Source organism: Paenibacillus phyllosphaerae, assembly GCF_014192105.1.
GTDB lineage: Bacteria > Bacillota > Bacilli > Paenibacillales > Paenibacillaceae > Paenibacillus_Z > Paenibacillus_Z phyllosphaerae.
Genome location: NZ_JACHXK010000002.1, coordinates 583595 through 641265 on the forward strand (window position 1 = coordinate 583595; position 57671 = coordinate 641265).

59 protein-coding genes (2 of these 59 running past the window's edge) are annotated in these 57671 nt (G+C 52.5%); 58 read left to right on the top strand and 1 reads right to left on the bottom strand.

Features of this window, described 5'->3' with window-relative positions; genetic code table 11:
- From plsX to FHS18_RS07000, 22 genes are all read left to right on the top strand, one after another.
- Nucleotides 1-434 carry the end of a phosphate acyltransferase PlsX gene (gene plsX, locus FHS18_RS06895; RefSeq protein WP_183598321.1) on the top strand. Its footprint begins 556 nt before the window's first position, so the window shows 434 of its 990 coding nt (coding positions 557-990); its start codon lies off the left edge, out of view; it ends in the stop codon at nt 432-434.
- Nucleotides 435-443: 9 nt separating this feature from the next.
- Complete coding sequence (locus tag FHS18_RS06900; RefSeq protein ID WP_281378671.1) at nt 444-1430, top strand: beta-ketoacyl-ACP synthase III; 987 nt, start codon at nt 444-446, stop codon at nt 1428-1430.
- A 60-nt stretch (nt 1431-1490) separates the two neighbouring features.
- On the top strand, nt 1491-2417 hold the full coding sequence (gene fabD / locus FHS18_RS06905) for an ACP S-malonyltransferase (protein ID WP_183598323.1): 927 nt from the start codon (nt 1491-1493) through the stop codon (nt 2415-2417).
- 32 nt (nt 2418-2449) lie between these two features.
- Nucleotides 2450-3199: a 3-oxoacyl-[acyl-carrier-protein] reductase gene (gene fabG / locus FHS18_RS06910; protein ID WP_183598325.1), complete on the top strand. Its 750-nt coding sequence runs from the start codon at nt 2450-2452 to the stop codon at nt 3197-3199.
- A gap of 101 nt (nt 3200-3300) precedes the next feature.
- A complete protein-coding gene (acpP, locus tag FHS18_RS06915; RefSeq protein WP_148928185.1) occupies nt 3301-3534 on the top strand; it encodes an acyl carrier protein in 234 nt (77 codons plus the stop codon).
- Nucleotides 3535-3679: 145 nt separating this feature from the next.
- Nucleotides 3680-4921: a beta-ketoacyl-ACP synthase II gene (fabF, locus tag FHS18_RS06920; protein ID WP_183598327.1), complete on the top strand. Its 1242-nt coding sequence runs from the start codon at nt 3680-3682 to the stop codon at nt 4919-4921.
- On the top strand, nt 4911-5609 hold the full coding sequence (rnc, locus tag FHS18_RS06925) for a ribonuclease III (protein WP_183598329.1): 699 nt from the start codon (nt 4911-4913) through the stop codon (nt 5607-5609). The genes fabF and rnc overlap by 11 nt, the downstream gene beginning before the upstream one ends.
- A 164-nt stretch (nt 5610-5773) precedes the next feature.
- Nucleotides 5774-9349 (top strand): chromosome segregation protein SMC, encoded by a 3576-nt coding sequence (smc, locus tag FHS18_RS06930; RefSeq protein ID WP_183598331.1) that lies wholly within the window; start codon nt 5774-5776, stop codon nt 9347-9349.
- A 112-nt stretch (nt 9350-9461) separates the two neighbouring features.
- Complete coding sequence (gene ftsY / locus FHS18_RS06935) at nt 9462-10454, top strand: signal recognition particle-docking protein FtsY (protein WP_183598711.1); 993 nt, start codon at nt 9462-9464, stop codon at nt 10452-10454.
- Between the two features lie 112 nt (nt 10455-10566).
- Nucleotides 10567-10944: a putative DNA-binding protein gene (locus tag FHS18_RS06940; RefSeq protein ID WP_343060435.1), complete on the top strand. Its 378-nt coding sequence runs from the start codon at nt 10567-10569 to the stop codon at nt 10942-10944.
- A gap of 39 nt (nt 10945-10983) precedes the next feature.
- Nucleotides 10984-12375, top strand: coding sequence for a signal recognition particle protein (gene ffh / locus FHS18_RS06945; RefSeq protein ID WP_183598335.1), 1392 nt, complete (start codon nt 10984-10986; stop codon nt 12373-12375).
- Nucleotides 12376-12412: 37 nt separating this feature from the next.
- Entirely contained in the window at nt 12413-12685 is a 273-nt protein-coding gene (gene rpsP / locus FHS18_RS06950) for a 30S ribosomal protein S16 (protein WP_183598337.1), read from the top strand.
- A gap of 24 nt (nt 12686-12709) precedes the next feature.
- Entirely contained in the window at nt 12710-12940 is a 231-nt protein-coding gene (locus tag FHS18_RS06955; protein ID WP_183598339.1) for a KH domain-containing protein, read from the top strand.
- An 85-nt stretch (nt 12941-13025) separates the two neighbouring features.
- On the top strand, nt 13026-13547 hold the full coding sequence (rimM, locus tag FHS18_RS06960) for a ribosome maturation factor RimM (protein ID WP_183598341.1): 522 nt from the start codon (nt 13026-13028) through the stop codon (nt 13545-13547).
- Nucleotides 13548-13549: 2 nt separating this feature from the next.
- Nucleotides 13550-14284, top strand: a complete 735-nt coding sequence (gene trmD / locus FHS18_RS06965; RefSeq protein ID WP_183598343.1) for a tRNA (guanosine(37)-N1)-methyltransferase TrmD — start codon at nt 13550-13552, stop codon at nt 14282-14284.
- A 144-nt stretch (nt 14285-14428) separates the two neighbouring features.
- Nucleotides 14429-14770 (top strand): 50S ribosomal protein L19, encoded by a 342-nt coding sequence (gene rplS / locus FHS18_RS06970; RefSeq protein ID WP_183598345.1) that lies wholly within the window; start codon nt 14429-14431, stop codon nt 14768-14770.
- 86 nt (nt 14771-14856) lie between these two features.
- On the top strand, nt 14857-15555 hold the full coding sequence (gene lepB / locus FHS18_RS06975; protein WP_183598347.1) for a signal peptidase I: 699 nt from the start codon (nt 14857-14859) through the stop codon (nt 15553-15555).
- Nucleotides 15556-15568: 13 nt separating this feature from the next.
- A complete protein-coding gene (gene ylqF, locus FHS18_RS06980) occupies nt 15569-16438 on the top strand; it encodes a ribosome biogenesis GTPase YlqF (protein WP_183598349.1) in 870 nt (289 codons plus the stop codon).
- Between the two features lie 34 nt (nt 16439-16472).
- The gene (locus FHS18_RS06985; RefSeq protein ID WP_343060447.1) at nt 16473-17153 is read left to right on the top strand and encodes a ribonuclease HII; all 681 of its coding nucleotides are present in this window, start codon (nt 16473-16475) and stop codon (nt 17151-17153) included.
- A 235-nt stretch (nt 17154-17388) separates the two neighbouring features.
- The gene (locus FHS18_RS06990; RefSeq protein ID WP_183598353.1) at nt 17389-19212 is read left to right on the top strand and encodes a hypothetical protein; all 1824 of its coding nucleotides are present in this window, start codon (nt 17389-17391) and stop codon (nt 19210-19212) included.
- Nucleotides 19209-19532, top strand: coding sequence for an EscU/YscU/HrcU family type III secretion system export apparatus switch protein (locus FHS18_RS06995; protein ID WP_183598355.1), 324 nt, complete (start codon nt 19209-19211; stop codon nt 19530-19532). Before FHS18_RS06990 ends, FHS18_RS06995 begins: the two co-directional genes overlap by 4 nt.
- On the top strand, nt 19529-19918 hold the full coding sequence (locus tag FHS18_RS07000) for a YraN family protein (protein ID WP_183598357.1): 390 nt from the start codon (nt 19529-19531) through the stop codon (nt 19916-19918). Before FHS18_RS06995 ends, FHS18_RS07000 begins: the two co-directional genes overlap by 4 nt.
- A gap of 53 nt (nt 19919-19971) precedes the next feature.
- Here the strand turns inward: FHS18_RS07000 and FHS18_RS07005 are convergent, their stop codons facing one another.
- The gene (locus tag FHS18_RS07005; RefSeq protein ID WP_183598359.1) at nt 19972-21519 is read right to left on the bottom strand and encodes a YifB family Mg chelatase-like AAA ATPase; all 1548 of its coding nucleotides are present in this window, start codon (nt 21517-21519) and stop codon (nt 19972-19974) included.
- A gap of 380 nt (nt 21520-21899) precedes the next feature.
- On the opposite strand from FHS18_RS07005, the gene sucC reads away from it, so the two are divergent.
- The 36 genes from sucC to FHS18_RS07185 form a co-directional block, all read left to right on the top strand.
- A complete protein-coding gene (gene sucC / locus FHS18_RS07010; protein ID WP_183598361.1) occupies nt 21900-23060 on the top strand; it encodes an ADP-forming succinate--CoA ligase subunit beta in 1161 nt (386 codons plus the stop codon).
- A 69-nt stretch (nt 23061-23129) separates the two neighbouring features.
- Complete coding sequence (sucD, locus tag FHS18_RS07015; protein ID WP_183598363.1) at nt 23130-24059, top strand: succinate--CoA ligase subunit alpha; 930 nt, start codon at nt 23130-23132, stop codon at nt 24057-24059.
- A 202-nt stretch (nt 24060-24261) separates the two neighbouring features.
- Nucleotides 24262-25383, top strand: coding sequence for a DNA-processing protein DprA (gene dprA / locus FHS18_RS07020; protein WP_183598365.1), 1122 nt, complete (start codon nt 24262-24264; stop codon nt 25381-25383).
- Nucleotides 25384-25408: 25 nt separating this feature from the next.
- On the top strand, nt 25409-27505 hold the full coding sequence (gene topA, locus FHS18_RS07025) for a type I DNA topoisomerase (RefSeq protein ID WP_183598367.1): 2097 nt from the start codon (nt 25409-25411) through the stop codon (nt 27503-27505).
- Nucleotides 27506-27566: 61 nt separating this feature from the next.
- Nucleotides 27567-28886 carry an FADH(2)-oxidizing methylenetetrahydrofolate--tRNA-(uracil(54)-C(5))-methyltransferase TrmFO gene (gene trmFO / locus FHS18_RS07030; RefSeq protein ID WP_183598369.1) on the top strand — a complete coding sequence of 440 codons (1320 nt, stop codon included), beginning with the start codon at nt 27567-27569 and terminating at the stop codon, nt 28884-28886.
- 200 nt (nt 28887-29086) lie between these two features.
- Nucleotides 29087-29632 carry an ATP-dependent protease subunit HslV gene (gene hslV / locus FHS18_RS07035; protein ID WP_183598371.1) on the top strand — a complete coding sequence of 182 codons (546 nt, stop codon included), beginning with the start codon at nt 29087-29089 and terminating at the stop codon, nt 29630-29632.
- Between the two features lie 33 nt (nt 29633-29665).
- Nucleotides 29666-31078: an ATP-dependent protease ATPase subunit HslU gene (hslU, locus tag FHS18_RS07040; protein WP_183598373.1), complete on the top strand. Its 1413-nt coding sequence runs from the start codon at nt 29666-29668 to the stop codon at nt 31076-31078.
- Between the two features lie 31 nt (nt 31079-31109).
- Nucleotides 31110-31880, top strand: coding sequence for a GTP-sensing pleiotropic transcriptional regulator CodY (codY, locus tag FHS18_RS07045; RefSeq protein WP_183598375.1), 771 nt, complete (start codon nt 31110-31112; stop codon nt 31878-31880).
- A gap of 219 nt (nt 31881-32099) precedes the next feature.
- Nucleotides 32100-32507 (top strand): flagellar basal body rod protein FlgB, encoded by a 408-nt coding sequence (gene flgB, locus FHS18_RS07050; RefSeq protein ID WP_183598377.1) that lies wholly within the window; start codon nt 32100-32102, stop codon nt 32505-32507.
- Nucleotides 32508-32510: 3 nt separating this feature from the next.
- Nucleotides 32511-32957, top strand: a complete 447-nt coding sequence (flgC, locus tag FHS18_RS07055; RefSeq protein WP_183598380.1) for a flagellar basal body rod protein FlgC — start codon at nt 32511-32513, stop codon at nt 32955-32957.
- A gap of 37 nt (nt 32958-32994) precedes the next feature.
- On the top strand, nt 32995-33303 hold the full coding sequence (gene fliE / locus FHS18_RS07060; RefSeq protein WP_183598382.1) for a flagellar hook-basal body complex protein FliE: 309 nt from the start codon (nt 32995-32997) through the stop codon (nt 33301-33303).
- Nucleotides 33304-33352: 49 nt separating this feature from the next.
- Nucleotides 33353-34930: a flagellar basal-body MS-ring/collar protein FliF gene (gene fliF, locus FHS18_RS07065; RefSeq protein WP_183598384.1), complete on the top strand. Its 1578-nt coding sequence runs from the start codon at nt 33353-33355 to the stop codon at nt 34928-34930.
- A gap of 11 nt (nt 34931-34941) precedes the next feature.
- A complete protein-coding gene (gene fliG, locus FHS18_RS07070) occupies nt 34942-35955 on the top strand; it encodes a flagellar motor switch protein FliG (protein WP_183598386.1) in 1014 nt (337 codons plus the stop codon).
- Nucleotides 35948-36781 (top strand): FliH/SctL family protein, encoded by an 834-nt coding sequence (locus FHS18_RS07075; RefSeq protein ID WP_183598388.1) that lies wholly within the window; start codon nt 35948-35950, stop codon nt 36779-36781. The genes fliG and FHS18_RS07075 overlap by 8 nt, the downstream gene beginning before the upstream one ends.
- Complete coding sequence (gene fliI, locus FHS18_RS07080; RefSeq protein ID WP_183598390.1) at nt 36774-38093, top strand: flagellar protein export ATPase FliI; 1320 nt, start codon at nt 36774-36776, stop codon at nt 38091-38093. The genes FHS18_RS07075 and fliI overlap by 8 nt, the downstream gene beginning before the upstream one ends.
- A 9-nt stretch (nt 38094-38102) precedes the next feature.
- The gene (gene fliJ, locus FHS18_RS07085) at nt 38103-38552 is read left to right on the top strand and encodes a flagellar export protein FliJ (RefSeq protein WP_183598392.1); all 450 of its coding nucleotides are present in this window, start codon (nt 38103-38105) and stop codon (nt 38550-38552) included.
- A 51-nt stretch (nt 38553-38603) separates the two neighbouring features.
- A complete protein-coding gene (locus tag FHS18_RS07090) occupies nt 38604-39524 on the top strand; it encodes a MotE family protein (protein WP_221401237.1) in 921 nt (306 codons plus the stop codon).
- A 28-nt stretch (nt 39525-39552) separates the two neighbouring features.
- Nucleotides 39553-40920: a flagellar hook-length control protein FliK gene (locus FHS18_RS07095; protein ID WP_183598396.1), complete on the top strand. Its 1368-nt coding sequence runs from the start codon at nt 39553-39555 to the stop codon at nt 40918-40920.
- A gap of 39 nt (nt 40921-40959) precedes the next feature.
- Nucleotides 40960-41394: a flagellar hook assembly protein FlgD gene (gene flgD / locus FHS18_RS07100; protein ID WP_183598398.1), complete on the top strand. Its 435-nt coding sequence runs from the start codon at nt 40960-40962 to the stop codon at nt 41392-41394.
- Entirely contained in the window at nt 41387-41764 is a 378-nt protein-coding gene (locus FHS18_RS07105; RefSeq protein ID WP_183598400.1) for a TIGR02530 family flagellar biosynthesis protein, read from the top strand. The genes flgD and FHS18_RS07105 overlap by 8 nt, the downstream gene beginning before the upstream one ends.
- Nucleotides 41765-41864: 100 nt before the next feature.
- Nucleotides 41865-42692, top strand: a complete 828-nt coding sequence (gene flgG / locus FHS18_RS07110) for a flagellar basal body rod protein FlgG (RefSeq protein ID WP_183598402.1) — start codon at nt 41865-41867, stop codon at nt 42690-42692.
- 78 nt (nt 42693-42770) lie between these two features.
- Nucleotides 42771-42992, top strand: coding sequence for a flagellar FlbD family protein (locus FHS18_RS07115; RefSeq protein WP_183598404.1), 222 nt, complete (start codon nt 42771-42773; stop codon nt 42990-42992).
- Nucleotides 42993-42994: 2 nt separating this feature from the next.
- Nucleotides 42995-43480 (top strand): flagellar basal body-associated FliL family protein, encoded by a 486-nt coding sequence (locus FHS18_RS07120; RefSeq protein ID WP_183598406.1) that lies wholly within the window; start codon nt 42995-42997, stop codon nt 43478-43480.
- 40 nt (nt 43481-43520) lie between these two features.
- Nucleotides 43521-44528 carry a flagellar motor switch protein FliM gene (gene fliM / locus FHS18_RS07125; protein ID WP_183598408.1) on the top strand — a complete coding sequence of 336 codons (1008 nt, stop codon included), beginning with the start codon at nt 43521-43523 and terminating at the stop codon, nt 44526-44528.
- On the top strand, nt 44518-45894 hold the full coding sequence (gene fliY, locus FHS18_RS07130; RefSeq protein ID WP_183598410.1) for a flagellar motor switch phosphatase FliY: 1377 nt from the start codon (nt 44518-44520) through the stop codon (nt 45892-45894). Before fliM ends, fliY begins: the two co-directional genes overlap by 11 nt.
- A 29-nt stretch (nt 45895-45923) precedes the next feature.
- Nucleotides 45924-46286: a response regulator gene (locus tag FHS18_RS07135; RefSeq protein WP_183598412.1), complete on the top strand. Its 363-nt coding sequence runs from the start codon at nt 45924-45926 to the stop codon at nt 46284-46286.
- 5 nt (nt 46287-46291) lie between these two features.
- On the top strand, nt 46292-46924 hold the full coding sequence (locus tag FHS18_RS07140; RefSeq protein ID WP_183598414.1) for a flagellar biosynthetic protein FliO: 633 nt from the start codon (nt 46292-46294) through the stop codon (nt 46922-46924).
- Nucleotides 46921-47676 carry a flagellar type III secretion system pore protein FliP gene (gene fliP, locus FHS18_RS07145; protein ID WP_183598416.1) on the top strand — a complete coding sequence of 252 codons (756 nt, stop codon included), beginning with the start codon at nt 46921-46923 and terminating at the stop codon, nt 47674-47676. The genes FHS18_RS07140 and fliP overlap by 4 nt, the downstream gene beginning before the upstream one ends.
- 28 nt (nt 47677-47704) lie before the next feature.
- On the top strand, nt 47705-47974 hold the full coding sequence (fliQ, locus tag FHS18_RS07150; protein ID WP_183598418.1) for a flagellar biosynthesis protein FliQ: 270 nt from the start codon (nt 47705-47707) through the stop codon (nt 47972-47974).
- 15 nt (nt 47975-47989) lie between these two features.
- Nucleotides 47990-48781 (top strand): flagellar biosynthetic protein FliR, encoded by a 792-nt coding sequence (fliR, locus tag FHS18_RS07155; protein ID WP_183598420.1) that lies wholly within the window; start codon nt 47990-47992, stop codon nt 48779-48781.
- 12 nt (nt 48782-48793) lie between these two features.
- On the top strand, nt 48794-49885 hold the full coding sequence (flhB, locus tag FHS18_RS07160; protein WP_183598422.1) for a flagellar biosynthesis protein FlhB: 1092 nt from the start codon (nt 48794-48796) through the stop codon (nt 49883-49885).
- A 29-nt stretch (nt 49886-49914) separates the two neighbouring features.
- Complete coding sequence (gene flhA / locus FHS18_RS07165) at nt 49915-51948, top strand: flagellar biosynthesis protein FlhA (protein WP_183598424.1); 2034 nt, start codon at nt 49915-49917, stop codon at nt 51946-51948.
- Nucleotides 51945-53270 (top strand): flagellar biosynthesis GTPase FlhF, encoded by a 1326-nt coding sequence (flhF, locus tag FHS18_RS07170; protein ID WP_183598426.1) that lies wholly within the window; start codon nt 51945-51947, stop codon nt 53268-53270. The genes flhA and flhF overlap by 4 nt, the downstream gene beginning before the upstream one ends.
- Entirely contained in the window at nt 53267-54145 is an 879-nt protein-coding gene (locus FHS18_RS07175) for a MinD/ParA family protein (RefSeq protein ID WP_183598428.1), read from the top strand. Before flhF ends, FHS18_RS07175 begins: the two co-directional genes overlap by 4 nt.
- Before the next feature lie 23 nt (nt 54146-54168).
- Nucleotides 54169-55833 carry a chemotaxis protein CheB gene (locus FHS18_RS07180; RefSeq protein WP_183598430.1) on the top strand — a complete coding sequence of 555 codons (1665 nt, stop codon included), beginning with the start codon at nt 54169-54171 and terminating at the stop codon, nt 55831-55833.
- Between the two features lie 46 nt (nt 55834-55879).
- A protein-coding gene (locus tag FHS18_RS07185; protein ID WP_183598432.1) for a chemotaxis protein CheA crosses the window boundary here: on the top strand, nt 55880-57671 show its 5' portion. 311 nt of this gene lie beyond the right edge of the window; only the first 1792 of its 2103 coding nucleotides appear in the window; its start codon is at nt 55880-55882; its stop codon lies off the right edge, out of view.

A 57671-nucleotide genomic window follows, 5' to 3' on the forward strand; every position in this document is an offset into this window, starting at 1 on the left:
GCAATGAGTTGACGAAAGCGGCATTCGAGCTCCTTCAGAACGCGCCGATCAACTTTATCGGCAACGTCGAATCTCGCGATGTGCTGCTGCGCAACTGCGACGTGCTGATCTGCGACGGTTTTGCCGGGAATATTATGCTCAAATCGATGGAAGGGACGGCGACGGTCGTCATGCGCAGCGTGCGCGACGCGTTGACGAGCTCCCTTCTGACGAAGATTGCCGCTCTGCTGGTGAAGCCTAAGCTGCAATCGCTGCGTGCGAAGATGGATTATAAAGAGCATGGCGCAGGTCCGCTTCTCGGCGTGAACGGGCTCGTGCTCAAGTGTCACGGATCGTCCAACGACGTCGCCGTGAAGAACGCGGTTGGGAAAGCGCGTATCGCGATTCAGAACAAGCTCGTGGAGTCGATCGCAACGGAATTCAGCAGGAAGTGAGTGGGTCAGATGCAATTATTGCCAGTAGGTATTATTGGAACCGGTAAATATGTGCCTGAGCGGGTGCTGACCAATCAGGAACTTGAGCAAATGGTGGAAACGAATGACGAATGGATCGTCACGCGTACAGGTATCCGGGAGAGGAGAATCGCTTCGGCTGAGCAAGCGACGAGCGATTTGGCCCTCCATGCTTCGCAGCAGGCGCTGCAAGCGGCCGGCATAACGGCGGAAGATCTGGATCTTATCATCGTGGCGACGATTACGCCGGATATGTTCTTCCCTTCGACGGCGTGCCTGCTGCAAGAGAAGCTCGGCGCTAAGAAGGCGGCGGCGTTCGATCTGTCCGCAGCGTGCTCCGGGTTCATTTATGGCTTGGCCACGGCTTCGAACATGATCGCGACAGGCATGTATAAACATGTGCTCGTCGTTGGCGCAGAATGCTTATCGCGCATCACGGACTACACCGACCGCAACACATGTATTCTGTTCGGAGATGGAGCGGGGGCAGTCGTGCTAGGCGAAGTGCCGGCAGGACGCGGTTTCCAATCGTTCGAGCTCGGCGCGGACGGCAGCGGCGGCGAACTGTTGAAAGTGTGCGGCGGCGGATCGCGTATGCCATCATCCAAGGAATCGATCGATTCCAAGTCTCATTTTATTTACATGGCAGGCAACGATGTATTCAAATTCGCCGTTCGCATTATGGGCAGCGCAGCTGAAGAGGCGCTCCGCAAAGCGGGCATGGAAAAGAGCGAGATCGATCTGCTCGTGCCGCATCAGGCGAATATCCGGATCATTCAGTCGGCGCTGAACCGTCTGAATTTGCCGGAAGAGAAATGCATGATCAACCTGAACAAATACGGCAATGTATCGGCAGCGTCCATCCCGATCGCGCTCGCGGAAGCGGTGGAAGAAGGCCGAGTCCAAGAAGGAAACCGCCTGGTGCTCGTCGGCTTCGGCGGAGGACTCACATGGGGAGCTAGCGTGCTCGTCTGGTAATTGTTTCTTGCGCTCGGCTCGGTTAGCCGTGGTACATTGAACCTTATGGAGGTTGCTAGAATGGGTAAAATTGCGTTTGTTTTCCCGGGCCAGGGCGCACAGTCCGTCGGCATGGGCAAGGATGCTTACGAACAGATCGAAGCGTCGCGCGCCATTGTTGACCGTGCGGATGAGGCGCTCGGCTTCAAGATAAGCGATATTATTTTTGAAGGTCCGGACGAAGTCCTGAAGCAGACGGTCAATACGCAGCCGGCTTTGCTGACGATCAGCGTTGCGCTCCTTGAGGCGTTTAAGGCCAAAGGAATCGCCCCTGATTATGTAGCCGGACACAGTCTGGGCGAATACAGCGCGCTTGTCGCAGCCGGAGTTCTGTCGTTCGAAGACGCGGTTCGTGCCGTGCGATCGCGCGGCGAATTCATGGAACAGGCTGTTCCAGGCGGCCAAGGCGCCATGGCGGCTGTGCTTGGCGCTGAGCGCGAGGCGCTCGCTAATCTGTGCAGCGCTGTGAGCGGCGATGTTGGATCCGTTGAGTTGGCCAACGTGAACTGTCCGGGGCAGATCGTCATTTCCGGTACGGCAGAAGGGGTACAAGCTGTAGTCGAGCGCGGCAAAGAGGCGGGCGCCAAACGCGTCATTCCGCTCGAGGTTAGCGGTCCTTTCCATTCTTCGCTCATGAAGCCTGCGGCGGATCGTCTTGGCGCTGTGCTGGAAGGCTTGTCGTTAGCGGATGCCACGATTCCGGTTATCGCGAACGTCACGGCGCGTCCCGTTACAGATAAGGACCAGATTCGCACGCTTCTCGCTGAGCAAGTGTATTCGCCTGTGCTCTGGGAAGACAGCATCCGCTATCTGATTGAGCAAGGCGTCGATACCTTCTACGAAATCGGCAGCGGCACGGTACTGGCTGGCTTGATCAAGAAAATCGACAAGACGGTTACCGTTGTTGCGGTCAATAACGTTTCCGCATTGGAAGCTGTAACGGCCTAAGTACGGTATACTGGATAGAAAGGGGTACGGCTATGTTTGCATCCTTGACAGGAAAAACGGCACTCGTAACGGGTGCGTCGCGCGGTATTGGCCGTGCGATCGCCATTGCGCTGGCGGAAGCTGGCGCTGACGTGGCGATCAACTACGCCGGCAGCGAATCCGCGGCGGCTGAGACGGCGCAAGCTGTAGAGGCGCTCGGCAGACGCTCGTTGCTGCTGAAAGCCAACGTAGGCAAGGCGGATGAGTTCGAAGCGATGGTCAAGCAAGTGATCGAGACGTTCGGCACGATCGATATTCTCGTGAACAATGCCGGCATCACGCGCGATAATCTGATCATGCGCATGAAGGAAGAAGAATTCGACGATGTCATCAACACGAACCTCAAGGGCGTGTTTAACGGCATTAAATCGGTTACGCGACAAATGATGAAGCAGCGCTCCGGCCGGATCATCAATATTTCGTCCGTCGTCGGTGTGCTCGGCAATCCTGGGCAGGCTAATTACGTCGCGGCCAAAGCCGGCGTCATCGGCTTGACCAAGTCGTCTGCGCGGGAACTGGCTTCGAGGGGCATTACGGTCAATTGCGTAGCGCCTGGCTTTATCCAGACCGATATGACGGACAAGCTGCCTGAAGAGGCAAAGGCGAAGCTGTCTGAAGGGATCCCGCTCGCTCGCTTGGGCGCGCCAGAGGATATCGCGAACGCGGTCCGTTTCCTGGCTTCTGACTCGGCCTCTTACATGACGGGCCAGACTATCCATGTTGACGGCGGCATGTACATGTAATAGGCTTGTAGAGCCGAAGTAACCGCTTGCGGACGCAGCCGTTGCAACGTATGGCAATTTGTCCTCAATTCTCGTATAATACTTTGGAGGAGGTGAACCGGATGTCCGATGTATTGGAACGTGTGAAGCGCATCGTTATCGACCGCCTTGGCGTTGACGAATCTGAAGTTACGCTTGAAGCGTCGTTTAAAGACGACCTCGGCGCTGACTCTCTTGACGTCGTTGAACTCGTCATGGAGCTGGAAGATGAATTCGATATGGAAATCTCTGATGAAGATGCAGAGAAAATCACCAGTGTGGGAGAGGTAGTTAACTACATACAATCTCATACGTAATGTTTGGACAAGTCCCGTTTTAACCGACGGGACTTCTCTCCTTGTTACGCCTATTTTTGGTGGACTTACATGAAGCAAGCGCTTGAAGCGATTTTTATAGATTCTAGATGGTTTGTTACCATACGTTTTATTCGAGGTGAACAGTATGAAGCAAAGAGTCGTTGTTACAGGCATGGGAGTGATGACAGCGCTCGGCTCCGAGTTGCAGCAGTTCTGGGGTAACCTGATGGAGGGCAAGTCCGGCGTTTCGCATATTGAGGCGTTCGATGTCTCCGAGTACCCGACGCAGATCGCTGCGGAAGTGAAGAATTTCAACCCGGAAGATTACGGGATCGATAAGAAAGAAGCGCGCCGCATGGACCGTTTCGTGCAATTCGCGGTCGTAGCCAGCCAGGCAGCGATCAAGGATGCGAATCTGGTCATTGGCGAGCAAGTCGACGCGGAGCGCGTCGGCGTTATGATCGGATCGGGCATCGGCGGACTAGGAACATGGGAAGATCAGCATAATATTCTGCTCGAGAAAGGCCCTAAGCGGGTCAGCCCATTCTTCATTCCGATGATGATCGCCAATATGGCTTCTGGCCAAGTGTCGATGGCAACCGGCGCCAAAGGTCCGAACAGCACGGCGGTTACCGCTTGTGCGACCGGAACGCATTCCATTGGCGATTCCTACAAAATGATTCAGCGCGGCGATGCGGACGTCATGATCTGCGGCGGTGCGGAAGCAACGATCCGGCCTACGGGTCTTGCGGGCTTCTGCTCGATGCGCGCGATGTCTACGCGCAATGATGAGCCTCATAAGGCGAGCCGCCCGTTCGATACAGGCCGCGACGGCTTCGTCATGGGTGAAGGTTCGGGCGTGCTCGTGCTTGAATCGCTGGAGCATGCGCAGAAGCGCGGCGCTCAGATTTATGCCGAAGTAATCGGCTACGGGATGAGCGGCGACGCGCATCATATGACCGAGCCGGACCCGGATGGCGCTGCACGTTGCATGATTCGCGCGTTGAAGGACAGCGGACTTGAGCCGTCGGAAATCGATTATATCAATGCGCATGGCACTTCGACGCCGGTAGGCGACAAATCGGAGACCACCGCGATTAAGAAGGCGTTCGGCGAGCATGCCTATAAGCTTGCCGTCAGCTCGACCAAATCGATGACAGGCCATCTGCTCGGCGCAGCAGGCGGCGTTGAAGCCGTCATTCTTGGTCTGACATTGCGCAATGGGATGATCCCGCCGACGATCAACCTAGAGAATCAAGATCCGGAATGCGACCTGGATTACGTGCCGAATAAGCCGCGTCAAGCGGATGTTCGCATCGCGCTCTCCAACTCGTTCGGATTCGGTGGACACAATGCAACGATCATCCTCAAGAAATATGAAGCATGAACCGTTTGAGGAGCTGCAGGAAAGACTGCAGCTCCGGTTCCGCAAACCGCGCCTGCTCCGGCAGGCCTTTACCCATACTTCCTATGTGAACGAACACCGTAAGAGCAGCTCCGAGCATAATGAGCGCTTGGAGTTTCTGGGGGACGCGGTCCTTCAGCTCACGGTTTCTGAATATTTGTACCGGACGTTCCCAGAACGGCCGGAGGGACAGCTGACTCGCATGCGGGCTTCGATCGTGTGCGAGCCGTCGCTGGCGCGGTTTGCGGAAATGTTGGAGCTTGGCGCTCATGTTCTGCTCGGCCGCGGGGAAGAGCAGTTGGGCGGGCGCGGGCGCCAAGCGCTGCTGGCTGACCTGTTCGAGTCGTTCGTCGGCGCGATATATCTCGATCAGGGGCTTGAAACGGTTCAATCATTTTTGAAGACGCACATGTTCCCGTATATCGACGGCGACGGCGGTTTGCTTGTCAAAGACTACAAGTCGATGCTGCAGGAGCGTGCGCAGCATCATAGCCTGGGTCCAATCGAATACCGGATCGCCGAGGAACGCGGCCCTGCGCATGACCGTGAATTCGTCGCTGAGGTTCTGATAAGCGAGCGGGTGCTCGGCTCAGGTGTTGGACGTACGAAGAAAGAAGCGGAGCAGCAGGCTGCTGCAGAAGCATGGCGCAAGCTTACGAGCGAAGCTTAACGCTTCGACATATAGCCAGATGGTAAGGATCCCGGTTGCTGCTTGCAGACCGGGATTTTTGTTGCTGGAAGCAGGGTGGCCTGGTGACGTGACTGCAAGGATTTAGGTCAATGTCCTTTTAAGGCATCTATGGTACAATAATCGTTGAGGTGAAGGTCAAAGCTATGTTCCTGAAAAGGATAGAACTTGCAGGTTTCAAATCGTTCGCCGACAAGACCGAGCTGGAATTTGTCCGCGGCATTACGGCGGTCGTCGGTCCTAACGGCAGCGGTAAAAGCAATATAAGCGACAGCATCCGCTGGGTGCTTGGCGAACAAAGCGCGAAGAGTCTTCGCGGCGGCAAGATGGAAGATATCATCTTCGCCGGGAGCGATGCGCGCAAAGCGGTGAACATCGGCGAAGTTTCGTTAACGCTCGACAACAGCGACAATGCGCTCCCGCTCGAGTACAACGAGGTAACAGTCACCAGGCGGGTACATCGCAGCGGCGACAGCGAATATATGATCAACAAACAGCCATGCAGGCTGAAGGACATAACGGAATTATTCATGGATACCGGGATTGGCAAGGAAGCGTATTCCATTATCGGACAGGGCAGGATCGAAGAAATTTTAAGTACGCGCTCCGAGGATCGCCGCGGCATATTCGAGGAAGCCTCGGGTATCGTGAAATATAAATCGCGCAAGCGGGAAGCCCAGAAGAAGCTCGACGACACGGAGCAAAACTTGCTGCGGATCCACGATCTTGTCTCCGAGCTCGAAGATCAGGTTGAACCGCTGCGCGTGCAATCCGAGAAAGCGATTCAATACAAGGGATTGCGCGAGCAGCTCAAAATATCGGAAATCTCGATGTATGTCCATAACATCGAGACCGTGCACCGATCGTGGACCGAGGCAAGCGCGAAGCTCGAAAAGCTTGGTCAGGAACAGCTATCTCTTACGACGGTCGTAAGCAAGCACGATGCCGTTCTCGAGAAGGACCGCCAGAAGCTCAGAGAGATCGAAGAGACCCTCGACATGTTGCATGCTTCCATGCTGCAGTACAGCGAGGATTACGAGAAGTGCGAAGGTTACGGCGAGGTATTGAAGGAACGTAAGAAGAATCTCGATCAGAACCGTGCCCAGATGGAAACATCCATCGCCGCACAGACGGAACGCGTCACGACGCTTACCAAAGAAGAAGCGGAGTTCCGAGGCAAGGCGGCTGAGCTTGAAGCGCAGCTTAACGAATTGCGCGGACGTTTAATGACGGAAGAGGCACAACTGCTTGGCGCGGCTGCCGCGAATTCCGCGGAAGCGGAAGAGTCGCTCAAGAGCGACTTGCTCGATGTGATGAGCGCGATGGCGCAACTGCGCAACGAGATTCGTTATGCAGTACAGCAGGAGGAAGCGCTCCAACGCCGTATGGAACGCCTGAACGAAGAACAGGGCAAGTGGAAGGATCAGCATCAGAAGATGACGGATCGTCGTGCCGATCTGAAGCAGCGGCTCGATGATACGATGTCTGCGATCACGGCCGCCAGAGAGAAGTATGCAAGCGAGAGCGAGAAGCTGCAATCCGGCCAGAAGCTGCTGGAGGAAACCCAGTCTGCCGCGAGGAAGTGGGAGCAGAAGCTGGAAGCGCTCCGCTCGCGCCGGGATACGATGAAAGAGATGCAAGATGATCTCGATGGATTTATGCATGGCGTTAAGGAAGTGCTTAAAGCTTCCAGACGGCCGCAGGGCGGGCTGGAAGGCGTGCATGGCGCGGTGGCTGAGCTCATTCGCGTGCCTGAGAAGCTGGAGACGGCCGTTGAGACGGCGCTGGGCGGCGCATTGCAGCATGTTGTCATGACCGATGAGCGTACGGCGAGAGCCGCGATTGCTTTCCTGAAGCAGCGTCAGCTGGGCCGGGCGACATTCCTTCCAATGGATGTCATTCGCGGCCGCAGCGTGCCTGAACAGGAAAAGCGGATCATTGCAAACGTCGAAGGCTTCGTCGGCATAGCCGCAGAGCTGGTCGGCAGCGAGCCGAAGTATGCTTCGATCGTGGACAATTTGCTCGGCAACGTGCTTATCGCCCAGACGCTGGAACATGCGAACCGGATCGCGGCCAAATGCCAATACCGCTTCCGTGTCGTTACGCTGGACGGGGACGTCGTCAACGCAGGCGGTTCCATGACGGGCGGCAGCATGCAGAAGAAAGGCGCCAATCTTCTCGGACGCCAACGCCAGATCGAGCAGCTCGACGCGGAAGTGAAAGAGACCGATACGCAGCTTACCAAGTTGCATGATAAGATGTACGATCTGCGCAAGGAACATTCGATACGGTCGCAGAACATTGACGACCTGCGAGGTCAAGGAGAGCAGCTGCGGATCGGGGAGCAGCATTTGCGCGCGGAGCTCCAACAGCTGGAGAACGAGAGCCGTCATCTGGATGAGCAGAACAAGTTGTACGAATCCGATAGCACGGGTCAGCGGCAGGAACGCGAGCAGTTGAAAGCGTCGGCAGCCGAGGCGGAGCGTAAGCTGGTAGAGCTCACGCAAGAGGAAGCGAAGCTGCAGGAAGCGATCCGGATCGCGGAAGAAAAGCGCAAGGCCAATGAGTCGGCGAAGGAACAGATGCAGGATCAATTAACCGACCTGAAGATCGCCGTAGCCAAAGCTGATCGCGAGAAGCAGGCATTCGAGGATCAAGCGGCCCGTGTCCGTGCGGACATAACTAGAGCGAAACAAGAGCTTAACGGTCTGCGCGACATGCTGTCCCGTCAGAATGAAGAGGCGAAGCAGCTCATCGAAGAGACTGGCCGGCAGAGCACGCAGCTTAATACGCTGCGCGGACAGAAAGAGACATGCGCCGAACAGACGGATTTGAAGCGGGCGCAACGTGCAGAGATGGTTAAGGAATTGGAGAACGGCGAGAGCGAGACGAAGGAACAGCGGGCTTCGCTTCGGTTGGTAGAGGATCAGATTCGCCAAACGGAGATTACCGCCAATCGCTTAGACGTCGAGTTGGACAATCTGCTTCGCAAGCTAAGCGAAGAGTATGAACTGAGTTTCGAGCTGGCGAAGAGCAAATATCCGGTTCCTGAAGATATTGCTGCGCTTCAGAACGAGGTGCGCGAACTCAAACGGAAGATTACGCTTCTAGGTGAGGTCAACTTGGGGGCCATTGACGAGTATGAGCGGGTCAAAGAACGTTATGAGTTCCTTGACGAGCAGAAGAACGACCTCATTGAGGCCAAAACGACGCTGTATCAAGTCATCCGCGAGATGGATGAGGAGATGTCGAAACGATTCCGGACGACCTTCGAGGCGATTCGCGGGCACTTCGTTGTCGTCTTTGCGAAGTTGTTCGGCGGCGGGCGCGCCGATCTGATTTTGGTGGATCCGGAGCGAGTGCTGGACAGCGGGATCGATATCGTCGCCCAACCTCCAGGCAAGAAGCTCCAGAATTTGCAGCTTCTCTCCGGCGGTGAGCGGGCGCTTACGGCAATTGCGCTGCTGTTCGCCATTCTTCAAGTCAAGCCCGTGCCTTTCTGCGTGCTCGACGAGGTCGAAGCGGCGCTTGATGAAGCGAATGTGGCGCGTTATGCCCAATATCTGCGCGAATTCTCCCATTTGACCCAGTTCATCGTGGTCACGCATCGCAAAGGGACGATGGAGGAAGCGGACGTTCTCTACGGCGTAACGATGGAAGAAGGCGGGGTTTCGAAGCTCGTCTCGGTTCGCTTGGAAGAAGAGGATCCCCTCTCCGCCTAGGCAACAGATTGGCGTCATTGAAGAGGTTTATCGTCATCCGCAAGCGAGCGGCCTAGCGCATAGGCTGCCCGCTTTTGGTTGGCTTTGTACGTAGATGGATGGAGGGATCATGGTGAGTTTTTTTAAGCGATTGAAGGATAGCATCTCGCAGAAAACCGAAAGCGTCACGAATAAGTTCAAGGAAGGCTTGACGAAGACCCGCACGGCGTTCGTCGAGCGCGTCGAAGAGCTAATCACAAGACGCAAGAAGATCGATGAAGCCTTCTATGAGGAATTGGAGGAAATCCTGATCGGCGCTGACGTGGGCGTCAACACGGTCATGCAGCTGATCGACGAACTTCGAGTAGAGGTGAAGAAACGCAAAATCGAAGACGCAGCCGAGCTGCAGCCCGTATTGTCCGAGAAGCTTATCGGCTTGCTTAGAGGCGATGAGGATAACAAAATCCACCTCGAAAGCAGCGGCTTGTCGGTCGTATTGTTCGTCGGCGTTAACGGTGTCGGCAAGACGACGACGATCGGCAAACTCGCCCATAAGTATAAAAGCGAGGGCAAACGCGTGCTGCTGGCAGCGGGGGATACGTTCCGTGCCGGGGCCATCGAGCAGCTTGAAGTATGGGGGCAGCGCGTAGGCGTGGACGTCATCAAGCAATCGTCCGGCTCAGATCCGGCGGCGGTTATGTTCGATGCGGTTCAAGCGGCCAAGCAGCGCGGCGTCGATATTCTGCTGTGCGATACGGCCGGCCGGCTGCAGAACAAATCCAACCTGATGGAAGAGCTGAACAAAATCTACCGCGTCATTCAGCGCGAAGTGCCTGGTGCGCCGCATGAAGTATTGTTAGTCCTCGACGCGACGACAGGCCAGAATGCCTTGAGTCAAGCGAAGCTGTTCGGCGAGAAGAGCGGCGTGACCGGACTTGTATTAACGAAGCTGGATGGAACGGCAAAGGGCGGTATCGTCATCGCCATCCGCAACGAGCTTCAGCTGCCGGTTAAGCTTGTCGGTCTGGGCGAGAAGATGGACGATCTGCAAGAATTCGACTCCGAACAGTTCGTGCACGCGTTGTTTGCAGGCCTGATTCAGGCGTCGGAACAAGTGGAAGAATAACTTTTCCGAACTGACAAGGGAATATACTTGACAGGCACGTGTCTCCTGCGCTATGATAAACGTCGTGGTTAAGATGTGTAAAGGTCTTACCCTTGACAAAGGTGGTGCAGCGGTGATTACACAAGGACCCGATGCCCTTGCGAAGACGACTCGAATTAACTTGTTATTCGACTTTTATGAGCCGCTCTTGACTGAGAAGCAGCGGACTTTTCTTAAATATTATTTTCATGATGATTATTCCCTGGGCGAGATTGCAGCCGAGTTCGAAGTGAGCCGCCAGGCGGTCTACGAACATATTAAGCGTGCGGAATCGGTACTGGAATCTTATGAGAGCAAGCTGAAGTTGCTCACGAAGCATGAAGCGTTGGAAAGCTGGATCGTTCAGTTAGAACGCTGCGCAAGTGATCCGAAGGCGTTAGCCTCAGATTCGCTTGCGAGCGAACTTGAAACGATTGCAGCCGGGCTTCGTACCAGTCAATCAGGGGATTAGTTCAGCCTACATATTACGTTTTCGAAATGAGGTGACGTCATGGCGTTTGAAGGATTGACAAGCAGGCTGCAGAACGTGTTCGGCAAGCTGCGCGGCAAAGGCAAGCTGAGCGAAGAAGATGTCAATGAAGCGATGCGCGAGGTGCGCCTGGCCCTGCTCGAAGCCGACGTCAACTTTAAGGTCGTCAAAGACTTTATTACGAAGGTGAAGGAACAGGCGGTCGGCGCAGAAGTGGTGAAGAGCTTCACGCCGGGCATGGTCGTCATCGATATCGTCAATAAAGAACTGACCGAACTAATGGGCGGGACGCATAGTAAGCTCGCCAAATCCAACAAGCCTCCGACCGTTATCTTGATGGCTGGTCTGCAAGGTGCGGGTAAGACGACATCGACAGCCAAGCTCGCCAAGATGCTGCAGAAGGACAAGCATCGTCCGCTGCTGGTCGCGTGCGATATTTATCGCCCGGCTGCCATTAAGCAGCTCCAGGTACTCGGCGAACAGATCGGCGCACCGGTATTCACGATGGGAGACCAGACTGCACCGGTCGATATCGCTCGCGCTGCGATGCAACACGCGAAAGACAACGGCAATGATTATGTCATCGTCGATACGGCGGGACGACTTCATATCGACGAAGCGCTCATGGAAGAGCTCCGTCAGGTACACGAAGTGACCCAACCGGATGAAGTGCTGCTAGTCGTCGATGCGATGACCGGTCAAGAGGCTGTCAATGTAGCGCAGAGCTTCCACAATCAGCTTGAGCTTACCGGCGTCATTCTGACCAAGCTTGATGGCGATACGCGCGGCGGTGCGGCATTGTCGGTTAAAGCTGTTACGGGTTGTCCGATTAAGTTTGTCGCTACGGGCGAGAAGATTGAGCCGTTGGAGCCGTTCCATCCGAGCCGGATGGCGTCCCGAATTCTCGGGATGGGCGATATGCTCTCTCTCATCGAGAAGGCGCAAACGGGCATCGATGCCGAGAAGGCAGCCGAGATGGAACGCAAGATGCGGACAGCCGAATTCACGTTCGAGGATTTCCTCGAGCAGATGGAGCAGGTTCGTAATCTCGGTCCGCTGGATCAATTGATGGATATGCTTCCTGGCATGGGCAAGATGAAGGATATGAAGAATATCAAGGTGGACGAGAAGCAGATCGGACGGGTCGAAGCGATTGTCAAATCGATGACCAAGGAAGAGAAGCGTCAGCCTGAAATCATTAACCATTCCCGCCGTAAGCGCATTGCTGCCGGCAGCGGCACGTCTATCGCCGAAGTGAACCGCCTCATCAAGCAGTTCGATGATATGCGGAAGATGATGAAGCAATTCTCCTCCATGATGGGTCCTAAAGGCCCGAAAGGTCCTAAGGGCGGCATGAAAGGTATGAAGGGCTTGAAAGGCATGCTTGGTAAAGGGATGAAATTCCCGTTCTAAGATAGAAGAAGTCTATTCTTGTAAGGAGGTGAAACACATGGCAGTACGTATTCGTCTGAAACGTATGGGTGCACACAAAGCGCCTTACTATCGCGTAGTCGTATCCGACTCCCGTTCCCCGCGTGACGGTCGCTTTATCGAAGAAATCGGTACTTACAACCCGGTTGCACAACCGGCTCAAGTAACGATCGACGAAGAGAAAGCACTGAAATGGCTGAACAACGGAGCGCAAGCTTCCGATACAGCTCGCAACTTGCTTTCCCAAGCAGGCGTTCTGAAAAAGTTCCATGAATCCAAGCTTCAGAAGTAATATTTCTTAAGCGGAGGCCGCGAGATGAAAGAATTAGTTCTTGTCATAGCGAAGGCTCTTGTGGATCACCCCGAGGACGTGCGTGTCGACGTGAAAGAGGACGATCGCGGCACCGTCTACCAGCTTTCCGTTCATCCCGGCGATGTCGGCAAGGTGATCGGAAAGCAGGGGCGGATTGCTAAGGCGCTCCGAACAGTTGTTTCCTCGGCGGCTGTTAAGTCGGATAAGCGCGTCATGGTCGATATTATTTCATAGCGATCGTACATCGAAGTAGGGTTAGGATCCTTATCCTAGCCCTATTTCGCTGTTCAGCAAGGCATTGGATAGGGGGCTTGATGTAATGAAGGAACAAGAATGGTTGAACGTAGGCAAGATTGTGAACACACATGGGATTCGCGGTGAATTAAAGGTTGTTTCGCAAACGCACTTCGCGGAGGAGCGCTTCGCCGAAGGAAACAAGCTTGTCATCGAACATCCGGAGACGAATCAGCAGCTGACGATCGAAATCGCCAGTGCCCGTGAACACAAAGGGATGTTTATCATCCGGTTAGTTGGCTACACTAATATTAACGAAGTTGAGAAATATAAGGGCTGGGTCATTAAAGTATCCAAGGAGAACCTTGGAGAACTGGATGAAGGCGAGTATTACCATTACGAGATTATCGGCTGCCGCGTAGTGACGGACGAAGGGCAAGAGCTTGGTACGATTACCGAGATCCTAAGCCCCGGGGCCAACGATGTCTGGGTCATCCAGCCGACTAAAGGGAAGCAGTTGCTTATCCCTGTCATTGATGAGGTTGTCCTGAACGTAGACGTGAAGGACAAACTTGTCACGGTCCATCTGATGGAAGGGCTGATCTAGGCGTGAGGATCGATGTACTGACGCTGTTCCCCGAGATGTTCGCCGGAGTATTTGGGTCGAGCATTCTCGGTAAAGCCCGTGACAAAGGCATTGTCGGCCTGAACGCGGTCAATTTCCGCGATTACGCGAACAATAAGCATAACACAGTAGATGACTATCCCTACGGCGGCGGGGGCGGAATGGTGCTGAAGCCAGAGCCGCTCTTCGCAGCTGTAGAGGATTTGGTGACGGAACAGGCCGGTAAACCTCGCGTGATCCTGATGTGCCCGCAGGGTGAAACGTTCAGCCAGCGCAAAGCGGAGGAACTCGCCAAGGAGCCGCATCTCATTTTTGTGTGCGGTCATTATGAAGGTTATGATGAACGGATTCGGGAGCACCTTGTCACGGATGAGATCTCGATCGGAGACTACGTGCTCACCGGAGGCGAATTGCCGGCTATGGTCGTGATCGACAGCGTGGCAAGGCTGCTGCCTGGCGTGCTCGGCAACGAGACGTCCGCCGTGACCGATTCGTTCAGCACGGGGCTGATTGAACATCCTCACTATACGCGCCCTGCCGTATTCAGAGGCTGGGAAGTCCCTGAGGTGCTCATGTCGGGTCATCATGCGAAGGTTGAAGCGTGGAGACGGGAACAATCGCTCTTGCGGACATTGAAGCGGCGTCCAGACCTTCTGGAGAACGCGGAATTGAGCGATAAAGAACGTGTATGGCTAAATCAGCAGCGAAGTGAAAAATAAGCTTTGCATTTTTCGCTCGTGTATGATAATATTTCAAATGTTGCTTTTTGTAATAGTCGGACGGTCCGCTAGACAGTGATGATCCGGTTCAGAGGAACTTGGGTAGCTGATATGAACGTCTATGGTGGAAGGAGTGATTCTAAGATGAATATCGTACAAGCAATTACGCAAGAGCAATTGCGTACAGATCTGCCAAACTTCCGTCCGGGAGACACACTCAAGGTACACGTTAAAGTTATCGAGGGTTCCCGTGAACGTATCCAGTTGTTCGAAGGCGTTGTTATCAAACGTCGCGGCGGCGGCATCAGCGAAACTTTTACAGTTCGTAAAATTTCGTACGGTGTAGGTGTGGAAAGAACTTTCCCAGTACATTCGCCGAAGCTGGAGAAGATCGAAGTGGCTCGTCGCGGTAAAGTCCGTCGTGCGAAGCTGTACTACCTTCGTAACCTGCGCGGTAAAGCTGCGAGAATTAAAGAGATTCGCTAATGAACGACAAGAGGGGGGCTTGCGCATAGTAAGTCTCCTTTTTCTTATTCATTGAGAACAATAGGGTCAGCAATGGAGGGGAACAAATGGATCAACAGACTGGCAAGAACGAGAATGGCATCGATTCACAGGAACCTGTAGACGATCATGTGGAACATGCTGCCGACAGCGATAACGATACGGTGCAGCCCGCCCAGCAGAAGCAGGAGAAGGGAAGCCGAGCGCAGAAGGAAATCGGCGAATGGGTAAAGGCGCTTGCGATCGCTGCGCTGCTCGTGTTCGTGATCCGTTGGTTTTTGTTTGCTCCTTTCATCGTCGAGGGAGAATCCATGCAACCTAATTTCTATACGGGCGAGCGTCTGATCGTTAACAAAATTATCTATGATATCCGGGCTCCGAAGCACGGTGAAGTCATTGTGTTCGAAGTGCCGGACGAAGGCCGCGATTTCATTAAACGCGTCATTGGCGTTCCTGGCGACAAAGTGAAATTGGAAGGCGACGATCTATACATAAACGGCGAGAAAGTAGACGAGCCATATTTGGCGGAATCGATTGCTGCGGCAAAAGCCAACGGGGAAATCTTCAACAATACCGGTCCTAACTTCCCGAATGCGGACGTAACCGAGGATGTTGTACCTGAAGGCACGGTGCTTGCTTTTGGCGATAACCGCCGCAACAGCAAGGACAGCCGGATGATCGGATACGTTTCGGATGATCTGATTATCGGCCGTGCGGATTTTATTTTCTGGCCGTTCGATAAAGTGAGTTTGGTTAAACACGGATGAGGTGACAGGCAGCATGACGATTCAATGGTTTCCAGGCCATATGACAAGGGCCCGGAGACAAATTCAAGATAAGTTAAAGTTGATCGATATCGCGATCGAGCTGCTTGATGCGCGGGTTCCCGCCGCTAGCCGCAATCCGATGATCGATGAGATCCTGTTGGGTAAGCCAAGATTGATCATTCTGAACAAGAGCGATCTGGCCGATCCACGGACCACCGAGCAATGGATGGCTGCTTTTGCGAAGGAAGGGCATGCGAGCTTGGCGCTCGATTCGTCCACAGGTACACGCGTTGGGGAGGTACCTGCAGCTGCCAAGCAAATCTTGCATGAGAAGATTGCTCGCCAGATTGCTAAGGGCATGAATCCGCGCGCCGTTCGGGCGTTAATCGTCGGCATTCCGAACGTCGGCAAATCCACCTTGACGAATCGCCTCGCTGGCCGCAATATTGCAGCGACTGGTGATCGGCCTGGCGTGACGAAGGGGCAGCAGTGGATTAAGGTCGGCACGGAGATGGAGCTGCTCGATACGCCTGGTATTCTATGGCCGAAATTCGAGGATCAGCTCGTCGGCATGAAGCTTGCGATGACAGGCGCGATTAAGGAGCAGATCCTGAATATCGAGGATGTGGCTTTCTTCGCGGTCAAGGTGCTTGTTGAGCGTTATTGGCCGATGATGGCCGAGCGGTTCGGGATCGACAATCCGCCTTCGGATCTGGAGAATGCAGACGAGATCGTACGGGTTATGGAAGATATCGGCCGCAAGCGGGGATGTCTCATTAGCGGCGGACGAGTGGATTTAGAGAAGACGTCTGGCATTATTTTACGTGAGCTTCGTGCAGGCAAGTTAGGCAGACTGTCGCTTGAAGCGCCGGAAGGGTACTAGGGGATATCATCCGACGGCAGCACTCACGTTTTCAATTCGAGAATACGGGCGAAAGCCGCGTAAACGGGAGAGACGCGGAATGCTTACCTACGAACGCCCGCTGTGGGAGCAGGGGCACCGGTTTATCGCGGGCATCGACGAAGTCGGCCGCGGTTGTTTATTTGGCGACGTGGTGGCGGCAGCTGTCATCCTGCCTGAAGAACTCGAGCTTGAAGGGATCAACGATTCCAAGAAGCTGTCGGAGAAGAAACGTGAGAAGCTGTATTGGGAGATTACCGAGGCGGCGCTCGCTTGGTCTGTTGCGCGGGTAGATGCAGCGAAGATCGATGAAATCAACATCAAGCAGGCCGCAAGGCTCGCCATGAAGATATCTGTGGAGACGCTCGAAGTGCAACCTGGTTATCTGCTCGTCGATGCCGAGAAAGTGGATCTGGATATTCCTCAGCTTGCGATTATTAAAGGCGATGCGTTAAGCCAATCGATTGCGGCCGCATCGATCATCGCGAAGGTGACGCGTGATCGCCTGTGTACGGGAGAATGGGACGCGCTTTATCCGGAATACGGCATAGCCGTTCACAAGGGCTATGCGACGAAGGTACATCGCGAGCGTCTGCTCGAGTACGGGGCAAGCCCGCTTCATCGCAAATCGTTTCTGGGCAAGATTTTTGCCGAACTAGAGCAGATGGAGCTCTTCGAAGAAGAAACAACTCTATAGGCGTATATGGGCCGGACGGAGCGTCTTGCGGAAGAACCGCATAAGGACGAATCTGACCGGCTTTTTAAATTTGTGCAGATTGCGACGAAAAGTTTGCGCCAAGAGGTTAACGGGAAATCGGAAGATGCCGATACTAGTAATAAAAGAGTCTGGTAAGGGCTGGACCTGCATGGCGATGATGTCAGGTCATGCAAGCTGGACGCGCGCGTGCGCCTTACTAAGGAGTGGACGGAATATGAATATCGGACAGGTCATGCGCGGAATGATGGGAGACGCGCAAAGCTCGGACAGCAAAGCGCTGGAGCTTAAGGTCGGTCAAGTGGTTCGCGGCGTTATTGTTTCCTTGTCGGAGGATCAGCAAGCCGTCATTCAGATCAATGGGACGCAGGTAAGAGCCAAGCTCGAGACAACGCTGACACCGGGACAATCAACATTGCTTCAGGTGCAGCCTCAGTCCGAGAATGGCCAACTGGTCATGAAGACGGTGGATGCCAATATGGCGCAGTTGACGGAAGAAAGCGTGAAGGAATGGGCGAAAGCATTGGCCTTGCCTGACCAGCAAAAATGGGCAGGAGAGCTCATCCGCGACTTGAAACGCGACGGTATGACATTGACCAAAGCCCTAAGCAGCCAATTCCAGCAAGCTGCCGAGGCTAAGCCGCCAGCGGCGGATAGCAAGACGTGGATGCAAGCTACGGCTGTTGCCGTGAAGCGAGGCCTTCCCGTGACGGAGGCGACCGTAGGAGCGCTGAGGCAGGCTTTGTCAGGGCCGCCCGTTCACCAGTTGCTGCAAACGTTAGAGCAGGAGCTAGGCAAGTGGCAAGGCGAGCTAGAGGCATCCGGGATGTCCTCTGACGATTCGCAGGGAGCTGGTAATCCGACGGACAAAACGGCGACGAAGCCTGCGCTTTCAACAGCTCAGCAAGCCGCGACCCGGCTTCAAGCGCTCCTGGCAGAAGGAGCGGATTTGATGCAAGCCGATGTATTGGCGGATGATGCACCGTCATCAGGGGTTGCACAGACGTCCGCAGCAGTTGTAGAGGAAGACGTAACGGCTACGGCTGGGCAATCAATCAAATCAGTGAAGCAAGAGGCGCAGGAGGCACCGCCGAAGACCTTAGCGTCTGACGCGGATTCCGCTGAACCGACGGAACATGCAGAGCAGACAGCGGGCAGTAAGGCGCAGGCGAATATGGTAGGCGGCCTATTGAAATGGCTGGGCGTTGATCATGAGCGACTGCTGGCGCAATCTGTGCTTCAAGACGCGCAGCAGAACAGGCCGGTGGAAGAGGGCGAATCTGTATCTGTTGCACCTGAGGGAGAGGCGCCGGAAGCAACTCAGACAACTGAGGGCAAGCCCAAAGAGGCCTTTACGGCGCATGGTATCGAACGTCAGGGGATGCCCGTTATGCAGGATCGGCTTGCAGTTACAGGAATGACTGGACAGGCAGATCTTGCCGGTGCGGCAGCGAAAGCGCAAGATCTGCCTAACGCGACCGACAGCATGAAAAGCCTGCTGCTCACGATTGCAAGCAGCGACGATGTTCCGGCTGCCCTCAAAGATTCGGCGCAGCAGCTTGTGCAGCAAATTACCGGGCAACAGCTGCTTCTGTCGCCGGAGCGGAACGGTTCTCCTTTTACCCATGTGACCTTGTTTATCCCGCTCAAAAGCCCGAATGGCGATCAGACGGCTTCGGTGCATATCCAGACGAGACGCGGGCGCAAGGGAGAACTTGATGCCGACAACTGTCATCTCATGTTTGATCTGCGTATGAAGTCGTTGGGCGATACGATCGTGGATGTTCAGGTTGTGGACAAAATTGTCAGCCTGAAGCTGTGGAACGATCATCCGGCGATCGAAGAATTGCTGGAGTCATCCCGTTCCGAAGTGACGGAAGCGCTGAAGCAGGCAGGGTATCAGCTGCTCACGCTCAAAGCAACCCCAATGCCGGATCGGCTGGCTTTGTCCGGCCAACAGGAAACAGCGGCAGCGGCGCCGTCCCCGGTGCAATCGGCGTATACCTCTCGTCCGTATAAAGGGGTGGATTATCGAATATGAGCAGCAGGAATCATCGGCCTCAGCAGAACAATGGTAAGGAGGCGCAATCGCCGGCCAAAAAGGCTGTTGCGCTCAAGTATGAGCCCGGTGAGGGAACGGCCCCGAAAGTCATTGCCAAGGGAAGCGGCAGAATGGCCGATGCGATTGTCGAGAAAGCTTCGGATAACGGTGTCCCTATTCAGGAGGATAAGTCGCTCGTCGAGGTGCTCTCCAAGCTTGATCTGAATCAGGAAATTCCGCCGGAGCTCTACATGCTTGTCGCGGAAGTGCTTAGCTTCGTCTATCGTTCAGACAAGCGGGCAGGGAAGATGGGAAGATGACGAATACGAATGGGCGACGGACAGATACGAGACGATTAACCGGCCAGTTCGGCGAGGAGCAAGGCGTCCAATTGCTGCTGGAGGCAGGCTACACGATCTTGCATCGCAATTGGCGGTGCAGAAGCGGCGAGATTGATATCGTTGCTGCGAACGAAGGCGTACTCGTCTTTGTCGAAGTGAGGACAAGAACGTCAGGCGGACGGTTCGGCATGGCCGTCGAGTCGGTTGACTGGCGGAAGCAGCGGCAGGTTCGATCGATTGCGGAAATTTATCTTAGGACCTACGGTTATGGGGACATGAGCATACGTTTTGATGTCATGGCGTTTATGATCGATCGCTTGACGAACGACATCATCGAATCGAAACATATTTCTGGCGCATTTTGAGCCATGGCGAAGAGCCTCGGATGACAGTACATCGCGAGGCTCTTCGTGGTTTCCTACAATGCGTGCAGTTTGCGATCCAAACTGCGATAGCCGATCGCTTCCGCGATATGGGAGGCATCGACCGCGTCACAGCTTTCCAAATCGGCAACGGTGCGGGCTAGCTTAAGAATGCGGTCATGGGCGCGTAAACTAACGCCGAGCGTATCGAATGCCATTTTGAGCAACTGGTCGGCTGCTGGGGTGCGTAATGTAACTTGAAGCAAAGAGGCTCCTGCGAGCGTAGAGAGCGGACGGCCAAGCCGGCGTTCACGCTCCAGACGAATCTGATGAGCTTGCTGCACGGTTTCCCGCATCTGGGAGGAATTCATCCCGGGCTGGAGCCCTTCGGTTGAGAGCGGCCGCGCTACCTCGATATGCATATCAATCCGGTCAAGCAGCGGGCCGGAGATTTTGGCGCGGTAGCGCGCGATTTGAACTTCGCTGCACGTGCAGCGCTGCGTGTCCGTCTCATGTCCAAGATATCCGCACGGGCACGGATTCATGGAGCAGGCAAGCAGAAAACTGGCAGGAAACCGGAACACGGCTCTGGAGCGGGCAATCGTCACTTCGCGGTCTTCCAGCGGCTGCCGCAATACTTCAAGGGCATTCCGGGAGAATTCGGGCAGCTCATCCAGGAACAGGACGCCGCGGTGCGCGAGCGTAACCTCGCCGGGCCGCGGGATTGAGCCGCCGCCGATGAGTCCTGCGGCCGAGATCGTGTGATGAGGCGTCCGAAACGGACGTACCCGAAGCAGCGAAGATACGCCTTGCGGAAGCTTCCCGGCCGAGCTGTATATTTTGGTTACCTGCAAGGCTTCTTCCTCTTCCAATGGAGGCATGATGCCGGGCAGCCGTCTGGCGAGCATCGTCTTCCCAGTCCCTGGAGGGCCGCTGAAGATGACATTGTGCGAGCCGGCTGCTGCGATGAGCAAGGCACGCTTGGCATGATGCTGACCGAGCACGTCTCCGAAGTCCTCGTGCGAGGCAGCCAAAAACTCGTCCGAACCATCAGCATGAGCGCTTGGGTCATAACGTAGCAACTCCCAGCCTTGCCCGCTCTTCTCGCATTTGCCAAGCTGGCTTAAGTGAGTGACCGCAAACAACTCCATTCCTTCGATGAAGGAAGCTTCCTGCGCATTGCTCAAAGGCAGCAGCACCCGGTGCAGACCGGACCGCTTAGCTTTCTCGACCATGGGCAAAACGCCGGGAACGGCGCGAATCTCGCCTCCCAGCGCAAGCTCGCCTAACACCAAAGCCCCTTGGAACGGAGCGCTGCTGAGTTGCTCGCTCGCAGCAAGAATAGCCGAGGCAATGGCCAGGTCAAAGGCCGTACCTTCCTTGCGGAAATCGGCTGGCGCGAGATTAATCGTAATGCGGTCAAGCGGAAACTTGAAACCGCAGTTCTTAATGGCAGCCCGTACACGCTCGACGGATTCCCTGACAGCGGGATCGGGCAGACCCACAATCGATACTTGAGGCAGGCCGCTTGCGATATCGGCTTCTACCGCGATATTCTTGCCTTCGACCCCGTAAACACTGCCGCTGTATAGTGTGATAAACATGACAAAAAGCACCTCTCGTCTTATGGACGAAGGTGCTTCCTTACATATCCGTACTTGTCTATTTTTCACCATATTAGTCCTTGACGGGTGCAGATGTCAATGCTTCGAATCATACTTGCTTATCTATATTTTGGGTAAGGAACGGTTATACTGATCTTTGGCTGACCAAAGTTCAACTCTAGCCCGAAGATGAGGTAAAGCCATGCATCCGTGCATGATCGATAGGGTCTCATCTCAAATTGAGATGAAATCCATATCAAAATAACGCAGTTTCTTGGAGCGAAAAATAAGGAAAGCAAAGACGGATGTATGTTACAATAGTGAAGGTTTTTTGTGTGTACATACGTAGTATTTTGACTGCGGACAGGAGGATTTTCTCAATGAATATCCATGAGTATCAAGGAAAAGAAGTACTGAAACAGTATGGTGTATCTGTACCAGATGGTAAAGTTGCATTCACAGTTGATGAAGCGGTTGCAGCAGCAGAAGCGCTAGGCACACAAGTTGTTGTCGTCAAAGCGCAAATCCATGCCGGCGGTCGCGGCAAAGCGGGCGGCGTTAAAGTTGCCAAGAACTTGGACGAGGTTCGCGCATACGCAACCGAAATCCTCGGCAAGACGCTCGTAACGCACCAAACAGGTCCTGAAGGCAAAGAAGTGAAGCGCCTGCTTATCGAGCAAGGCTGCGACATCAAGAAAGAATATTATGTCGGCGTCGTCGTTGACCGCGGTACTGGCCGCGTCGTCATGATGGCTTCCGAAGAGGGCGGCACGGAGATCGAAGAAGTAGCTGCTCATAGCCCTGAGAAAATCATTAAAGAAGTGGTAGATCCGGCTGTAGGCCTGCTTCCTTTCCAAGCGCGCAAGTTGGCGTTCGCGATCAACATCCCAAGCGAGCTCGTGAACAAAGCGGCTAGCTTCATGCTTGCTCTTTATGCAGCATTCGTGGACAAGGACTGCTCCATCGCGGAGATCAACCCGCTCGTCGTCACTGGCGACGGCAACGTAATGGCACTTGACGCGAAGCTCAACTTCGATTCCAACGCACTGTACCGCCACAAAGATATTCTGGCGCTGCGTGACCTGGACGAAGAAGACGCAAAGGAAATCGAAGCGTCCAAGTTCGACCTGAGCTACATCGCGCTTGACGGCAACATCGGCTGTATGGTTAATGGCGCGGGCCTGGCGATGGCGACGATGGACATTATTAAATATTATGGCGGCGACCCTGCCAACTTCCTCGACGTAGGCGGCGGTGCAACGAAGGAGAAAGTTACCGAAGCGTTCAAGATCATTCTCTCCGATGAGAAAGTGAAAGGCATCTTCGTTAACATCTTCGGCGGCATCATGCGTTGCGACGTTATTGCAGAAGGCGTTATCGCTGCTGCGAAAGAGCTTGGTCTGGATCGTCCGCTCGTCGTTCGCCTCGAAGGCACGAACGTAGACCTCGGCAAGAAGCTGCTCAATGAATCCGGACTGAACATCGTTGCCGCTGACTCTATGGCGGATGGTGCTCAGAAGATCGTTGCACTCGTGCAATAATCGCTTAGCACGCTCGGAGCATCACACATAATCGGCATACGAATTCATATAGGGGATGTGAGTCTTCAAATGAGTATTCTAGTAGGAAAAGATACAAAGGTCATTACGCAAGGCATCACGGGCAAAACAGCATTGTTCCATGCTAAAGGCGCTCTTGATTACGGTACACAAATGGTCGGCGGTACTTCGCCGGGCAAAGGCGGCACGACCGTTGACATCGCGCTGGAGAATGGCGAAACGGTATCCCTTCCAGTATTCAACACTGTTGTAGAAGCAGTTGCGAACACTGGCGCTACGGCGTCCGTTATTTACGTTCCGCCTGCATTCGCAGCGGATGCGATCATGGAAGCGGTTGACGCTGAACTGGACCTCGTTATTTGTATCACAGAGGGTATCCCGGTTCTGGATATGGTCAAAGTTAGCCGTTACATGGAAGGCAAGAAAACACGCCTGATCGGACCTAACTGCCCAGGCGTAATCACGCCAGGCGAATGCAAAATCGGCATTATGCCAGGATACATTCACACGAAAGGCCATGTAGGCGTCGTTTCCCGCAGCGGAACGTTGACGTATGAGGCTGTTCACCAGCTCACTACGCGCGGCATCGGCCAATCGTCCGCGGTAGGTATCGGCGGCGACCCGGTTAAAGGATCGGAGTTCATCGACATTCTGAGCATGTTCAATGACGATCCGGACACTTATGCGGTTATCATGATCGGCGAGATCGGCGGTTCGGCAGAGGAAGAAGCTGCTGAGTGGGTCAAAGCGAACATGAAGAAGCCGGTAGTAGGCTTCATCGGCGGCGCAACAGCGCCTCCAGGCAAACGTATGGGACATGCCGGCGCTATCATCTCCGGTGGCAAAGGTACGGCGGCTGAGAAAATCGCAACGCTGGAAGCTTGCGGCATCAAAGTTTCTCCAACGCCGTCGGAAATGGGCTCGACGCTGGTTTCCGTGCTTGAAGAGCAGGGTCTGCTCGAGAAGTGCAAAACGCACTAAGCGTTCCTACATTCGAATAAGCTGTTAGATAAAGGTAAGCAACCTTTCGTTTTCCCGTAATGGGAACGGAAGGTTGCTTTTTTATTCCCTCCTTTTAAAGAAAAATCATCGAATTAGGGTCAGTCGCTTGCATTCTCTTTCCGTGTCAAGCACAATAGGGGAAGGATGTCAGGCACGCCCTTGGAAAAGGACGTGTTTATTAATGAAGAAAGACATCGCGTTAATGAAAGAAATCCTGGTTACTCTTCACGAAACAGCAGGTATTGGTTGGCATGCGATCCGTAAAGCTTTTGATGTCGGCGATTGGATAGCTTATCCTCGATATGAGGCAGAAGCCTGGCTGACGGTCGGCTTTCGTCCAGAGCAGGCGAAGGCTGCGGCAGCAATGTTCCGCAGTGTTGATTTCGATCAGCGCAGAGAGCAAATGAACAGGCTTGGCATCTCCGTTCTTACACCACTTGATAGTGAATATCCGCACCTTCTTAAGCAGATTCCACAACCGCCTTGGGTGTTGTATGCGATTGGCCGGACGGAATTGCTGCAGGGTCCGAGTATTGCTGTGGTCGGCACGCGAGGGCCAACGGCTTATGGCCGTAAGGCGGCCTTGGATTTGTCGTATGGGCTTGCTGCTAAGGGACTCGTCATATCGAGCGGCATGGCGCTTGGAATCGACAGGATAGCGCATGAAGGCGCTCTAAAGGCGTCCAAAGCGACGATTGCCGTTCTAGGCACGCCGGTAGACGTAATCTATCCCCCGCAGAATCGCGATATTTACGCAGATATTCGAGAGAATGGGCTCATCCTGTCCGAGCTTCCGCTAGGCAGACCGTTCCATCCTGGGCATTTTCCGCTTCGCAATCGAATTATTGCAGGGATCTCAATCGGAACGCTCGTGATCGAGGCTGCGGAACGCAGTGGTTCGCTCATTACGGCGAATCAGGCACTGGATATGAACCGTGAAGTATTCGCCGTACCGGGGACGATCTCGTCGCCGAAGAGCGCGGGCACGAATAAGCTGATTCGCGAGCATGGCGCTAAGCTGGTGACGGATGCGGAGCATATCATCGAAGAGTTTGGCTGGCTGGTAGAAAGTTTAGCCGAAAGGGCTGTCCGTTTGACTCCGGATAAGGAGCAACAGGCAGCGGAGAACATGACGGAAGAAGAGACGTTTATCTATGACCTGCTGCAGGATCAGCCGCGTACAACGGACGAGCTGCACGAGCTGTCACGGTACCCGTTTGGACTTTTGCACGCAGTTCTGATAAATTTATCTATAAAACGTAAGATTGAACAACATCCGGGTTCATTATACAGTGTAACGTAGCAGCTTTTGGAGAGGAGGACGCTATATGGCGGCGGATTCACTCGTTATTGTCGAGTCACCGGCAAAAGCAAAGACGATTGGCAAATACCTTGGCAGCAAATATATCGTCAAGGCTTCAATGGGCCATATTCGCGATTTGCCGAAGAGCCAGATCGGCGTCGAGGTTGAAAAGGATTTTAATCCTAAATATATTACTATTCGCGGTAAAGGCAGCGTCCTGAAAGAACTGAAGGATGCAAGCAAGAAAGTGAAGAAAGTCTATCTTGCAGCTGACCCGGATCGCGAAGGTGAAGCGATAGCATGGCACTTGGCACATTATTTGGAGCTTGATGAGACAGATCAGTGCCGGGTCGTCTTCAACGAAATTACGAAGCAAGCGGTTAAGGATGCGTTCAAGTCGCCACGTCCCATCAATATGGATCTGGTGAACGCTCAGCAAGCGCGGCGAATCCTCGATCGTCTCGTCGGTTACAAGATCAGCCCGCTCTTGTGGAAGAAGGTCAAGAAGGGACTGTCCGCCGGCCGCGTTCAATCGGTTGCGGTTAAGCTCATTATTGATCGCGAGAACGAGATCGATGCTTTCGTGCCGGAGGAATATTGGACCATTACGGCTCAGCTGAAGCATGGGAAGTCCAACTTCGAAGCCAAATTCTACGGAATGAACGGCGAGAAGAGGGAACTGTCTAGCGAAGCCGAGGTTCAGGAAGTACTGAAAGCGATGGGCAGCGGCAGCTTCAAGGTAACCGATGTCAGAGAGAAGGAACGGCTGCGTAATCCTGCGCCTCCATTCATCACAAGTTCTCTTCAGCAGGAGGCCGCGCGTAAGCTCGGATTCCGAGCGTCCAAGACGATGTCTGTCGCACAGCAGCTGTATGAAGGCGTTGACTTAGGCAAAGAGGGCACAGTCGGTCTTATCACGTATATGCGTACCGATTCGACCCGTATCTCGCCGGTTGCCCAAGAAGAAGCGAAGGGCTACATAGAAGAGAAGTACGGCGCTGCCTACAATCCGGAGCAGCCGCGTGTGTATACGAAGAAGAACAGCAATGCGCAAGACGCCCATGAAGCGATCCGGCCTACCTCGGTCTATCGCGATCCGGAGACGGTCAAAGAGTTTCTGAGCCGCGATCAGTTCCGGCTGTACAAACTCGTATGGGAACGCTTTGTTGCCAGTCAAATGGCTTCTGCGGTTCTCGACACGATGACGGTCGATCTGTTGGTCGGCGCGGCTACGTTCCGTGCGGCGGGATCGAAAGTCAAGTTTCACGGGTTTATGAAGATTTACGTCGAAGGCAATGACGACGGAACAACCGAGGAAGAGAAGTTCCTTCCGCCGCTGGCCGTCGGCAATGAAGCAGTCCCTGAGGCTATCGATCCGAAGCAGCATTTCACGCAGCCGCCGCCGCGGTATACCGAGGCACGGCTCGTACGCACAATGGAAGAAGTGGGCATTGGCCGTCCAAGTACGTATGCGCCAACGCTGGAAACGATCCAGAAGCGCGGTTATGTTGCGATCGAGGAGAAGAAGTTCATCCCGACTGAACTGGGCGATCTGGTCATCCAACTGATGGAGGAGTTCTTCCCCGAGATTCTCGACACCGAATTTACGGCGCATATGGAAGGCGATCTCGACCATGTCGAGGAAGGCACCGAGAACTGGGTTCAAGTACTGAGCACATTCTATGAATCTTTCGAGAAGCGGCTTGAAGTCGCTGAGGATGAGATGAAAGAGATCGAAATCCAGGATGAAATCTCGGATGAGACATGCGAGAAGTGCGGCCAACATATGGTGTACAAGATGGGACGTTTCGGTAAGTTCTTAGCTTGCTCGGGTTTCCCAGACTGCCGGAATACGAAGCCGATCGTCAAAGATATCGGCGTCCCTTGTCCGAAATGCGCAGAAGGCAAAATTATCGAGCGCAGGAGCAAAAAGGGCAGAGTCTTCTACGGGTGCGATCAGTATCCCGGCTGTGACTACGTATCTTGGGATAAGCCGGTCAGCAAACCTTGTCCGTCCTGCAGTGGCCTACTGGTCGAGAAGCGGAACCGGCAAGGAGCCAAACATCTATGCACCCAGTGCGATTACAGCGAAGAATTGGTAGAGGAGTCAGAACAGGGCTAACATCCGCGTCACCGCGCTAATGGATTTACCCGTTTTGGTCGATGAAAGGTAGGTAAATGGATTGTCTGAACATCAACGCGTGACGGTTATCGGAGCAGGTCTTGCAGGCAGTGAAGCTGCATGGCAGATCGCTTCGCAAGGCGTTCCCGTCACTTTATACGAAATGCGTCCGGAGACGAAAACTCCGGCACACCACACGAACAATTTTGCAGAGCTGGTATGCAGCAACAGTCTGCGGGCTAACGGCCTTCAGAACGCCGTAGGCGTCCTGAAGGAAGAGATGCGCCGGATGAACTCGCTCATTATGGATTGCGCGGACCGCAATGCCGTGCCGGCAGGCGGCGCGCTAGCCGTAGACCGTGACGGCTTTTCCGGCGATGTCACAAGACTGTTGAAAGAGCATCCGCTCGTTACGGTGCTGACGGAAGAAGTGAAGGAGATCCCGACAGACGGCATCGTCGTGATCGCCACCGGACCACTGACGGCCGAAAGCCTTTCCAAACAAATTCAGGCATTGCTTGGCGAAGAATATTTCTACTTCTACGACGCTGCGGCGCCAATCGTGGAGAAGGATTCCATCGATATGTCGAAGGTTTATCTGGCTTCCCGTTATGATAAAGGCGAAGCTGCGTATCTGAACTGCCCGATGTCAGAAGAGGAATTCAATATCTTCTATGACGCCATCATAACGGCGGAGACGGCTGCGCTGAAAGAGTTCGAGAAGGAGCAATATTTCGAAGGCTGCATGCCGATCGAGGTCATGATGCGTCGTGGCAAACAGACGGCATTGTTCGGACCGATGAAGCCGGTCGGCCTCATCAATCCGCATACCGGTAAGCTTCCTTATGCTGTCGTGCAGCTGCGCCAGGACAACGCCGCAGGCACGCTGTACAACTTAGTCGGCTTCCAGACCCATCTGAAATGGGGCGAGCAGAAACGGGTATTCTCGCTTATCCCGGGCCTGGAGAATTCGGAATTTGTTCGGTATGGCGTTATGCACCGTAACACGTTCATCAATTCTCCGCGGCTGCTCGAGCCAACCTATCAGTTTAAGAATAACAACAATCTCTTCTTCGCGGGTCAGATGACCGGTGTTGAAGGTTATGTAGAATCTGCCGCTTCCGGAATGATCGCAGGTTTGAACGCAGGCCGCATAGCGCGCGGGCTAGAGCCCCTGGTCCTTCCAGAGGATACGACGCTCGGCAGCATGGCACATTATATTACGACGGCTGACTTTAAGCACTTCCAGCCAATGAATGCGAACTTCGGTTTGTTCCCGCCCCTCGAGAAGCGGATCAAGGGTAAGAAAGAAAAGAATGAGGCGATTGCCAATCGCGCGCTTGACCGGTTGGAGCAATTTAAGCAAACGGAATTGGCGTAGGCCGATTCAGCCTTTAATTTTCCATTAAGTACAGGTTGTATACAAGGATAGAAAGCTTTATTCTTAAGGTCATAGTTACAGCGGCAGCCTTTTTGACAAGAGCCGCTGTTTCCTTTTTTGAAAATCCAGGCTTATGCCGCTTAAAGGCATAGGTTTTCATATAGCGATATTCGTGATCCAAGCATGGGAGGCTGTTGCCAATGGAAATGCAATTTCATGCCACAACAATATGTGCGGTAAGGCACAACGGGAAGGGCGCCATTGCAGGTGACGGACAAGTAACGTTCGGCAATAGCATGGTGATGAAGCACCAGGCTAAGAAAGTTCGGCGTCTGTATCGCGGTCAGGTCGTAGCTGGATTCGCTGGTTCGGTTGCGGATGCAATCTCGCTGTTTGAGAAATTCGAAGGCAAGTTAGAGGAGCATCATGGCAACCTGCAGCGCGCTGCGGTGGAGCTGGCCAAAGACTGGCGTTCGGACAGAGTACTTCGGAAGCTTGAAGCGATGATGATCGTAATGGATGCGACAGGCATGCTTCTAATTTCGGGCGGCGGCGAGATTATCGAACCGGATGACGGCGTATTGGCGATTGGATCGGGCGGCAGCTTCGCTTTGGCGGCAGCACGTGCGTTGAAACAGCATGCTACGGATCTGGAAGCGAAAGATATGGCAAGATCGGCTCTTGAGATCGCAGCGGATATTTGTGTCTTTACGAACCGGAACATCATCGTCGAAGAGATTGAGTAGCGCTCGCTAATATCGCTAAGCGGAGGGATATTCATGGGTAATGAGGCAATGACACCGCGGCAGATTGTCGCTGAATTGGATAAATATATTATTGGTCAAAAGTCAGCTAAGCGTTCGGTTGCCGTAGCGCTTCGGAATCGTTATCGCAGAAGCCGGCTGGATGAAGCGATTCGGGATGAGATTGTGCCGAAGAATATTCTGATGATCGGACCGACTGGCGTAGGCAAGACCGAAATCGCCCGTCGACTGGCTAAGCTGGTGAATGCGCCATTCGTCAAAGTAGAAGCAACCAAGTTCACTGAAGTCGGCTATGTCGGCCGCGATGTGGAATCCATGGTTCGTGATTTGGTCGAGACAGCCATTCGGATGGTTAAAGCCGAACGGACCGAGAAAGTGCGCGATAAGGCGGAGAAGCTTGCGAATGAGCGGATCGTTCAGTTGCTGGTACCTTCAGCATCGAAGCCAAAGTCGGGGAAGAACCCGCTCGAGATGCTTTTCGGCGGCCAAGCGACCAAAGATACGGATGACGAGCAACCTGAGCAGGATCATTCCATTGTTGAGCGCCGCAGAGCGATGAAAGAGCAGCTTGAAGCCGGTAAGCTGGAGCAGCAGATCATCGAGATAGAGGTCGAAGATACGACGCCTTCCATGCTCGATATGCTGGGCGGTCAAGGCGGCGAGGGTGCAGGACTAGGCGGCATGAACATGCAGGAGCTATTCGGCCAGCTGATGCCGAAACGGACCAAGAAGCGCAAGCTCCCGATTAAAGAAGCGCGCAAGGCGCTTACGCAAGAGGAAGCCAACAAAATGATCGATATGGACGATGTAGTGACCGAATCGATCGGAAGAGCCGAGCAAAGCGGCATTATTTTTATCGACGAAATTGACAAAATTGCAAGTCCTTCTCGTGGCGGATCCGGCCCTGATGTTTCCCGCGAAGGCGTGCAGCGTGATATTCTTCCTATCGTCGAAGGTTCCACAGTGGTGACTAAGTATGGTCCGGTCAAAACCGACTATGTTCTGTTCATTGCAGCTGGCGCATTCCACGTATCGAAGCCATCGGATCTGATCCCTGAACTGCAGGGGCGCTTCCCGATTCGGGTTGAGTTGACTAGCCTGACGCTAGATGATTTCGTCCTCATTCTGACGGAACCGAAGAATGCGCTGACGAAGCAATATACGGCACTTCTTGAGACGGAAGGTATAGAGATTGAGTTTTCGGATGACGCTATTCGTGAGCTCGCCTCCATTGCCTCTGACGTGAACAAGAATACCGAAAATATCGGGGCTCGCAGGTTACATACAATTCTCGAGAAGTTGCTGGAGGATTTGTCGTTCGAAGCGCCGGAGCTTTCGTTGGAGCGTCTGACGATTACGCCGGAGTATGTAAGAGAAAAGCTTGGAAACATTGCGAAGAATCGCGATTTAAGTCAATATATTTTATAGATGTACGGATTGATTGTAGGAGGCTTACTAAATGATTTTACTTGCAAAAACTAGAACGCTGAACCGTTTGCTGCAGCGTGCAGCCGGTGGGGCGCTCAATTTCCGGGAAATGGCGGAGGTGCTGTGCACAACGATACAGGCAGACGTATTTGTCGTAAGCCGTCGGGGTAAAGTGTTAGGCTGTGCGGCAGTCGGTCCTTATCAGCATGAACAGCTCAGAGCTATGCCTATAGATGAACTTCGTTTTCCGGTAGACACCAATGAACGCTTTATGCATATGCAAGAAACGGTAACGAATGTATCTCCGGATCCTGGTATACGAGAGTCCTTCCCGACAACGGCAGGGCAAGAGAAAATGACAGTCGTACCGATCGTAGGCGGTCGAGATCGTCTTGGGACATTAGTACTACTACGCAGTTCGGAACCATTCGGAGACGACGATCTCATCTTGGCCGAATATGGCTCGACAATCGTAGGGATGGAAATTCTGCGTGAGCGAGCGGAAGAAATTGAGCAAGAGGCACGCAGCCGTGCTGTCGTTGCTGTAGCTGTCGGTTCGCTGTCGTTCAGCGAACAAGAAGCCGTCGAGCATATTTTCGATGAGCTGGAAGGCAAAGAAGGATTGTTGGTTGCATCGAAGATTGCAGACCGTGTAGGCATTACGCGTTCAGTCATCGTGAATGCATTACGGAAACTCGAAAGTGCCGGTGTGATCGAGACGCGGTCCTTAGGGATGAAAGGAACGTACATCAAAATCCTGAATCATCAGCTTATTCTGGAGCTGAAGAAAAACAAAGAATAAATAGTTGAATTTACAAGGCCCTATCGCCTAAAGATAGGGCTTTTTTCTTATTGTAAAGGATTAGGAAAAACGTGAAGATAATGTAGTCGGCGAAAATCGACAAATAGCTTCGTTTTTCTTGAGAAAGTTTTGTCGAAGAAAGAAGGAATGTCGGACATTCTGTTGAATAATTAGAAAAGACTCATTTAGAAAACATACTGAAAGCGGGGTTTACTAGCAATGAGTTTACTTAATGGTGCCAGCTTCAACCGACTAGAAAATGCAATCAGTGCATCTGAAATGCGTCAGCGCGTTATCTCGAACAATATTGCGAATGGTGATACGCCGAACTTTAAGCGATCCGAAGTGCAATTCGAAGAAATGCTGGAGCAAAGCATGGGGAACTCCGCACAGTTAAGCGGACGTCGAACATATGCCAAGCATATTCCGATCGGGAATTCAGGTACGGATGTGCAGGCTAAAGTGGTTACGGACTCATCGACCGTGATGAATAACAATGCGAACAATGTCGATATCGACCGAGAAATGACTTTGCTGGCAAAGAACCAGCTGAATTATAACTTCTATATCCAGCAAGTGAACCATGAAGTGAAGATGATGAAAACAGCAATTACCGGAGGTGCGTAATCCATGAGAATCACGAATGGCTTCGATGTTAGCGCTTCTGCACTAACTGCACAACGCCTAAGAATGGACGTTATTTCATCCAATATTGCCAATGCCGAGACAACGCGAGCTAAATTTGTTAATGGACAGTATGTCCCTTATGCACGTAAGATGGTTGTACTGGAGCCGACGCAACAATCGTTCGCAGATGTGCTGAACGGTAAGATGAACGGTGGGACTTCTTCTGGCGTGAAGGTGTCGAAGATTGTCGAAGATCAATCGCCATTTAAGCAAGTTTATGATCCCACGAACCCGGATGCTGACGCTAATGGCTATGTTCAAATGCCGAATGTCGATATTGCCAAAGAGATGGTCGACATGATCACGGCTTCGCGTTCTTATGAAGCGAACGTTACGGCATTGAATACAACGAAAGCGATGTTCTCGAAAGCATTGGAAATCGGCAAGTAACAACAGAGAGAAACTAACTAGCGTGGAGGGATAACCCGTGATTCAACCAACAACCGCATTAAATTCGGTTAAAACCATTCAAAGTCTGCAAAAGACAGAGATGAAAGATAAAACGCCGGCAGAAATGACGCAAACCTTCGGCGATTTCCTACAGAATGCCATCAATAACGTAAGTAACCAAGAGAAGAATGTTCACGCAGTAACGGATAAATATATGGTTGGACAAGCTGATATATCACAAGTTATGATTGCATCGTCCCAAGCAGAACTGAGCTTATCGCTTACTTCACAAGTCCGCAATAAGGTGGTTGAGGCTTACCAAGAAATCATGCGGATGCAGCTGTAATTGTGCGGCATCTCTTAACTAGAAGCACAATTCAAAGTGAGGTGAAATCGTGAACGAAACATTCAACCAGTATAGGGCTAAGGTCGCTCAGTATTGGACAGGGATGGGCAAAAAACAGAAGATCTGGCTTGGCGCAACGACAGGTGTGCTTATTATCTCGATCGTTTTGCTCACGATGGTGTTCTCTAAGACCCAATATGAGCTAGCGTTTCAGGATTTAGATACGACTGACGCAGCAGCGGTTATGGAATACTTGGATTCCAGTGGTATTCCTTACGAACTAGCTAACGGCGGCAAAAACATTCTCGTTCCTGCAGCGAATGCTGAAAAAGTAAAGGTTGAAGCTGGTTCACAAGGACTAGTTCAGAATGGTTCGATTGGATTTGAGGCTTTTAGCACAGGTTCTTCTCCATTCGGCTCGACTGACCGTGAATTTGATGTCAAATATCGCAGTGCTTTGAACGGTGAGATCCAACGACTTCTTAATGGCATGCAAGGTGTTCAGAAGTCTAACGTCCTCGTGAACTTGCCTGAAGAAAGTGCTTTTTTGTCGACTGAAGATGAGGAACAAGCCTCTGCGTCGATCATGATTACGTTCAAATCTGGTTACCGTCCGACGCAAAAAGAAGTGGATGGCTACTATAACCTCGTTAAGACAGCAGTGCCTAAGCTAGCGGTTGAGAACATTACGATCTCCAGCGCAGAAGGCGAACTGACGGCTTCGAACGAAGTTGGCGGTACGGGCGACAGCTCGATGACGGTTGAAACTCATTTTCAGATTCAAAAGAAATACGAGAACGACTTGAAACGTAACATTCAGCAGTTCTTAAGCCCTATCGTAGGTATGGATAGCCTGGTTGTCAGCGTAACGAGTTCGTTTAATTTCGACAAGAAGAAGACGGATGAGTCCTTAGTCACACCGCTTGAGAACAACAACAATAACGGTATTATCGTAAGCGAACAGACGAACTCTTCGACTTCCACGGGTTCGAGTGGCGCTGGCGGTGTTGCGGGTACAGGTTCCACAGACGTACCGACCTATCAATCGTCTTCGACTGGCGATTCGAGCAGCTCGGAAGAAAGCTCGCGTACAACGAACTATGAAGTGAACCGCATTAATAATCAGATCGAATCCGGCCCTTATGTGATTAAAGATCTATCCATTAGCATTGCAGTCGATAAATCGAAGCTGAACGACGAGTCTAAAGCAGAGATTACGACATTCCTTGCTTCGCTTGTACGCTCGCAGTTGGCCGAGTCGGGTCAGGATGTTAACGACGATACATTGATCGCGAAGAAAGTATCGCTCATGGCTCAGACGTTCACGGCATCTGATGATGCTTCCGCTTCGTCCGGCATCTCGATGACGATGGCAATCGGTATCGGCGCAGCAGCACTCGTTATTATTGGCGGTCTGGCTCTCCTGTTGATCCGCCGTCGTAAGAAAGCTCAAGCAGAAGCGATGATTCAAGAAGAGATTATTACACCGACGAAGATCGATTATGCAACGATTGATATGGAAATGACGGGTAACGATAATCAGATGCGTAAACAGCTCGAATCATTGGCGAAGAACAAGCCTGAGGAGTTCGTTAATCTTCTCCGCACATGGCTAGCTGACGAATAGGGGGTAAGCGCATGGTAAAAGCAACTGCTGGTTTTAGTGGTCGCCAGAAGGCAGCCATCCTGCTGATTTCACTCGGTCCTGAAGTGTCGGCACAGGTGTTCAAGCATTTGCGTGACGAAGAGATCGAGCAGTTGACGCTCGAAATCGCGAACGTACGCAAGGTCGACAATACGGATAAAGATACGATCCTCAGCGAGTTCCATCAGATCTGTATGGCTCAAGAATATATTTCGCAGGGCGGCATAACGTATGCGAAGGAAATTCTGGAGAAGGCGCTTGGCGAGTCCAAGGCGCTCGAAGTAATCAATCGTCTGACAGCAACGTTGCAGGTGCGTCCATTCGACTTCGCCCGCAAAGCGGATGCAAGCCAGATTCTGAACTTCATTCAGAACGAGAACGCACAGACGATTGCGCTTGTCCTATCTTATCTGCAGCCGGACCAATCCGCTGCGATTCTTTCCTCGCTGCCTCAGGATAAGCAGGCAGAAGTTGCAAGACGCGTTGCCCTTATGGACAGCACTTCGCCGGAAGTTATCGCTCACGTCGAGCGAGTCCTGGAGCAGAAGCTATCTGCAACAGTTACGCAAGACTACACAAGCGCGGGCGGTATCGAGTCGATCGTACAGATCCTCAATGGCGTCGACCGCGGTACAGAACGAACCATTCTCGACTCGCTTGAGATTCAAGACCCAGAGTTGGCAGAAGAGATCAAGAAGCGCATGTTCGTGTTCGAGGATATCGTCAACATCGACAACCGTTCGATCCAGCGTATTATCCGCGACATCGAGAACGCCGATCTGCAGCTGGCGCTCAAAGTGGCAAGCGAAGAAGTTCGGGAAGCGATCTTCCAGAACATGTCCAAACGTATGGCCGAGTCGTTCAAAGAAGAAATGGAATTCATGGGTCCTGTCAGACTGCGTGACGTTGAAGAAGCTCAAACACGCATCGTAGCGACGATTCGCCGACTGGAAGAGTCGGGTGAGATCATCATCGCTCGTGGCGGAGGAGATGATATCATTGTCTAGTCTTTTCAAGTCCACCCATGTCGTCTCATTAGAAGACCTCAAACGGTTGGAAGTGTTTCGCAACTACTACTCTAATAACCAGTCGGGGGAGGATCTAAACACCCCGGCTGGCCCGGATGAAGAAACCGTTTCGTTGCGCGATCAAATCATCAATGACGCCGAGAGCTTCGCCAAGCAGCGCATGGAGGAAGCAGCGCAAGAAATCCAGGGCATGTACGAAGCTGCCAATGCCGAGATTGAGCAGTGGTGGCAGGAACGCCGGGAACTTGATTTGCAGCATTTTGAACAAATGCGAAGCGACGGTTATCAGCAAGGCTACAACGAAGGTCGCACAGAAGCCGAGGAAGAGATTCGGCAACAATGGGAAACTTCCTTGTCCGAGGCCAAAACGATCCTCGAGGGCGCTTATCGAATGAAGGAAGAGATCATTCAGGAAGCTGAGCCGTTCGTCGTGGATCTCAGTATCGCCATCGCCGAGAAAATTATCGGCAGGCAGCTGAGCTTGTCGCCTGAACTGATGATTGAGTTTGTTCGCAGGGCGCTGCAGCGCAGACGTGAACAAGGCGTAATCACCCTGTGCGTGGCTCCAACGGAACTCGCTTTCATACAAGCTGCTCAAGAAGAGCTGAAGCTATCGATCGATTCGCAAGCTGAGCTGCAAATCGTGCCGGACGTAACGGTTAAGGAAGGCGGCTGCGTCATTCGTTCCGCATTCGGAAGCATCGACGCCCGTATCGATACTCAACTCGGCGAGATCAAACGCCAGCTGATGGAGTTGGCTTTGCAAGCAGATGACCACCATGGAGGTGCAGATCACCATGCTTAAGCTGGACCCGATGAAATATATCGAGCACATGCGTCCGATCGATCCGGTTCGCGTCAACGGAAAAGTTACGCAAGTCATTGGTCTGACAGTGGAGTCAGAAGGTCCTGATGCTAGCATTGGCGATGTCTGCTATATTTATCCGACCAAATCGGCAAAACCGCTCAAGGCCGAGGTCGTGGGCTTCCGCGATAACAAGCTGATCCTAATGCCGCTCGGCGAGTTGGCCTCCATTGGGCCAGGCTGCGACGTTGTCGGAACAGGCAAGCCGCTCACGGTTCAAGTCGGCTCGGAGTTGCTCGGTAAAGTGCTCGACGGATTGGGGCAGCCGTTCGACGGCTCCAAGCTTCCCGCTCGCATGCCGCATTATTCGACGCATAATGAGCCAAGCAACCCGCTTACGAGGCCTCGGATCAAGACGCCGCTTACGGTCGGCGTTCGTGCGATCGACGGTCTGCTCACGGTAGGTGAAGGCCAGCGTATCGGTATATTCGCCGGTTCCGGTGTTGGCAAAAGTACATTGCTCGGGATGATCGCCCGTAACACTTCGGCAGACGTTAACGTAATTGCGCTTGTCGGGGAGCGGGGACGCGAAGTGCTCGAATTCGTGGAGAAGGACTTAGGGCCGGAAGGTTTGGCCCGCTCGGTTGTAATCGTCGCTACCTCTGACCAGCCCGCGCTGATCCGGATGAAAGCAGCGCTCATTGCCACCAGTATTTCGGAATACTTCCGCGATCGCGGTCTGAATGTCATGCTTATGATGGACTCGGTTACCCGTTACGCACAGGCTCTTCGCGAAGTCGGTCTTGCGATCGGCGAGCCGCCGGCTACACGCGGTTATACGCCTTCTGTTTTTGCGAATCTGCCAAAACTGCTTGAACGCGCCGGTACCGGACTTCGTGGCTCGATCACCGCTTTCTACACGGTGCTCGTTGACGGTGACGATATGAACGAACCGATTGCTGACGCCGTGCGCGGTATTCTCGACGGACATATCGTACTCAGCCGAGCGATAGCCCAGAAGGGTCATTATCCGGCGATAGACGTATTGGCTTCGATCAGTCGGGTTATGAAAGAAATCGTGCCTGAGAACCAACAGGACGCGGCCAATGAATTGAAGCGGCTGCTCGCTACGTATAAGAATTCGGAAGACCTGATCAATATCGGGGCGTACCAAAGAGGTTCGAATGTTGAAATTGACCGGGCCATCGATCAGATCGGGACGATCAATGCTTTTACGAAACAGAAGACGACGGAAAAAGTTAGTTATGAAGAAGCAATAGACACGTTGCTCAAAGATTTCGATCGGAGTTGATTGTAGTTAATGGCCAAGTTTACCTACGTCTATCAAAAAGTCGTTGATTTTAAGACAAGCGAGAAGTCGCATGCGGAATCCGTGCTTTCCGCTGCAGTAGGTAAGCTGCAAGCAGAAGAGAGGTCGCTTAGCGAGCTGCTGAAAGATAGGAACATGTGGATGGAACGATTGCAGGAAGCAGCAAGCAGCACCGTCTCGTTGGCCGAGCTGCTCAACATGCAGCGTTATGTGGACTACATCGACGCCCAGATCGCCAATAAGCAAAACGACATTCGAAAAGCACAAAGGGAAGTCGAGCTGAAACGCTCCCTTTTGACCGATAAAATGCAGGATGAAAAAGTGTGGCTGAAAGCGAAAGATAAAGCGTTCGATCAATATCGCGCGGTGCTTATGCTGCAAGAACAGAACGAACTGGATGAGATTGCGACCGTACGCTATGTTGCTCCGGCAGCGCGTTAATGACGACAACAAGAGTTCAACGATCGACAGGAGGGATTATTCGTGTCAGAAATGGAAGCGGAGAAGCAAGGGTACAGCGGGTTTGAGAGGTTCATGTTCTTCGTGACACCGATCTTGTTCACTATTGTCCTGCTTGGTGTTCTGCTCACGCTATTCAATTTTGACCTGCGCAACAAGGTGCTGACCGTTGGTGAATCGATCCCATTCTTGAACCAGGTGTTGCCAGCACCTGTCGAGACGGAAGAAACCACGGCAGAGGGCGCAGAGGAAACAAAAGCGGTAGAGGCTAAAGCTGCAGCCACCGTTGCCAATGCTGAGGTCGCTAAGCTGAAAGAACAGCTAGCTGCCAAAGAATCGGCTCTGCAAGCCGCTACGGCCAAGCAAACGAGTCAGGAGACGCAAATCAAAGATTTGCAAAGCCAGATCGAACAGCTGAACACCCAACAGGATGACACGGCGCTCGATGACGCTCAGTACGCAGAGAAAATTAAAGCATTGGCTGATACGTATGCCAAAATGTCGCCAAGTAAAGCAGCCCCGATTCTCGAAGCAATGGAATTGGATGAGGCCGTTCTCGTACTGAACTCGATGCGTACAGACGATCAAGCCAAGGTGCTCGAGAAAATGACGCCAGCCGTAGCTGCGGAAGCGACGATCAAGCTGAAAGATATGACTTCGGCGAAAGATCAACAGATCGCAGCGCTGCAAGCTCGTCTGAAGAAACAGTCGACTACGACGACGGAACCATCTTCATATCTCGACACGGCTCAGTTGAAAGAAACGTTCTCGAGTATGTCTGCAGCAAGCGCAGCAGAGCTGCTCATCAAAATGTCGGAGGTGAGTCCTAGTAAAGTGCTACGGATCCTAAATGCAGTAGAAAGCGGAACTCGTTCGTCGATCCTGTCGGAAATGTCTTCCCTTAATGAAGGCATTACGGCACAACTGGTTTCCAAGCTGATGACTGGTAAATAAGATTCCTTGAGAGGAGGTGAAATATACGATGCAAATTGCAGCAATGAACTTGGCAACTCAGAACACATCGCAGCCTTCGACAAGTAATACGGGCAGTACAAAAGGAACCGAAGGTGCTTTCGGACAAGCATTAGACCAATCGATCTCCGGCACGGCGACTACAGGAGAACAGGCTCAGAACGCAGGTGCCATGACGGCGGATCAGACGCAAGTCCAAGCAACCGTACAGAAAATTATGGCGAGCATGATGGCAGGCGAAACCCCTTCTTCGGAAGAGTTGATCTCGATTGTAGACAGCCTGTTGGAATCATTGACGAATGTGGATACCGAAGGTGAAGAAGAGGCATTGTCAGGCGAGCGATTGGATGAATCGTTAAGTCAACTGGATAGTCTTCTCGCTATTCTTGAGAACATCCCTGTGTTACAGTCATTCGTGAGTCAGCAACAACAGCAAGAAGTTACGGCTACCGCAACAGGAGATAACACTGCAATCGGCGCTCTTCAAGGGATGCTTCAAGACTTACGTGCGGTTCTGCAGCAAGATAAAACAGGCGCAATCAGCAAGGACATGATGAAGGAAATCGGCAAGCAAGTGGGTAAGCTCGATCAGTTGATCAATGGGGGCAACCAAACGGATCCGAATACTGCAGCCGTCCAAGGCGAGATTGAGACAGGTAACGCGTCTAATGCGCCAGCAGCCAACACGCATCTGAATCGTCTGAGCGCGCAACTGCTTCATGCAGGAATTCTGAATGTCGTTCCGACGGAAGAACAGGCAGTGAGTGCAGAATCAACGCCGGTTGAAGGCGAGCTTGCCGTGGATGCAGATCAAGCCGGTATCCAGACGCACACCGTGATTCATGATTCGACAAGCAGACCGGAAACGAATGCCAAAGTAGTCGTACAACAGCCGGTTCCTGTTCAAAAATTCGCGGAGACCATGAAAGATATGATGGTCAAACAATTTAATGTGAATACAGTCGGCGGCATTCATGAAGCTACATTATCTCTTGCGCCTGCCCATCTTGGCCAAGTTGACGTTCGCATCTCCGTTCATAACGGCCAGCTTACCGCATTGTTCGTAGCGGAGTCGGCAAGTGCGAAGGAAATGTTGGATAACCAGATGTCGCAGCTGAGAAGCTCACTTCAAGCACAAGGTCTTCAGGTGGAAAAAATTGAAGTTACGCAAAGCTCTGCCGCATTCGAGTCTAACATGTTCCACAAAGGAAACGGCGGGCAGCAATCACGTGATCAGCAATCTTCCAAACGTGGCGGTTCCTTCGAACAATCGATAGGTGAGATTGGCAATTTTGAAGCGGATATGGAACAACTGGCCGTTGAGCGCGCCGTAACGCGAACGCTTGGATACGGTCGAGAAATCAACACTACCGCCTAAACCTTGAAGCAGCCTTGATAAGAATGGAGGTGAAGAGAGATGTCGAATACCATTTCAACCACTGGCTACACATCCAGCAAAACCACATCGACGACAGCGACCAAAACGAATACGCTTGGTAAAGACGAATTTCTCAAAATCCTAGTCACGCAGCTGAAAAACCAGGACCCGATGCAGCCTATGCAAGATACGGATTTCATTGCGCAGATGGCACAGTTCTCCTCGGTCGAGCAGTTGATGAATATGTCCGAGAACATGGGGAAGCTTAGCCAGAACTTAGGGTTAGCTTCGAGTATGATCGGTAAGGAAGTGGCTTGGTACCAAAGCACGGAAGCCGGCACGTCAGTTGAGTCCGGAGTCGTGGAATCCATCGTGGTGAGAGACGGCATTCAGTACGCTGTTGTTGGCGCGAGCAACATTCCGATCGACGAGATCGTCTCGATTGGCCAGGGCGGTGAGACGACCAATGAGTGATACGCTCTCGATTGGCCAGCTTCGATTAACGGGAGCTACGCCGAGAACGCTTGGTAAGTCGCTTTACAATCAACAGACTGGAGCGGGCAGTTTCCAGGATGTGTTGAATCAGAATGTCTTGAAATTTAGCCAGCATGCGGAAACGCGCATGAAGCAGCGAGGAATTTCCTTCGGACCGGATACAATAAACAAAATAGAAGGTGCGATCGACCAAGCAGCTGCCAAAGGGGCTAAAGATTCGCTCGTCATCTATAATGATGTCGCGATGATCGTCAATGTTCCAAGCCGTACCGTTGTGACCGCAATGGATGGCGGCTCGCTGAAAGGCAATGTTTTCACCAAAATCGATAGTGCTGTCATCATTCCTTAATTTTACGATAGGCTGGACCTCAATGAAGGAAGCCAATGGACGCGGATCGACTGAAGCGTCCTTACCAAAATTACGAGCTATAACCAGGAGGTTATTACGAATGTTAAGATCGATGTATTCCGGTGTATCAGGTATGCGCGGTTTCCAGACGAAGCTAGACGTAATCGGTAACAACATCGCGAACGTGAATACAGTGGGCTTTAAGGCCGGCCGTGTTATGTTCAAAGATATTCTGAGCCAGACCGTATCCGGCGTAACTGCACCAGTCGAAGGGACAACTGGCGGCGTTAACGCGAAACAGATCGGCCTTGGCGTTGCCACGGCTTCGATCGACACCATTCATACGGCAGGCAGTGCGGTAACGACTAACGTTACGACAGACGTACGGATCGATGGGGACGGATTCTTCGCCGTGACGGCGACAGGCGATGGCGCGCAGGAAGTGCCTTATCTGACGCGTGCCGGTAACTTTACGCTTGATGCGAACAACCAACTCGTGAACTCCGACGGGATGTTCGTCCTTAGCTCGGACGGCGCGCCGATCGTATTGGGTGAAGAGGTTAAATCGTTCTCGATCTCCCAAGACGGCACGATCATGGCCGTTAACGCCGACGGCACGACAGCTGCAACCGAATTCTCGCTCGGCGTCGTGAAGGTCGCTAACCCGAATGGTCTGGAGAAGATCGGCGGCAACCTGTTCCGTATTACTTCCAATGCAAACCCTAATGGTGAAGCAACATTGACGACGGCTAGCGACGCGGAAGCTGGAACGGGCTCTATCGTATCCGGTCAGCTCGAAATGTCCAACGTCGATTTGACGGGTGAATTTACCGAGATGATCGTTGCACAGCGCGGTTTCCAAGCGAACTCCCGTATCATCACGACATCGGATGAAATTCTGCAGGAAGTTGTTGGCCTGAAACGATAATCCATGAATAACCGGTAGAACCGGATAGCTAAGATCAATGGGGAGGACAACCTCCCCAAAAGGTTTAGGGGGAGAATCATGGTTCATGTAACGCGTTTGAACGGTAAGTCCTTCTATGTGAACGCGCTACTTATCGAGACGATCGAGGAAACACCGGACACATTGATTACACTTACAACAGGGAAGAAATATATGGTGCGGGAACAAGCGGAGGAAGTCATAGCCTCCATGCTGCTTTACCTGCGTTCGATTGGCGTTAATGCTGCGACAATCAAGAACGTTCAAATGGAGGAAACCTAACGATGAAAAAAATGCTACCTTGGCTGATTACGATTTTGCTCGCCATTACTTTGATCGCGGTCGTCGCTATCGTACTGTTTAACAACATACTCGGCAGCGGCGCGGAAACGAACAATCATGCAGCGGAGAGCGTCAAGAATGTTGAAGTTGAGAAAATCTCCGCGGACGAGCTGGTCGCAGTGACAAGTGAGATTACCGATATTAAGACGAACCTGGCGGATCCATCCTTTATTGGTGTATTCAGCTTTGCATTCCAGCTTGACAATGAGCACACGAAAGAAGAGTTCGAGAAGATCAAGGAATTCGCGATCAAGCCAATTATTATCAGCACGCTTAGCGATACGAATCCAGAAGAAGTCAGTGGTTCTAAAGGTGCGGATGCGCTAAAATCGAAACTGTTGAACGCGATTAATGCGAAGTTACAGGAATCGAGCGAAGGTAAGCTTGTGAGTGTAACCATTACCAATAAAATTGTGACCGAGATCTAAATTAGGCGAATTGACGCATCCTTGAAAGGGGGGGAAACCATTGGTTGATGTTTTATCGCAGAGTGAGATCGACGCCCTGCTCGCGGCCCTTTCATCCGGCGAGATGGATGCCGAAGAGCTGAAAAAGGAAGAAACGCAGCGGAAAATTCGTTCTTACGAATTCAAACGCGCCGTCCGATTCTCGAAAGATCATATTCGCAGTTTGACGCGGATTCATGAGAACTTTGCACGTTTTTTAACAACCTATTTCTCGGCCCAGCTTAGAACGTTCGTGCAAATTAGCGTCGTTCAGGTCGAACAGCTGCCGTATGATGAATTTATCCGCTCCATTCCGAAGATGACCATCCTGAATATCTTCGAAGCGGAACCGCTCGAAGGACGAATGGTGCTTGAAGTTCATCCGAACGTCGCGTATGCGATGCTTGACCGGCTGCTCGGCGGACAAGGAACGGCGCCATCGAAGATTAATGCGCTGACCGAGATTGAGACCACGATTATGGAACGGATCTTCAGCCGGGCTTTCGAGAGCCTGCAAGAGGCATGGAAGACCGTCATCGATATCTCGCCTCGCCTTGAGGCGCTCGAGACGAATCCGCAGTTTATGCAGATCGTTTCGCCGAACGAGACGATCGCTCTAATATCGCTTAGCACCAAGATTGGCGACACGACCGGCATGATCAACTTATGTATCCCCCATGTGGTCATTGAGCCGATTATGTCTCGTCTGTCCGTTCACCATTGGTTCGTCTCTCAGAAGAAGACTAGAGCGCCGGAAGAAGTGGAGATTCTCCGCCACCGTGTGAATAAAGCAAAACTTCCTATCGTTGCCGAGCTTGGACAATCCAGCATCTCGGTAAAGGAGTTCCTTGGACTTGGCGTTGGCGATGTAATCGCATTGAACAAGTCGATTGGCGAAGGTTTGGATATTAAAGTCGGGGATAAGCTGAAGTACATTGGTAGCCCGGGTTCGATCAAGGAACGGTTAGCGATTCAGATTGATCAAGTACTCACCGAGAGCGAAGGAGTGGAAGAAAGTTATGACGAGTAAAGACTACTTATCGCAAGAAGAGATCGATGCCTTACTGCGTCAGTCCTCCGACGAGCCCGATACGACGAAATCGGCAAGCAGCCCGATGGAAGAGCTGAATGAGTATTTGAGTTCGATCGAGCAGGACGCGCTCGGCGAGATTGGGAATATTACATTCGGCAGCGCAGCTACAGCTTTGTCGACGCTGTTGGGCCGCAAAGTCGACATCACGACGCCTAAAGTATCGTTGATAAAGCGGTCAGAGCTGGAAGATCAATTCCCGAAGCCGCACGTTGCTGTTTCGGTTAAATACGTCGATGGATTCCAAGGGATTAACTCGCTGGTCATCAAGACTGCCGACGCCCAGACGATTGCAGACTTGATGCTTGGCGGCACGGGTATCGTAGAGCCCGGTCAGGAACTCAACGAGATTCATGTTAGTGCCGTTCAAGAAGCGATGAATCAGATGATGGGCTCGTCGGCAACGTCGATGTCAACGATCTTTAACCGATTCGTGAATATTTCACCTCCAGGTATCGACATCCTTAATGTATCGAATGGTGAGGGCGTTGACCGTCTTCCGCCAGACGACCTGTTCATCAAAATCGCTTTCCGCTTAACGATCGGAGACCTGATTGATTCGCAAATCATGCAGCTATTGCCTATCGCATTCGCGCAAGAGATGGTGACAACGCTCATGGGCGGCGCTTCTGAGCCGGAACCGGTTCCAGTCGCAGCTTCGGCTGTCGCAGCACCGGCAGCTCATACGCCACCTCCTGCAGCAGCTCAAGCGCCAGTTCAGCCGCAAGGACAGCCTGCGCAGCAGCCGATGTATGATCCATATCAGCAGCAGCCAGCGTATGATCCATATCAGCAGCAGCAACCAATGGGATATCCGATGAATCCGCAAGGCATGCCGATGATGCCGCCTCAAGGAATACCGGGACAGCCTGGTATGCCGATGATGCCGCCTGCGGCTATGCAAGGCGGATATGGAATGCCTGGTTACGGAGCTCCGGGTTATGCGATGCCGCCTCAAACCTATGGCGGAATGCCTAACCGTAACGTTAACGTGCAGCCTGTTCAATTTGGCGGCCTGCAAGGTGGCGGACTAGGTCAAACGGACGAATCCAACCTGAATTTATTACTCGACATCCCACTGAAAGTCACTGTAGAATTAGGTAGAACTCAAAAGCAGATCAAAGACATTCTCGAATTATCCCAAGGTTCAATTATCGAGCTGGATAAGCTTGCCGGCGAGCCAGTTGATATTTTGGTGAATAATAAGTTGATTGCGAAGGGCGAAGTTGTCGTAATTGACGAGAATTTCGGTGTACGGGTAACCGACATCGTCAGTCAGTGGGATCGTATTCAAAAACTACAATAACTAACGCGTGACTCTAGGAGGAAAAGACTATGGCTAACCGTATTTTGATCGTTGATGATGCAGCATTTATGAGAATGATGATCCGTGACATTTTGACTAAGAATGGGTATGAAGTAGTAGGCGAAGCGCAAGACGGCTCGCAGGCGATTGAGAAATTCAAAGAGCTTAAGCCAGATCTGATCACAATGGACATCACGATGCCTGAGATGGATGGCATTGTAGCGCTCAAGGAGATCAAGAAGCTCGACGGTAATGCTAAAGTCATCATGTGTTCCGCGATGGGTCAGCAAGCGATGGTTATCGACGCTATCCAAGCCGGAGCGAAAGACTTTATCGTAAAACCGTTCCAGGCGGATCGCGTCATCGAAGCCATCAAGAAGACACTTGGTTAATTCATATGAAGCGGTTATTCCTGCTTACCGCAGGGCTTGCATCCATCAGCGCGCTGCTGCCTACGCTTGCAGCAGCGGCTGCTGAAACGCAGGCAGACCCAGAGGCAACCGACCTCACGGATCCGTCGCCTGTCATGGCGAACACGAACATGACAGGCTACCTGATCTGGGTCATTTTCGCCCTGCTGCTGGTTACAAGTCTCATTGTGCTTGTCATTAAGTTTCTGGCTCAACGCAACCGGATGATAGGAAGCAATCGTTCACTCCGTTCACTTGGCGGAATTCCGCTCGGGCAGAACAAATCCTTGCAAGTATTGGACCTGTCAGGCCGCTTGTACGTGGTTGGGGTAGGAGAGAATATTTCTCTTATCGATAAGATCGATGATCCAGAAGAGGCACGTTCGATTCTGCAATCGCTTGAGCAACAGCAGATGCAGCCTTGGACGCCGGCAACCTTCAAGGATTGGATCGACCGGGTACGCAATCGTGGCAAGGAAGAGGAGAAGCAAATGTGGCAGGAAGCGGATTCCTTCCAGTCGTTGCTGCAATCGCGGCTGCAAAGGCAGTCCGACCAGCGGCAGAAGGTGGAATCGCTGCTGAAGGATGAAAATCAAAATGATCGGTTGTTGGATGAATGAACAAAAAAATCATCATTTCACTCTATGTGCTGCAGATTGCCGCGCTATTTTTTCATAACCACACCTTTGCTGCCGATCCATTGCCTAACGTAAGCGTTACGGTTGGCGGAGAGAACGAACAGCCGGGTACCAGTGCGCTCTCGCTGCTGTTAATGATCACAGTGCTCAGTATCGCGCCGGCCATATTGGTTATGATGACCTGCTTTACCAGGATCATAATTGTGCTTGGTTTCATCCGCACATCGCTTGGTACCCAACAGATGCCGCCTAACCAGGTATTGATTGGACTTGCGATGTTTCTGACCTTCTTCATCATGTCGCCAACGCTTGGACAAGTGAATGAAGTTGCGCTACAGCCTTATTTGAAGGGCCAGCTCACGCAAACGCAGGCGCTGAACAAAGCGGCGGATCCGATGAAGAAATTTATGTTTAACCAGACGCGCGAGAAGGATTTGCTTCTGTTTTTGAACTACACGAAAACGGAGAAGCCTAAGACATATGCGGACGTACCTCTCACGGTCCTTGTGCCGGCATTTGCGCTCAGCGAGCTGCATACCGCATTCCAGATGGGATTCATGATATTTATCCCGTTCCTGGTAATTGATATGGTCGTCGCAAGTACCCTCATGGCAATGGGGATGATGATGTTACCGCCGGTAATGATTTCCTTGCCATTCAAAATTCTGCTGTTCGTGCTGGTTGACGGGTGGTACTTGATCATCAAGTCACTGCTGCTCAGTTTTAATACTTGACGAACGTGTCGGAGGGGAACATAGGAGCATGAGTTCGGAGTTTATTATTAGGTTGGCCGGGCAAGCTGTGTATACCACATTGAAAGCAAGCGCTCCAATGCTGGTAATCGGGCTTGTTATTGGTTTAATTGTCAGTATTTTTCAGGCTACCACACAGATCCAGGAGCAGACTTTGGCTTTCGTTCCTAAGATTGTGGCTGTTCTGTTGTCCATCCTAATCTTCGGCCCATGGATATTGAATACACTTGTTGATTTTACTTACAACTTGTTGAACAACCTCTATAAATATATCGGATAAGCCGAGGAAATTTTGATGGAATTGTTCCTAGAAGGTTTTCCTATTTTTTTGCTTATATTTTGTCGAATTACCGCCTTTTTCGTCGTCGCGCCTGTCTTTTCGACTCGAACGGTGCCGACGAACTTCAAGATCGGACTTAGCTTCATGGTTGCGCTGCTTGTATTTCTCAGCTATGGCCTGAAGCAGACGATCGTACCGGACGCCACCTATGTCTTGGCGATCATTCGGGAAATACTGGCGGGATTGCTGCTTGGTTACACCGCATATCTGTTCTTTACCATTATTCAGACTGCAGGTGCATTCATCGATTTGCAGATGGGTTTTGGTATGGCCAACGTCATTGATCCAATGACAGGCGTTTCCACGCCGCTGATGGGTAACTTCAAGTTCATGATCGCCACGCTCGTGTTCTTGTCCATGAATGGACATCATTACATGCTTACGGCGCTTATTAAGAGCTATGAATGGATTCCCATCTCCAATGAGCTGTTCGTACGGATTCACAATGGAAGTATTTCAACGTTTCTTGTGCGGACGTTTGCTGATACATTTATGCTTGCATTGCAGTTATCGGCACCGCTCGTTGTGGCGATGTTCCTGGTAGACGCTGGTTTAGGTTTCTTGGCGAAGACAGCCCCGCAATACAACGTGTTCGTCATCGGCGTCCCGTTAAAAATACTCGTCGGCTTCTTCCTGCTTCTCGTCATGATGCCTGGACTGGTCTCCTTGTTCGAGAACATCTTCTCGCTCATGTTCGACGCGGTCGAAGAACTGTTCGGAATCGTCCAAACCCAGACGGTTCAGTAGGGGGTAAGAACCGTGAAGAATTATCGTTTGACGCTTGACTTGCAGTTGTTCAGCGGCGAGAAAACCGAAAAAGCAACACCGAAGAAAAGGCAGGAATCGAGGAAGAAAGGCCAGGTGGCGAAGAGTCAGGAGCTGCCTGGCGCATTGATTCTGCTGTTCGCGTTTCTCTGCTTCATGATGCTGAGCAGTTTCTATAAAGAACGAATTCTCCGGATGTTCGGCACGCTGTTCGAAAGCAAGCTTACCATGGATTTGACGACTGAGAATATCATGGTATTGCTTATGGATATTGCCGTGCAAGGCATGTTCTTGCTGGCTCCGATTTTCGGCATCGCGGTGTTGTTCACGCTCGTAGGCACATTTGTCCAAATCGGATTTCTGTTTACCGGTGAGAACTTGAAGATGAAATTCAATAAAATCAATCCGATGAGCGGCTTCAAGAATATATTCTCGATGCGCTCCGTGGTTGAATTTATCAAGAACATCCTTAAGCTGACCGTCATTGGTTTCCTGGTTTACAACACGCTGTGGACTTCGCGCGAAGAGATTATGAATCTCGCCAAAGTGCCCGTGGCGAATACGCTAAGCTATACGGCATCCCTAATCTTGAAGTTGGGCATCACGATCGGAGCCATTCTGGTCGTTCTGGCGATAATCGACTTCATGTACCAGAAATATGAGCACGAGAAAAGCCTTCGTATGTCGCAGCAGGATATTAAAGACGAGTACAAGAAGACCGAGGGCGATCCTCTTATCAAAGGCAAGATCCGGGAACGGCAGCGGCGTATGGCGATGCAGCGGATGATGTCGGATGTGCCAAAAGCAGACGTCGTCATTACGAATCCGACACACTTCGCCGTTGCGCTTCGATATGACGGTTCACAGATGGAAGCTCCTACGATAGTTGCCAAAGGTGCTGACAACGTCGCACTCCGAATTCGGGAAATTGCGAAGGAGAACGGCGTCATAACAATGGAAAATAAGCCGCTCGCCAGAGCGCTTTTCGCAAGGGCGGAGATCGGGGATGTCGTCCCTGCCGACTTGTTCCAGGCTGTGGCGGAAGTACTGGCATATGTATATAGAATTAAAGGGAGAGCGAAGTAATCCACGATATAACCGGAAGGGGGAACATAATGAAAACGAAGGACCTCGTCATCTTGATCGGCATAATCGGTATCGTGCTTATGATGATTATTCCTCTTCCAATATGGCTGCTTGACGTATTGCTCGTCATCAATATATCAACGGCGTTGATGATTTTGCTCATCGCGATGAATTCCAAAGAGGCGCTCGATTTCTCGATCTTTCCGGCGATGCTGCTCATCACCACCTTATTCCGATTAGCGCTGAACCTGTCAACGACCCGTAATATCTTATCCAAAGGGGAAGCGGGCCATGTCGTCGAGACATTCGGCAGCTTCGTCGCAGGCGGTCAAATCGCCATCGGTTTTATCGTCTTCCTCATTCTTGTCGTCGTTCAATTTATCGTCATTACCAAAGGCTCCGAGCGTGTCGCAGAGGTTGCCGCAAGGTTTACACTCGACGCGATGCCCGGTAAGCAGATGAGTATCGACGCCGACTTGAATGCAGGTTTGATTAATGAGACGCAAGCGCGTGAACGCCGGCAAAAAATCGAACGGGAAGCGGACTTCCACGGTTCGATGGACGGTGCGAGTAAATTCGTAAAAGGTGACGCCATTGCGTCGATCATCATCCTGATCATCAACTTGATCGGCGGTTTCATTATCGGGATGGTCGTGCACGGTATGGACTTCGCTACTGCGCTCGAGACCTTCTCGATTCTGACAATCGGCGACGGTCTGGTCAGCCAGGTGCCGGCGCTCTTGATCTCGACTGCGGCCGGTTTGATCGTAACGCGCGCCGCATCGGAAGGTAACCTCGCGTATGACCTGCAGACGCAGCTTCTCCGTTATCCGAAGCTGCTCTACATCGTAGCGGGCACGGTCGCGCTGCTCGGCTTGTTCACGCCGATCGGCCCGATCTCGACGCTGCCGTTCGCGGGCATTATCGCGTTTGCCGCATACAGAATGCAGAAGAACATCGTTCGCCAAGAGCAGCAGCAAGAGCTCATGGAGGAGGAACAGCAGATCGAGGAAGTACGCAGTCCAGAAAGTGTCATCAGCTTGCTGCAGGTTGACCCGATCGAATTCGAATTCGGCTATGGCTTGATCCCGCTAGCGGATACGCAGCAGGGCGGCGACTTACTCGACCGGATTATCATGATCCGACGCCAGTGTGCGCTTGAACTGGGCCTTGTCGTTCCCGTTATCCGAATAAGAGACAATATTCAGTTGAAACCTAACGAATACGTCATCAAGATCAAAGGCAATACGGTAGCCCGAGGCGAGTTGCTCCTCAACCATTACTTGGCGATGAGCCCAGGTTACGATGACGATTCGATCATCGGGATTGAGACAACCGAGCCAGCGTTCGGATTGCCGGCGATGTGGATCGACGAACCGACGAAGGAACGTGCGGAGATGTCCGGCTACACCGTCGTTGACCCGCCGTCTGTCGTTGCGACACACCTGACCGAGATCGTCAAGCGCCATGCGCATGAGCTGATCGGCCGTCAAGAGACGAAGGTACTCGTGGACAATGTAAGAGAAAGCTTCCCGGCCTTGGTAGACGAACTTATTCCATCCATTCTATCCATCGGGGACGTTCAGAAGGTGCTGTCCAAATTGCTGCGCGAGAAGATCTCGATCCGCGATATGGTCACGATCTTCGAAACGCTGGCCGACCAAGGGCATTATACGAAAGACCCCGATATCTTGACGGAATATGTCAGACAATCGTTATCGAGGCAAATTACGCAACAGTTCTCCCAGAACAACGATACGATGCGCGTCATTACGGTCGGACCGTCGCTGGAGAAGAAGATCGCAGAGTCTGTCCAGCAGACAGAACAGGGCAGTTATCTGGCGCTTGATCCGATCTCGACGCAATCGATCTATCAGAAGCTGAGTGAACAGGTGAACCGACAAATTCAAGCTGGCAACCAGCCGATCGTACTTGCATCACCAACGATTCGGATGTATCTGCGTCAGATCGTGGAGCGGACGATGCAAGATGTACCGGTGCTTTCTTACAGCGAGCTTGAGCCTAGCGTTGAAGTACAGAGCATTGGGGTGGTGAACCTATGAAGGTAAAACGATATATCGTTAACGCGCTGCCAGAAGCGCTTCCGATGATTCGCAGCGAATTAGGCATTGATGCGGTCATCCTCAATACAAAAGAAATTCGTACAGGCGGCTTCCTTGGGATGTTTGCCAAAAAGAAGCTCGAGGTCATTGCAGCGGTGGAGTCGGGAGCGGCAGCGCCTAAGCCTGCGCCGGCACCGCGACAACAGGCTGCTCCTCGGCCTGCTGCTCCGCCTGTACAAGTTCCTCCTGCAGCGGCAGTTCCGCAGCAACAGGCAATCAGGAGAGAGGCGTATGGGGCGGCTACGGCCGTTCTATCGCCGCCTATGGACGACGATACTCCACAGGCTGTTCCTTCACAGGGGGCAGCGGCCTACAACGCTTCTGCGCGAATGACACAAGCCAGCAATCTAGCGGCTATGCAAAACGAAAGCAACCGGAAAATGGCAGAAGCCGATTTGTTGGATGAAATTAGAGATATGAAGCAATGGATCATGAAGATGTCGAAGCAGCAGCAGCTCAGCCGGATGCCTGCAGCGATTCAAGCGCTGCATGTTCGAATGATTGACCAAGAAGTCAATAACGAACTGATCGAGAAATTGATTACATCCATCCATGAGGCATTCGACGGCCAAGATACGGAGAAACTTAGCCAAGAGGCAGTGTGGAAAGAGGCCAAGAAAATCATCTTCGAATGGATGAACGGCAAGCAAGCGGAAGGCATTAGCCCGCATACGCGCGTCGTGCATTTCGTCGGGCCGACCGGTGTAGGGAAGACTACCTCCATTGCCAAATTGGCGGCGGAGCAGACGCTCAAGGGCGGCCGCAAAGTTGGATTCATTACATCGGATACTTATCGTATCGCCGCAGTCGACCAACTGCGCACATACGCGAATATTTTGAACGTTCCCCTCGAAGTGGTGTTCTCGCCGGCTGAGGTGTCGCGCGCGTTCAAACAGCTCGAGGATCGCGAACTTATTTTTATGGATACGGCCGGTCGCAACTTCCGCAATGAGCTGTACGTGTCGGAAGTGAACAGTCTGCTGCAGTCTAATGACCGTTCGGAGACTTACCTCGTGCTCAGTTTGACGAGCAAATTCAAGGACATGTCGATCGTCGCGGGGCATTTTGCAAAATATGGCATCGAGAAGGTGTTGTACACGAAGCAGGATGAAACTAGTGCATATGGCGCCATCTTGAATCTTGTCTTTCAATACGGACTTCGCCCGGCGTATATCGCATATGGCCAGACCGTTCCCGATGATATCACCTCCTTCCGTACCGATGTTTACGTCGAGCAGTTATTGGGGGCGTACGAGCAATGAACGATCAAGCCGAAGCACTGCGCCACATGGTCAAGACCTATGAACAGCAGCAGGACGAGGACACGGCACGCAAGACGATAGTCGTCACGATCACAAGCGGAAAAGGCGGCGTAGGCAAATCCAACTTCAGTTTGAATTTTGCGCTGGCGCTGCAGCAATTAGGCAAGAAAGTGCTTGTGTTCGATGCGGATATCGGTATGGCGAACATCGATGTGCTGATGGGCATCACGGCTCCTTACAACCTGTACCACTTGTTGAAACAGGAAAAGACGATATGGGATATCGTGCAGGAAGGCCCGAGCGGCGTTCATTTTATTGCCGGGGGATCGGGGTTCCAAGATTTGCTCGATCTGTCGGAAGAGCAGCTGAACTATTTCGAGGAGCAGATCGTTAAGCTGCACGGTGAATATGATTTCATCCTCTTCGACACCGGGGCTGGTCTTTCCAAGGAAACCGTCAAGTTCATCGTCGCTGCACAAGAAACGGTCGTGGTTACGACTCCTGAGCCTACCTCGATAACGGATGCATATGCGCTGATCAAAATGGTAACCAGCATGGACCATCAGGTGAATTTCAAGCTGGTCGTCAACCGGGCGCAAGATCTGAAAGAGGGCAAGGCGACCGCCGACAAGATCGGCCTTGTCGCACAACGCTTCTTAGGGACGACCTTGCCGTTCCTCGGCATCGTCCAGGATGATCCGAACGTTGGCAAATCGGTCAAAAGGCAAGTTCCGTTTTCACTCGCTTATCCGAGTTCTGAGGCAACTCGTGACGTTATGGCAATCGCAAGACAGTTTTGCAATATGCCAAGCGATCCTGCAGCAGGCGGCGGGGTCAAAGGATTTATACACAAGATGTTCAGACGATCCAAGTAATCCTTTGAGGAGTGAAGCAGTATATGGCACTATATCGCGTTCTAGTCGTGGATGATTCCCCGTTCATGCGGAAAATCATCAGCGACATGATATCGGTGGATAAGCAGTTCGAGATCGTGGCCACCGCCTCCAATGGGCAAGAAGCATTCGATGCGACGGCGTTATTCAAGCCCGATGTCATAACGATGGATCTGGAGATGCCGCAAATGAATGGTCTGGAGGCACTGGTCCATATCATGAAGCGTTATCCAACGCCGACGATCATGATGTCCAGCACGAGCGACGACGGTACCCGCATGACGATCAAAGCGCTGCAGTTCGGGGCGATTGACTTTATCAGGAAGCCTGCAGGCCCTACATCGCCGGACATTCAGACGGTAGGAGAGCAGCTGCTCGAGAAGATGCACATCGCCGTGCTCTCCCGAAAGCAGCAAGCGGCGCAGTCAGAGACGGTGGATGAAGCGGGAACGGTGGAGCCTGACGCCGAGACGACGGAGGAGCTGAAGGAAACCAAACGCAAGCCGGTTGAGAAGATCGAATTCATCGATGTTCCGATCGAGCCGCCGGTTGTACGCCAAGCTGCTCCAGAGCTCGAGCGGGAGGAGATCAAGCCAGAAGCTCAACCCGTCAAAGAGACGGTCGAGCCTTCATTAATCCAGGAAAAGGCAGAAGAACTGCCGTCTATGCGAGCAATTGCTCCCTCTATTCATGAGAAACCTTCCAAGTTAGAGGCCAAGACGCCCGAGTTGCCGAAGCGCCCGGACATGCAAAACAAACCGTTCGCTGTTCCGAAACTTGCTGACAGCAAACTTGCGGCCAAGCCGAAGCTGACAACGCCGGCACCGGAGGTCAAACCTCGCGTCGAAGCCAAAGTTGAGCCGAAAACCGAAGTGCCGAAGCCGAAGTTGGAGCCGAAAGCCAAACTGGAGACGAAGCCGGATTTGCAGCCTAAGCTTGATACGAAACCCAAGCTTGAACCGAAACCGAGAGCGGACATCAAGCCGGAAGTCAAACAACCGACGTCAGTTCCAGCAAGACCTGCACCAATGCCTGCGGATCTGTTCGACGAGCCGGTTGCTCCACGACTCAAGAAGTCGGCTAAGTCTTCATCGTTCCGGCATTTGGTTGCGATTGGCACCTCGACAGGAGGACCGCGAGCGCTGCATGAAGTGATCACGGCCCTTCCGGAGAATTTGCCTGCGCCTGTACTTGTCGTGCAGCATATGCCGCCCAAATTCACACATTCGCTTGCACAGCGACTCGATTCGTTCAGCGGGTTGCAAGTGACCGAAGCAACGCAAGGGGAGCGGGTTTATGCCGGCGTCGTGTATATCGCGCCAGGCGGCTCCCATATGGAACTTGCCAAGGATAGCCAAGGCTATTATATCCGGCTTAACGAGCAGCCGCCTCGAGGCGGACACCGTCCTTCGGTAGACGTCATGTTCGAATCTTGCATGCCGTTCACCGAACTCACGCGCCACTCCGTAATTATGACGGGGATGGGCAGCGATGGAGCCAAGGGAATGAAGGCACTGATGGAAAGCGGCGGCAAGACGGCAATCGCCGAAGCGGAGGAAACTTGCGTCGTGTATGGCATGCCGCGATCGGCCGTTGAACTGGGCGCTGCGAAGACGGTTGTACCGCTAGGTAGAATTGCCAGTGCAATCGTAGAGGCAGTCATGAAATAATGGCGTTAGACAAGCGCGATGAACACTTAACAGGAGGTGCTACACAATGGATATGAACGCATACTTATCGATGTTTATTGATGAGTCCAACGATCATTTGCAGGCGCTCAACGAGAATTTGCTGCGTCTGGAAAGCGATCCGGAGGATGTCAGTATTGTTCAGATTATTTTCCGCTCCGCTCATACCCTGAAGGGGATGTCGGCAACGATGGGGTTTGAAGACCTCGCCGCTCTCACGCACGAGATGGAGAACGTCCTTGACTTGGTGCGCAACAACAAGCTGAAGATGGACAGCTTTATTTTTGACACGCTGTTCAAAAGCTTGGATGCACTCGAGAACATGGTGCAGGATGTAATCGCAGGGGGCAGTGGCAAGGCGGATGTGACGCATATCGTCACGGCATTGAAATCCATTGTTTCCGGCGACTACAAGAATCAAGCCTCCGCACCGGTTGCTGCGGCTGCGGCAGTTGAAGTTTCCGGAGAAACGCCGCAAGTTTCGGACGCGGCGAGCGAAGCTGCTTCGCTTCTTGACGAATTCCAGACTTCGGTTCTTATGCAATCAATGGACTCAGGGCTTTCCGTCTACCATGTCGTTGTTCACGTCAGCGAAGGCTGTATTTTGAAAGCGGCTCGCGCCTACATGGTCTTCGACTTCCTGGAGCGTACAGGCGAGATTGTGAAATCTCATCCAAGCGTACAGGACATTGAGCAAGAGAAGTTCGATCGTTCCTTCACCGTGTTCATGATTTCCTCGGCTTCTGCAGAGGACATTCATAAAGGCATTGTATCCGTATCGGAAATCGAAAGTGCGGACGTTACCCAGATGGACCGCGAAACGCTGGCGCAGCTTGGTCGTCGCGCCGAGCAGGCTGCCGAGCAGCCCGCAGCGCCTCCTGCTGCCGCTGCTGTGGTTAATGCGGCTCCAGTGGCCGCCGTACCGGCCAAACAGGAACCGGCCAAAGAAGAAAAGGCGCGTCCGGCTTCTAACGGCCCGGTAGCACGGACGATTCGCGTTGATATCGAACGTCTTGACGCACTTATGAATTTGTTCAGCGAGTTGCTTATCGACCGTGTTCGTCTGGAACAGCTGGCAACCGAGATTCGCAGAAGCGACTTGACCGAGACTGTCGAGCACATGGCTCGCGTTAGCGGCGATCTCCAGAACATCGTTTTGAAGCTGCGGATGGTACCTGTCGAATCCGTCTTTAACCGTTTCCCGCGCATGGTGCGCGATATTGCCAAGTCGCTCGACAAAAAGATCGATCTGGTCATCACAGGTGCGGAGACCGAGTTGGACCGCACGGTCATCGACGAAATCGGCGATCCGCTCGTCCACTTGCTTCGTAACTCCTGCGACCATGGCATCGAATCGATTGCAGCCCGCGTAGCAGCCGGCAAGCCTGAGCAGGGTACCGTACATCTGCGCGCTTTCCATAGCGGCAACAACGTCTTCATTGAGATTGAAGACGATGGCAACGGTATTAACCGCGAGAAGGTTAAACAAATTGCGATCAAGAACGGCGTCGTTACGCCGGAGGAAGCGAAGCGTCTAACGGACAACGAGATTAACATGCTCATCTTCGCTCCAGGTTTTAGTACGGCTGACAAGATCTCAGATCTGTCTGGTCGCGGTGTCGGACTAGATGTCGTAAAATCCAAGATCGCCTCGCTTGGCGGTCATGTGAGCGTAACGTCGCAAGAGGGGAAAGGCTCCATTTTCTCCATTCAATTGCCGCTTACGCTGTCCATCATTTCTGCTATGCTTATCAAGCTTGGTACGGAGAAATATGCGATTCCGCTGTCCTCGATCGTCGAGACCGGCATTATCCGCAAGG

Coding starts and splice junctions, on each gene's coding strand:
- FHS18_RS06900 (WP_281378671.1), top strand. CDS start 444: ATGCAATTATTGCCAGTAGGTATTATTGGAACCGGTAAATATGTGCCT.
- fabD (WP_183598323.1), top strand. CDS start 1,491: ATGGGTAAAATTGCGTTTGTTTTCCCGGGCCAGGGCGCACAGTCCGTC.
- fabG (WP_183598325.1), top strand. CDS start 2,450: ATGTTTGCATCCTTGACAGGAAAAACGGCACTCGTAACGGGTGCGTCG.
- acpP (WP_148928185.1), top strand. CDS start 3,301: ATGTCCGATGTATTGGAACGTGTGAAGCGCATCGTTATCGACCGCCTT.
- fabF (WP_183598327.1), top strand. CDS start 3,680: ATGAAGCAAAGAGTCGTTGTTACAGGCATGGGAGTGATGACAGCGCTC.
- rnc (WP_183598329.1), top strand. CDS start 4,911: ATGAAGCATGAACCGTTTGAGGAGCTGCAGGAAAGACTGCAGCTCCGG.
- smc (WP_183598331.1), top strand. CDS start 5,774: ATGTTCCTGAAAAGGATAGAACTTGCAGGTTTCAAATCGTTCGCCGAC.
- ffh (WP_183598335.1), top strand. CDS start 10,984: ATGGCGTTTGAAGGATTGACAAGCAGGCTGCAGAACGTGTTCGGCAAG.
- rpsP (WP_183598337.1), top strand. CDS start 12,413: ATGGCAGTACGTATTCGTCTGAAACGTATGGGTGCACACAAAGCGCCT.
- FHS18_RS06955 (WP_183598339.1), top strand. CDS start 12,710: ATGAAAGAATTAGTTCTTGTCATAGCGAAGGCTCTTGTGGATCACCCC.
- rimM (WP_183598341.1), top strand. CDS start 13,026: ATGAAGGAACAAGAATGGTTGAACGTAGGCAAGATTGTGAACACACAT.
- rplS (WP_183598345.1), top strand. CDS start 14,429: ATGAATATCGTACAAGCAATTACGCAAGAGCAATTGCGTACAGATCTG.
- lepB (WP_183598347.1), top strand. CDS start 14,857: ATGGATCAACAGACTGGCAAGAACGAGAATGGCATCGATTCACAGGAA.
- ylqF (WP_183598349.1), top strand. CDS start 15,569: ATGACGATTCAATGGTTTCCAGGCCATATGACAAGGGCCCGGAGACAA.
- FHS18_RS06990 (WP_183598353.1), top strand. CDS start 17,389: ATGAATATCGGACAGGTCATGCGCGGAATGATGGGAGACGCGCAAAGC.
- FHS18_RS06995 (WP_183598355.1), top strand. CDS start 19,209: ATGAGCAGCAGGAATCATCGGCCTCAGCAGAACAATGGTAAGGAGGCG.
- FHS18_RS07000 (WP_183598357.1), top strand. CDS start 19,529: ATGACGAATACGAATGGGCGACGGACAGATACGAGACGATTAACCGGC.
- FHS18_RS07005 (WP_183598359.1), bottom strand. CDS start 21,519: ATGTTTATCACACTATACAGCGGCAGTGTTTACGGGGTCGAAGGCAAG.
- sucC (WP_183598361.1), top strand. CDS start 21,900: ATGAATATCCATGAGTATCAAGGAAAAGAAGTACTGAAACAGTATGGT.
- sucD (WP_183598363.1), top strand. CDS start 23,130: ATGAGTATTCTAGTAGGAAAAGATACAAAGGTCATTACGCAAGGCATC.
- dprA (WP_183598365.1), top strand. CDS start 24,262: ATGAAGAAAGACATCGCGTTAATGAAAGAAATCCTGGTTACTCTTCAC.
- topA (WP_183598367.1), top strand. CDS start 25,409: ATGGCGGCGGATTCACTCGTTATTGTCGAGTCACCGGCAAAAGCAAAG.
- hslV (WP_183598371.1), top strand. CDS start 29,087: ATGGAAATGCAATTTCATGCCACAACAATATGTGCGGTAAGGCACAAC.
- hslU (WP_183598373.1), top strand. CDS start 29,666: ATGGGTAATGAGGCAATGACACCGCGGCAGATTGTCGCTGAATTGGAT.
- codY (WP_183598375.1), top strand. CDS start 31,110: ATGATTTTACTTGCAAAAACTAGAACGCTGAACCGTTTGCTGCAGCGT.
- flgB (WP_183598377.1), top strand. CDS start 32,100: ATGAGTTTACTTAATGGTGCCAGCTTCAACCGACTAGAAAATGCAATC.
- flgC (WP_183598380.1), top strand. CDS start 32,511: ATGAGAATCACGAATGGCTTCGATGTTAGCGCTTCTGCACTAACTGCA.
- fliG (WP_183598386.1), top strand. CDS start 34,942: ATGGTAAAAGCAACTGCTGGTTTTAGTGGTCGCCAGAAGGCAGCCATC.
- fliI (WP_183598390.1), top strand. CDS start 36,774: ATGCTTAAGCTGGACCCGATGAAATATATCGAGCACATGCGTCCGATC.
- fliJ (WP_183598392.1), top strand. CDS start 38,103: ATGGCCAAGTTTACCTACGTCTATCAAAAAGTCGTTGATTTTAAGACA.
- FHS18_RS07090 (WP_221401237.1), top strand. CDS start 38,604: ATGGAAGCGGAGAAGCAAGGGTACAGCGGGTTTGAGAGGTTCATGTTC.
- FHS18_RS07095 (WP_183598396.1), top strand. CDS start 39,553: ATGCAAATTGCAGCAATGAACTTGGCAACTCAGAACACATCGCAGCCT.
- flgD (WP_183598398.1), top strand. CDS start 40,960: ATGTCGAATACCATTTCAACCACTGGCTACACATCCAGCAAAACCACA.
- FHS18_RS07105 (WP_183598400.1), top strand. CDS start 41,387: ATGAGTGATACGCTCTCGATTGGCCAGCTTCGATTAACGGGAGCTACG.
- flgG (WP_183598402.1), top strand. CDS start 41,865: ATGTTAAGATCGATGTATTCCGGTGTATCAGGTATGCGCGGTTTCCAG.
- FHS18_RS07115 (WP_183598404.1), top strand. CDS start 42,771: ATGGTTCATGTAACGCGTTTGAACGGTAAGTCCTTCTATGTGAACGCG.
- FHS18_RS07120 (WP_183598406.1), top strand. CDS start 42,995: ATGAAAAAAATGCTACCTTGGCTGATTACGATTTTGCTCGCCATTACT.
- fliY (WP_183598410.1), top strand. CDS start 44,518: ATGACGAGTAAAGACTACTTATCGCAAGAAGAGATCGATGCCTTACTG.
- FHS18_RS07135 (WP_183598412.1), top strand. CDS start 45,924: ATGGCTAACCGTATTTTGATCGTTGATGATGCAGCATTTATGAGAATG.
- FHS18_RS07140 (WP_183598414.1), top strand. CDS start 46,292: ATGAAGCGGTTATTCCTGCTTACCGCAGGGCTTGCATCCATCAGCGCG.
- fliP (WP_183598416.1), top strand. CDS start 46,921: ATGAACAAAAAAATCATCATTTCACTCTATGTGCTGCAGATTGCCGCG.
- fliQ (WP_183598418.1), top strand. CDS start 47,705: ATGAGTTCGGAGTTTATTATTAGGTTGGCCGGGCAAGCTGTGTATACC.
- fliR (WP_183598420.1), top strand. CDS start 47,990: ATGGAATTGTTCCTAGAAGGTTTTCCTATTTTTTTGCTTATATTTTGT.
- flhA (WP_183598424.1), top strand. CDS start 49,915: ATGAAAACGAAGGACCTCGTCATCTTGATCGGCATAATCGGTATCGTG.
- flhF (WP_183598426.1), top strand. CDS start 51,945: ATGAAGGTAAAACGATATATCGTTAACGCGCTGCCAGAAGCGCTTCCG.
- FHS18_RS07175 (WP_183598428.1), top strand. CDS start 53,267: ATGAACGATCAAGCCGAAGCACTGCGCCACATGGTCAAGACCTATGAA.
- FHS18_RS07180 (WP_183598430.1), top strand. CDS start 54,169: ATGGCACTATATCGCGTTCTAGTCGTGGATGATTCCCCGTTCATGCGG.